The 56,794-nt window shown below is 65.7% G+C and carries 52 protein-coding genes and 1 tRNA gene (2 of these 53 cut by a window edge); 19 read left to right on the forward strand and 34 right to left on the reverse strand.

The window, feature by feature from the left end; genetic code table 11:
* The 3 genes from ACVILH_RS27480 to ACVILH_RS27490 form a co-directional block, all read left to right on the forward strand.
* Positions 1-701, forward strand: partial view of an alpha/beta fold hydrolase gene (locus ACVILH_RS27480; protein WP_456715675.1) — the 3' portion only. It extends 130 nt beyond the left edge of the window; only the last 701 of its 831 coding nucleotides appear in the window; the start codon falls outside the window, past its left edge; its stop codon occupies positions 699-701.
* Between the two features lie 904 nt (positions 702-1,605).
* Entirely contained in the window at positions 1,606-2,574 is a 969-nt protein-coding gene (locus ACVILH_RS27485; protein WP_456711844.1) for an IS110 family RNA-guided transposase, read from the forward strand.
* Positions 2,575-2,971: 397 nt separating this feature from the next.
* A complete protein-coding gene (locus ACVILH_RS27490) occupies positions 2,972-3,190 on the forward strand; it encodes a hypothetical protein (protein ID WP_456715676.1) in 219 nt (72 codons plus the stop codon).
* 34 nt (positions 3,191-3,224) lie between these two features.
* On the opposite strand, the gene ACVILH_RS27495 is transcribed toward ACVILH_RS27490, so the two are convergent.
* Positions 3,225-4,826 (reverse strand): FAD-binding protein, encoded by a 1,602-nt coding sequence (locus ACVILH_RS27495; protein WP_456715677.1) that lies wholly within the window; start codon positions 4,824-4,826, stop codon positions 3,225-3,227.
* Between the two features lies 1 nt (position 4,827).
* On the reverse strand, positions 4,828-6,489 hold the full coding sequence (locus ACVILH_RS27500; RefSeq protein WP_456715678.1) for an acetolactate synthase large subunit: 1,662 nt from the start codon (positions 6,487-6,489) through the stop codon (positions 4,828-4,830).
* Between the two features lie 152 nt (positions 6,490-6,641).
* Here ACVILH_RS27500 and ACVILH_RS27505 point away from each other — a divergent pair, with 152 nt between their 5' ends.
* Positions 6,642-7,688, forward strand: coding sequence for a LysR family transcriptional regulator (locus tag ACVILH_RS27505; protein WP_456715679.1), 1,047 nt, complete (start codon positions 6,642-6,644; stop codon positions 7,686-7,688).
* A 21-nt stretch (positions 7,689-7,709) separates the two neighbouring features.
* Here the strand turns inward: ACVILH_RS27505 and ACVILH_RS27510 are convergent, their stop codons facing one another.
* The 11 genes from ACVILH_RS27510 to ACVILH_RS27560 form a co-directional block, all read right to left on the reverse strand.
* The gene (locus ACVILH_RS27510) at positions 7,710-8,126 is read right to left on the reverse strand and encodes an ACT domain-containing protein (RefSeq protein WP_456715680.1); all 417 of its coding nucleotides are present in this window, start codon (positions 8,124-8,126) and stop codon (positions 7,710-7,712) included.
* A gap of 6 nt (positions 8,127-8,132) precedes the next feature.
* Entirely contained in the window at positions 8,133-9,119 is a 987-nt protein-coding gene (locus ACVILH_RS27515) for a glutathione S-transferase family protein (protein WP_456715681.1), read from the reverse strand.
* Positions 9,120-9,272: 153 nt separating this feature from the next.
* Positions 9,273-10,319, reverse strand: coding sequence for a DUF2278 family protein (locus tag ACVILH_RS27520; protein ID WP_456715682.1), 1,047 nt, complete (start codon positions 10,317-10,319; stop codon positions 9,273-9,275).
* 150 nt (positions 10,320-10,469) lie between these two features.
* Positions 10,470-11,222: a DNA repair protein RecO gene (recO, locus tag ACVILH_RS27525; RefSeq protein ID WP_456715683.1), complete on the reverse strand. Its 753-nt coding sequence runs from the start codon at positions 11,220-11,222 to the stop codon at positions 10,470-10,472.
* Positions 11,223-11,273: 51 nt separating this feature from the next.
* On the reverse strand, positions 11,274-11,654 hold the full coding sequence (locus ACVILH_RS27530) for a hypothetical protein (RefSeq protein ID WP_456715684.1): 381 nt from the start codon (positions 11,652-11,654) through the stop codon (positions 11,274-11,276).
* Positions 11,655-11,656: 2 nt separating this feature from the next.
* On the reverse strand, positions 11,657-12,583 hold the full coding sequence (gene era / locus ACVILH_RS27535) for a GTPase Era (RefSeq protein ID WP_456715685.1): 927 nt from the start codon (positions 12,581-12,583) through the stop codon (positions 11,657-11,659).
* Positions 12,573-13,685 (reverse strand): ribonuclease III, encoded by a 1,113-nt coding sequence (gene rnc, locus ACVILH_RS27540; protein ID WP_456715686.1) that lies wholly within the window; start codon positions 13,683-13,685, stop codon positions 12,573-12,575. The genes era and rnc overlap by 11 nt, the downstream gene beginning before the upstream one ends.
* Complete coding sequence (lepB, locus tag ACVILH_RS27545; protein WP_456715687.1) at positions 13,682-14,443, reverse strand: signal peptidase I; 762 nt, start codon at positions 14,441-14,443, stop codon at positions 13,682-13,684. Before lepB ends, rnc begins: the two co-directional genes overlap by 4 nt.
* A gap of 315 nt (positions 14,444-14,758) precedes the next feature.
* Positions 14,759-15,178 carry a holo-ACP synthase gene (gene acpS, locus ACVILH_RS27550; protein WP_456715688.1) on the reverse strand — a complete coding sequence of 140 codons (420 nt, stop codon included), beginning with the start codon at positions 15,176-15,178 and terminating at the stop codon, positions 14,759-14,761.
* Between the two features lie 12 nt (positions 15,179-15,190).
* Positions 15,191-15,952, reverse strand: a complete 762-nt coding sequence (locus ACVILH_RS27555; RefSeq protein ID WP_456715689.1) for a pyridoxine 5'-phosphate synthase — start codon at positions 15,950-15,952, stop codon at positions 15,191-15,193.
* A gap of 137 nt (positions 15,953-16,089) precedes the next feature.
* Positions 16,090-17,229 (reverse strand): FAD-dependent oxidoreductase, encoded by a 1,140-nt coding sequence (locus tag ACVILH_RS27560; RefSeq protein ID WP_456717089.1) that lies wholly within the window; start codon positions 17,227-17,229, stop codon positions 16,090-16,092.
* Positions 17,230-17,272: 43 nt separating this feature from the next.
* On the opposite strand from ACVILH_RS27560, the gene ACVILH_RS27565 reads away from it, so the two are divergent.
* Positions 17,273-18,001, forward strand: coding sequence for a TetR/AcrR family transcriptional regulator (locus ACVILH_RS27565; RefSeq protein WP_456715690.1), 729 nt, complete (start codon positions 17,273-17,275; stop codon positions 17,999-18,001).
* A 98-nt stretch (positions 18,002-18,099) separates the two neighbouring features.
* Here the strand turns inward: ACVILH_RS27565 and ACVILH_RS27570 are convergent, their stop codons facing one another.
* Together ACVILH_RS27570 and rpoZ are read right to left on the reverse strand one after the other, a co-directional pair.
* On the reverse strand, positions 18,100-20,406 hold the full coding sequence (locus ACVILH_RS27570; RefSeq protein ID WP_456715691.1) for a RelA/SpoT family protein: 2,307 nt from the start codon (positions 20,404-20,406) through the stop codon (positions 18,100-18,102).
* 168 nt (positions 20,407-20,574) lie between these two features.
* Positions 20,575-20,967: a DNA-directed RNA polymerase subunit omega gene (rpoZ, locus tag ACVILH_RS27575; protein WP_006612728.1), complete on the reverse strand. Its 393-nt coding sequence runs from the start codon at positions 20,965-20,967 to the stop codon at positions 20,575-20,577.
* A 361-nt stretch (positions 20,968-21,328) separates the two neighbouring features.
* Here rpoZ and ACVILH_RS27580 point away from each other — a divergent pair, with 361 nt between their 5' ends.
* Both ACVILH_RS27580 and ACVILH_RS27585 read left to right on the forward strand, forming a co-directional pair.
* Positions 21,329-21,982 (forward strand): LabA-like NYN domain-containing protein, encoded by a 654-nt coding sequence (locus tag ACVILH_RS27580; RefSeq protein ID WP_456715692.1) that lies wholly within the window; start codon positions 21,329-21,331, stop codon positions 21,980-21,982.
* Positions 21,963-22,667, forward strand: a complete 705-nt coding sequence (locus ACVILH_RS27585; RefSeq protein ID WP_456715693.1) for a uracil-DNA glycosylase — start codon at positions 21,963-21,965, stop codon at positions 22,665-22,667. Before ACVILH_RS27580 ends, ACVILH_RS27585 begins: the two co-directional genes overlap by 20 nt.
* Before the next feature lie 250 nt (positions 22,668-22,917).
* Here ACVILH_RS27585 and ACVILH_RS27590 read toward each other — a convergent pair whose 3' ends face one another.
* From ACVILH_RS27590 to dapA, 4 genes are all read right to left on the reverse strand, one after another.
* Entirely contained in the window at positions 22,918-23,499 is a 582-nt protein-coding gene (locus tag ACVILH_RS27590) for a peroxiredoxin (RefSeq protein WP_456715694.1), read from the reverse strand.
* 61 nt (positions 23,500-23,560) lie between these two features.
* Entirely contained in the window at positions 23,561-24,034 is a 474-nt protein-coding gene (gene smpB / locus ACVILH_RS27595) for an SsrA-binding protein SmpB (protein WP_456715695.1), read from the reverse strand.
* A gap of 1 nt (position 24,035) precedes the next feature.
* Positions 24,036-24,452 (reverse strand): large conductance mechanosensitive channel protein MscL, encoded by a 417-nt coding sequence (mscL, locus tag ACVILH_RS27600; protein WP_456715696.1) that lies wholly within the window; start codon positions 24,450-24,452, stop codon positions 24,036-24,038.
* A gap of 38 nt (positions 24,453-24,490) precedes the next feature.
* Positions 24,491-25,381 (reverse strand): 4-hydroxy-tetrahydrodipicolinate synthase, encoded by an 891-nt coding sequence (gene dapA, locus ACVILH_RS27605; RefSeq protein ID WP_456715697.1) that lies wholly within the window; start codon positions 25,379-25,381, stop codon positions 24,491-24,493.
* A gap of 412 nt (positions 25,382-25,793) precedes the next feature.
* On the opposite strand from dapA, the gene ACVILH_RS27610 reads away from it, so the two are divergent.
* The gene (locus ACVILH_RS27610; protein WP_456715698.1) at positions 25,794-28,061 is read left to right on the forward strand and encodes a lytic transglycosylase domain-containing protein; all 2,268 of its coding nucleotides are present in this window, start codon (positions 25,794-25,796) and stop codon (positions 28,059-28,061) included.
* A gap of 107 nt (positions 28,062-28,168) precedes the next feature.
* On the opposite strand, the gene ACVILH_RS27615 is transcribed toward ACVILH_RS27610, so the two are convergent.
* Together ACVILH_RS27615 and ACVILH_RS27620 are read right to left on the reverse strand one after the other, a co-directional pair.
* Positions 28,169-29,716: a porin gene (locus ACVILH_RS27615; RefSeq protein WP_456715699.1), complete on the reverse strand. Its 1,548-nt coding sequence runs from the start codon at positions 29,714-29,716 to the stop codon at positions 28,169-28,171.
* A gap of 462 nt (positions 29,717-30,178) precedes the next feature.
* Positions 30,179-31,729: a porin gene (locus tag ACVILH_RS27620; protein ID WP_456715700.1), complete on the reverse strand. Its 1,551-nt coding sequence runs from the start codon at positions 31,727-31,729 to the stop codon at positions 30,179-30,181.
* Positions 31,730-32,112: 383 nt separating this feature from the next.
* On the opposite strand from ACVILH_RS27620, the gene ACVILH_RS27625 reads away from it, so the two are divergent.
* Positions 32,113-32,652 (forward strand): MarR family winged helix-turn-helix transcriptional regulator, encoded by a 540-nt coding sequence (locus tag ACVILH_RS27625; protein WP_456715701.1) that lies wholly within the window; start codon positions 32,113-32,115, stop codon positions 32,650-32,652.
* 56 nt (positions 32,653-32,708) lie between these two features.
* Here ACVILH_RS27625 and ACVILH_RS27630 read toward each other — a convergent pair whose 3' ends face one another.
* Together ACVILH_RS27630 and ACVILH_RS27635 are read right to left on the reverse strand one after the other, a co-directional pair.
* Entirely contained in the window at positions 32,709-33,779 is a 1,071-nt protein-coding gene (locus ACVILH_RS27630) for an alpha/beta hydrolase family protein (protein ID WP_456715702.1), read from the reverse strand.
* A gap of 772 nt (positions 33,780-34,551) precedes the next feature.
* A complete protein-coding gene (locus ACVILH_RS27635) occupies positions 34,552-36,102 on the reverse strand; it encodes a porin (RefSeq protein ID WP_456715703.1) in 1,551 nt (516 codons plus the stop codon).
* A 678-nt stretch (positions 36,103-36,780) separates the two neighbouring features.
* Between ACVILH_RS27635 and ACVILH_RS27640 the strand changes: the two genes are divergently transcribed.
* Positions 36,781-36,873: transfer RNA gene (locus ACVILH_RS27640), tRNA-Ser, on the forward strand.
* Between the two features lie 158 nt (positions 36,874-37,031).
* Here the strand turns inward: ACVILH_RS27640 and ACVILH_RS27645 are convergent.
* From ACVILH_RS27645 to gatB, 3 genes are all read right to left on the reverse strand, one after another.
* A complete protein-coding gene (locus ACVILH_RS27645) occupies positions 37,032-37,388 on the reverse strand; it encodes a hypothetical protein (protein WP_456715704.1) in 357 nt (118 codons plus the stop codon).
* Positions 37,389-37,588: 200 nt separating this feature from the next.
* Positions 37,589-37,855: a hypothetical protein gene (locus ACVILH_RS27650; protein WP_456715705.1), complete on the reverse strand. Its 267-nt coding sequence runs from the start codon at positions 37,853-37,855 to the stop codon at positions 37,589-37,591.
* A gap of 1,545 nt (positions 37,856-39,400) precedes the next feature.
* The gene (gatB, locus tag ACVILH_RS27655) at positions 39,401-40,885 is read right to left on the reverse strand and encodes an Asp-tRNA(Asn)/Glu-tRNA(Gln) amidotransferase subunit GatB (protein WP_456715706.1); all 1,485 of its coding nucleotides are present in this window, start codon (positions 40,883-40,885) and stop codon (positions 39,401-39,403) included.
* Positions 40,886-41,150: 265 nt separating this feature from the next.
* Between gatB and ACVILH_RS27660 the strand changes: the two genes are divergently transcribed.
* Complete coding sequence (locus ACVILH_RS27660; RefSeq protein WP_456715707.1) at positions 41,151-41,804, forward strand: CC0125/CC1285 family lipoprotein; 654 nt, start codon at positions 41,151-41,153, stop codon at positions 41,802-41,804.
* On the opposite strand, the gene ACVILH_RS27665 is transcribed toward ACVILH_RS27660, so the two are convergent.
* From ACVILH_RS27665 to ACVILH_RS27685, 5 genes are all read right to left on the reverse strand, one after another.
* Positions 41,801-42,097, reverse strand: coding sequence for a hypothetical protein (locus ACVILH_RS27665; RefSeq protein ID WP_456715708.1), 297 nt, complete (start codon positions 42,095-42,097; stop codon positions 41,801-41,803). The genes ACVILH_RS27660 and ACVILH_RS27665 overlap by 4 nt on opposite strands.
* Positions 42,088-43,563, reverse strand: coding sequence for an Asp-tRNA(Asn)/Glu-tRNA(Gln) amidotransferase subunit GatA (gene gatA / locus ACVILH_RS27670; protein ID WP_456715709.1), 1,476 nt, complete (start codon positions 43,561-43,563; stop codon positions 42,088-42,090). Before gatA ends, ACVILH_RS27665 begins: the two co-directional genes overlap by 10 nt.
* Complete coding sequence (locus ACVILH_RS27675; protein ID WP_456715710.1) at positions 43,560-43,793, reverse strand: hypothetical protein; 234 nt, start codon at positions 43,791-43,793, stop codon at positions 43,560-43,562. Before ACVILH_RS27675 ends, gatA begins: the two co-directional genes overlap by 4 nt.
* A gap of 66 nt (positions 43,794-43,859) precedes the next feature.
* Entirely contained in the window at positions 43,860-44,147 is a 288-nt protein-coding gene (gene gatC, locus ACVILH_RS27680) for an Asp-tRNA(Asn)/Glu-tRNA(Gln) amidotransferase subunit GatC (protein ID WP_009027600.1), read from the reverse strand.
* A 120-nt stretch (positions 44,148-44,267) separates the two neighbouring features.
* The gene (locus ACVILH_RS27685; protein ID WP_456715711.1) at positions 44,268-45,344 is read right to left on the reverse strand and encodes an NAD(P)H-dependent flavin oxidoreductase; all 1,077 of its coding nucleotides are present in this window, start codon (positions 45,342-45,344) and stop codon (positions 44,268-44,270) included.
* 308 nt (positions 45,345-45,652) lie between these two features.
* Here ACVILH_RS27685 and ACVILH_RS27690 point away from each other — a divergent pair, with 308 nt between their 5' ends.
* Genes ACVILH_RS27690 through ACVILH_RS27700 form a run of 3 tightly spaced genes read left to right on the forward strand, consistent with a single transcriptional unit; the run spans position 45,653 to position 48,060 of the window.
* On the forward strand, positions 45,653-46,600 hold the full coding sequence (locus ACVILH_RS27690) for a cyclase family protein (RefSeq protein ID WP_456715712.1): 948 nt from the start codon (positions 45,653-45,655) through the stop codon (positions 46,598-46,600).
* A gap of 46 nt (positions 46,601-46,646) precedes the next feature.
* Entirely contained in the window at positions 46,647-47,132 is a 486-nt protein-coding gene (ruvX, locus tag ACVILH_RS27695; protein WP_456715713.1) for a Holliday junction resolvase RuvX, read from the forward strand.
* 4 nt (positions 47,133-47,136) lie between these two features.
* Positions 47,137-48,060 (forward strand): AEC family transporter, encoded by a 924-nt coding sequence (locus tag ACVILH_RS27700; protein WP_456715714.1) that lies wholly within the window; start codon positions 47,137-47,139, stop codon positions 48,058-48,060.
* A gap of 9 nt (positions 48,061-48,069) precedes the next feature.
* On the opposite strand, the gene ACVILH_RS27705 is transcribed toward ACVILH_RS27700, so the two are convergent.
* The 3 genes from ACVILH_RS27705 to ACVILH_RS27715 are packed head-to-tail and all read right to left on the reverse strand — an operon-like array spanning position 48,070 to position 51,312.
* The gene (locus ACVILH_RS27705) at positions 48,070-48,894 is read right to left on the reverse strand and encodes a CPBP family intramembrane glutamic endopeptidase (RefSeq protein ID WP_456715715.1); all 825 of its coding nucleotides are present in this window, start codon (positions 48,892-48,894) and stop codon (positions 48,070-48,072) included.
* Positions 48,891-50,534, reverse strand: coding sequence for an acyl-CoA dehydrogenase family protein (locus tag ACVILH_RS27710; protein WP_456715716.1), 1,644 nt, complete (start codon positions 50,532-50,534; stop codon positions 48,891-48,893). The genes ACVILH_RS27705 and ACVILH_RS27710 overlap by 4 nt, the downstream gene beginning before the upstream one ends.
* A 22-nt stretch (positions 50,535-50,556) precedes the next feature.
* A complete protein-coding gene (locus ACVILH_RS27715; protein ID WP_456717090.1) occupies positions 50,557-51,312 on the reverse strand; it encodes a M15 family metallopeptidase in 756 nt (251 codons plus the stop codon).
* Positions 51,313-51,421: 109 nt separating this feature from the next.
* Between ACVILH_RS27715 and ACVILH_RS27720 the strand changes: the two genes are divergently transcribed.
* The 5 genes from ACVILH_RS27720 to dprA form a co-directional block, all read left to right on the forward strand.
* Positions 51,422-52,375 (forward strand): aspartate carbamoyltransferase catalytic subunit, encoded by a 954-nt coding sequence (locus ACVILH_RS27720; RefSeq protein ID WP_006611225.1) that lies wholly within the window; start codon positions 51,422-51,424, stop codon positions 52,373-52,375.
* A gap of 18 nt (positions 52,376-52,393) precedes the next feature.
* On the forward strand, positions 52,394-53,695 hold the full coding sequence (locus ACVILH_RS27725; protein WP_456715717.1) for a dihydroorotase: 1,302 nt from the start codon (positions 52,394-52,396) through the stop codon (positions 53,693-53,695).
* A gap of 30 nt (positions 53,696-53,725) precedes the next feature.
* Positions 53,726-54,322: a glycerol-3-phosphate 1-O-acyltransferase PlsY gene (gene plsY / locus ACVILH_RS27730; RefSeq protein WP_456715718.1), complete on the forward strand. Its 597-nt coding sequence runs from the start codon at positions 53,726-53,728 to the stop codon at positions 54,320-54,322.
* Positions 54,323-54,547: 225 nt separating this feature from the next.
* Entirely contained in the window at positions 54,548-55,867 is a 1,320-nt protein-coding gene (locus ACVILH_RS27735) for a patatin-like phospholipase family protein (RefSeq protein ID WP_456715719.1), read from the forward strand.
* Positions 55,868-55,927: 60 nt separating this feature from the next.
* Positions 55,928-56,794, forward strand: the 5' portion of a protein-coding gene (dprA, locus tag ACVILH_RS27740; RefSeq protein ID WP_456717091.1) for a DNA-processing protein DprA. The gene runs 252 nt beyond the window's last position; 867 of the gene's 1,119 nt are visible here — the first part of the coding sequence; the start codon lies at positions 55,928-55,930; its stop codon lies off the right edge, out of view.

The following is a 56,794-nucleotide window of genomic DNA, read 5'->3' on the forward strand; positions in this document are numbered from 1 at the left end:
TCTTCCTCGACAAGGGCTTTCGCGTCATCGCCCATGACCGGCGCGGCCATGGCCGCTCGAGCCAGACCGAGAACGGCAACGAGATGGACACGTATGCCGCTGACGTCGCCGCGCTGGCGGCCAAGCTCGACCTGAGGGATGCGGTTCACGTCGGCCACTCCACCGGTGGCGGCGAGGTCGCGCGCTACGTGGCCAAGCACGGCAAGGGCCGCGTCGCCAAGGCTGCGCTGCTCGGCGCGGTGCCCCCGATCATGCTGAAGACCGAGAGCAATCCCGGCGGCCTGCCAATCGAGGTGTTCGACGGCTTCCGCGCGGCGCTTGCCGCCAACCGCGCGCAGTTCTTCCTGGATATCCCGAGCGGCCCGTTCTACGGCTTCAACCGCGACGGCGCGAAGATCTCCGAAGGCGTGATCCGCAACTGGTGGCGCCAGGGCATGATGGGCGGCGCCAAGGCGCATTACGATTGCATCAAGGCGTTCTCGGAGACCGACTTCACCGAGGATCTCAAGGCGATCGACGTGCCGGTGCTGCTGATGCATGGCGAGGATGACCAGATCGTGCCGATCGATGATTCCGCGCGCATCGGCATCAAGCTGCTGAAGCATGGGACCTTGAAGACCTATCCGGGCTTCCCGCACGGCATGGCCACGACGCATGCCGACGTCATCAACGCGGACCTGCTGGCGTTCATCAAGGGGTAGAGCATGTGGATTGCGTCGAAACGCATCGCGCTCTCATCGCCGCAATCCCGATGACGACGACTGCAGGCGCCGCGATCTCGGTCTCACCCTCCCCTGGAGGGGGAGGGTCGGTCGCGCGCGAAGCGGGCGAGCGGGGTGGGGTGAAGCCGCCGAAACCGGTGTTAGTGGAGAGATCACCCCACCCCGGCTCACATGCGCCTCGCGCATCTGAGCCGACCCTCCCCCTCCAGGGGAGGGTGGGCAGCGGGGCTGATCTCGAAACCGATCGCTGGGCATCGGAAACGTGCACGTGCTCAATGAGAATGGCATGCGTGTCTTCCTTCTCGCGACGCCATCAGCGTCCGAGCTATCAAAATAGATCACGCTCTCCAAACAGAGGGCGCAGGGAAGGCCGGACCTCGACTGAGGTCCGTGGCCCGCCTGCGAGAAAGAATGCAGGCGGCAGGTACCACGGGTCAGCCGGACGACCCGGCCTTCCCTGCGCGATGGGCTTCCGACTTATACGCAGTCTCCCTGGTGTCCGGGCTTGTAGCCACCATCGTCCGCGGGATGCACGAAGGCATCGGCCGCGAACTTGACGCCAGCATCGGGGCGTCAGGACGCTGCGACTTCATCGTCCTGCCGGACTCGTTCGTCCGCACGCCAAGAGCGCGCTGCGAGCCGACAGGCCACCGCTCCCCGCCTCGCGTGTCGTGACGATCGCGCGCAACGCCCCTTGTGTTCAGAAATTCTGTCAGAATGTGCGAACGGGCGGTTCTCGCAAAACCGCCCGTCGCTGGATCTGAGCCCGTAACGCCCCAAACGCGGCAGAGCCTGTATCAGAGCGAGGGACAGCTCCGGTGATCTTCCTCAACCCGAACAGTTGCAAGGGCTTCGAGCCCATACAAGGCAAGGAAGGGAGTGGATGATGACACAGATCGCAAATGGTGTCGCTGGTATCGATGTGGCCAAGGACAAGGTGGACGGCTGCATTCGGAAACTCGGAGTACGGCAGACATTCCCGAGCAGTTCGCTTGGGCATCGCCAGTTGGTGGCCTTGCTTCGCAAGCACAAGGTGACCAAGGCCGTCATGGAGGCCAGCGGCGGCTATGAGCGCGAATGGGCCAAGGCGCTGCGCGAGGCCGGGATAGAGGTGCGGATCGTTGATCCCAAACGGGTTCGCAGCTTCGCCTTGTCGGCGGGTCGACTGGCGAAGAACGACACGATAGACGCAGAGATGATCGCCTGGTTCGCCGAGACGTTCGACGAGGCACCGAGCCAGATCTACGATGCTGCACGCGAGGAACTGGCGGGGCTGGTGAAAGCGCGCAAGAATCTGATGGATCTGAAAACCCGTTTGCAGAACCAGACCGAGCATGTTGTGCCGGGATTGGCGCAGAAGGCCCATTCCCAGGTGTTGAAGACGCTCGCGGCTCAGATTGCGAAGCTCGAGGCTGCGATCTTCGCCAGGGTCAAGGCGACGCCGGAATTTGCCGAGCGCGCCGAGATCATTGAAAGTGTGCCGGGGCTTGCCGTCATGACCTCCGCGCTCCTCATCGCAGGAGCGCCGGAACTCGGCAAGGTGAGTGATAGGATCGCCGCTGCCCTGATCGGTGTTGCCCCTTACGACGACGACAGCGGCAAGCGCCGAGGCGAGCGCCACATCAAGGGAGGTCGGCGCTGGGTGAGAAACGGCCTGTTCCTTCCCTGCCTCGGAGCAGCGACGCAGCATAATCCGGTGCTCAAGACCTACTATGAACACCTCATCGCCAAGGGCAAAGAGCCGAAAGTTGCCCTCATCGCCTGTATGCGCAAGCTGATCATCATCCTCAACACGATGATCGCCCGCGGCGAAAAATGGAATCCCAAGCAGCCGCGCGTTGCGATGAGCTGATCGAGCGCCACATGCGCTCGGTTCACGACCGAGCGCATGCCAAGCCAACAGGACGGCGAGCGGACGGGGTCAAGGCCTTCAGCCGCCGAAGGCGGGGGCGCGTCTCGCGCCAGCCTTGAGGCCGGCCGTTCGCCGGCCTACCTCAAAAGCACAGTTGCTCGAAGTGAGGCGGGATGCGCGGAAACATCGTCCTGATTTGCCCGACGACACAAGCCGAAGCCGCTGCGGCAGATTGGCTCGACGGGCAGTTTGCGCATGGGACCCACGCGTTTCTGCATATCCGAAGCCCCATAATGCGGGAACCGGGCTGCGGCGCGGCGCGTTGCTGATTTGTCGAGCATCGCAGCGTACCGCGTCATCGATCATCAGCCGAAGCCCTTGCTGCGGATAGCTTGCCATGAAGGATTTCTCAGACGCTGCCTTCTCACCCGACGTGATTGCGCTGATGACGCAGGCGCTCGACAGCGCGATTGCTTCGCTGCCGGAGCCTGTCAGCTCGACCAACGTCACGCTGCTTGCCGAATCCGTCCTGCGCACCGCCAAGACCGGCGAGCGCGATCCGGCGGTCATGCAACGACTGGCGCTGATCGAGCTGCAGATCATGCCGCGGGTGTAGGTGCAGGAGAGGCTTTCCGTCGCCGCAGCGCGCGTCACATCGCGCGCACCGCCGCTCTTGCCGTGAGAACGCAGCCCGGCAGAAACGTGCCCTCCAGCGAGCGCTTGCCGGACGCACCGCCGCCGCCGAAGCCTGCGGCTTCGCCGACGGCGTAGAGACCCTTGATCGGGCTGCCGGCCGCATCGAGCACGCGGCTGTGCAAATCGGTCCTGAGGCCGCCGAGGCTCTTGCGGGTGATGAGCTGCATATGGATCGCGATGTACGGCCCTGCCCCGCTCATCTGCAGTGGCGCCGGCTTGCAGGTGCGAAGCTTGTCCGGCCCCCATTGCCGCGCGTGCAGGATGCGGCGGATCTGGTCGTCGTTGTGCAGCTTGTCGCCGTTCGCGAAGTTGGCGTCGAACGCGTCGGCGGTGGCCTGCAACACATCGGGCTTCACGTCATCGGTGCCGGTGAGCGCATTCATCTTGGCCGCAAGACCGGCGAGCGTGTCATCCACGAGGAAGTGCCGGCTCTCCTGCTGCATCTGCCGGATCAAACGATGATTGCCGAGCAGCGTCTCCTTGAGGAACAGCGGCGTCTGCCGCTCGCGGATGCGCAGATTGTGCTCGGCGCCTGAGATGGCGAACTCCTTGGCGGCGATGCGCCAGTTGAGGAGATGCCACGTATACGGCTTCTCCTGCGCGGCGACGCGCTGGCAGAGATCGTGGGTATCGAAGCCGGTGACGAGCGGCGCGGGGCCGATGCGCTCGCCGCGATGGTTGAGCCACAGCGCCGATTTGCACGGCACCAGCGACAGGCCATGGCCGTCGAAATGCGGGAACGGATGCGGGATGCCGGCGGCGTAGTTCCACATTTCGCCGGCGTGGGTGATCTCGGCACCCAGCGTCTCGGCCGCATGGTGATGCAGCCTGCCGTCGGCGAACGGATGGGCGCCGTTGAGCATCGAGGCCGGCAGCGGCCGTCCCTTCACCCAATTGGCGCGCGCCTCCTCATGACTGCCATTGATGCCGCCCATCGCCAGCACCGTCAGCGGCGCGGCGATGCGGATCTCGGCGCCAGTCTCCTCGTTGATCGCAACCACGCCGGACACGGCTCCGCCAGCACGGTCCAGGCTGACCACGCGATGACGGTGCAGCACCGTCAATCGGCCGCCTCTGTCAGCGGCGCGCATGGCGGCGATCATCACGCGGGTCAGCCGCTGCGAGGTGCCCCAAACGATATGATAGCGCGGCAGCGCATTGCCGTCGCCGTTGAGGCCGCGCTCGACCCAGTTCACGGCGGGCATGAAGGTCACGCCATGCGACGACAGCCAATCGTAGACCTCGCTGCGGGAATGCTCGACGTAGTAGCGGGCCCATTGCAGCGGCGAGTGCTCGCTTGCATCGAGCTCGCCGAACCTGATCCAATCGCGCAGCGCGATCTCCGGCGTGTCCGGAATCTTCATCCGCGCCTGCAAGGGCGTGCCGACCAGCGCCATGCCGCCGAACGCCCACAGCGCCAGCCCGCCGAAGCGCTCCGGCGTGTCGCGATCGACGATCACGACCGACTTGCCGGCGCGCAACGCCTCGAGCGCGGTGACGATGCCGGCGAGGCCGCCGCCGGCGATGACGACATCGGCTTGCCGCATCGCGCTCATCTCACGGCGCCAGCTTGCGCTTGAGCATGCGCGCCATCGGCAGCGGCATGCGGTCGAGCGATCCCAGGAGATGCGGCAGCAGCTTCAGCTTGAGGCCGCTCAGCGCCGGCGGCACCATCGCCTCGATCAGATGCGGCCCCGGCCGCTCCAGCGCGCCCTTCAGCGCGCAGGTGAATTCGTCGGGCGTGCTGACGCGGGTCGCGCGCACGCCCATGCCGTCGGCGATCTGCGCGAGCTTCAGCACCGGACCGTGCAGGTCGAGCTGCGCCTTCGCCTTCGGCCCGATCTCCTCGGCGCCGACGCGCTCGAGCTCGACATTGAGCACGGAGTACGAGGCGTTGTTGAAGATGATGGCGGTGACATTGAGCCGCTCGCGCGCGATCGTCCACAGCGATTGGATCGTGTACATCGAGCTGCCGTCGCCGATCAGCGCGATCACCGGACGATCGGGACAGGCGATCGCTGCCCCGATCGCGTTCGGCAGCCCCTGCCCGATGGCGCCCCCGGTCAAGGTGATCAGATCATGCCGCGGCGCGCCGGCGGTGAATTTGGGCAGCATCAAGCCGGAGCTGATCGCCTCGTCGACGACGATGGCGTTCTCCGGCAGGAGGTGACCGACGGCCTTGCAGACCTTCTCCGCCGTCAGCTTCTTGCCGCGCGGCCGGCCGGGCCGCCACGGCGCCGACAGCTCCGGCGTTTCGCCGTCAGCCCCGAGGGCCTTGGCGAGCCGGGCCAGACTGCATTCGGCGGCCTGCGCCGGGGTCGACAAGGTTACGACCTTGCAGCCGTCATGCGGCAGATAGCTGCGCTTGCCGGGATAGGCGAAGAACGACACCGGCGCCTTGGCATCGACCAGGATCAGCGTGTCGATCTCCTTGAGCTGGACCTGCGCCATCTCGGCGAGATAGGCGATCCGCTCGACCTGCGGCAGGCCGGCGCCGCGCTCCATGCGCGTCGGGAACGTCTCGGCGAACACCTTCACGTCACAGGCGGCGGCGATGCGCGCGGCCCACAGCAGCGACGCCTCATGCAGCGCCGTGCCGCCGAGCAGCAACGCGCTGCGGCCGCCCGCTTTGATCGTGTCGGCGACGGCTTGCACGGTCGCATCATCGGCGGCCGGCGGACGCTCGATCTCCGGGCCCGGCTCGGGCACACCGCCCTCGCCCCAGGACACGTCGGCGGGCAGGATCAGGGTCGCGACCTGGCCTGGCCAGGAGCACGCCGCCTTCACCGCCGCCACCGCATCACGGCACAGCTCCGACGTCACCTGCGAGGTCCAGACGAAGCCCGGCGAAACGTTGCGCGCGACGGTCTCGATGTCCGATTGCAACTGCGCGTCGTACTGGACGTGATAGGTGGCGTGATCGCCGACGATGTTGACCACGGGCACCTTGCCCTTGCGTGCATTGTGCAGGTTGGCAAGGCCGTTGCCGAGGCCGCAGCCGAGATGCAGCAGCGTCGCCGCGGGCATGCCGGTCATGCGGGCGTAGCCGTCGGCCGCTCCGGTCGCCACGCCTTCGAACAGGCACAGCACGGCGCGCATCTCAGGGGCGGAATCCAGCGCCGCGACGAAATGCATCTCAGACGTGCCGGGATTGGTGAAGCAGACCCGAATGCCGGAATTGACCAGGGTCCGGATCAGAGCTTGTGCGCCATTCGGCATGAAAAGCCTCTTAGTGGGCGACGCCATGACTCGAGCGCGAGCCGATCGGCTTCGCTCCGGCGTTCCCCGCAATTTGTTTCGGCCATTGTGGGGTTGACCGTCCCAGAAATCCAATGAATTGTTATGGCAGGATCAATGAGCTGGGATCATCGATGCACACGCCGACCCTGCGGCAGTTGCAGAAGCTGGTCTACCTGGCGGAGGAGCGGCATTTCGCCCGGGCCGCCAAGCGCGCGCACGTCACGCAGTCAGCGCTGAGCCGCAGCTTGCAGAGCTTGGAGGACAGCGCGGGGATGCGGCTGTTCGACCGCAGCTCGCGCTCGGTCGAGATCACCGCGATCGGCGAGCGGCTGGTGGCGCGCGCCCGCGCGCTGCTGTCGGGCGCCGACGATCTCGGCCGCGAGATGCGGCTGCTGCGCTCGGGAGATGCCGGCGAGGTGACGGTCGGCGTCGGCGCGTTCACGGGCCTGACGCTGCTGCCGGACGCCATGGCACAACTGTATGCGGACCATCCGTCGGTGCGCCTGACGGTGGTGCAGGACAATTGGCGCGCTCTCATGGAGGTGCTGCAACAGGGCAAGCTCGATTTCTTCCTGGCGCACACCACCGAGATCCGCGCCGATGACAGCCTCGAGATCGAGCCGCTCGGCAGCCTGCCCGGACATTTCTACTGCCGGGCCACGCATCCCCTGGCCGGCCGGCGAGAGCTTTCGGCGCGCGATCTTGCCGGCCAGCATTTCGCCTCCGTCGCTCTGCCGCCGGAATTCAGCCGGCGGCTGGATGCGTTGATCGCAGCGCCCGGGGGACACGGCTTCGAGGTTGCGCTCGAATCCGAGAATGCCGGCCTGCTGGTGCAGATGGCGCTGCGCTCGGACGTCATTCTCGTCGCCGGCGATGCGGTTCTCACCCAGGAGCTTGGCTCCGGCCAGTTGGTTCGACTCAACATAGCTGAACTCAGAGAGCCGCGCGCGTCGGACCTGCTGCTGGCGCAGTTCGGCATCCTGCGGCTGAAAGGCCGGACGCTGTCGCCGGCGGCGATGATGCTGATGGACCTGGTGCGGGCGCAGGCCGCGCGAACGCTGACGGGACCGCGCCGGCCGCCCGCTCCCCGCGCCGCACGGACCACGCCGCGATCTCGGCCGGCCCCGCGCAAGAAGCCGCCCGCAGCGAGACGCCGGCACGGCAGGGGCAAAGCCTGACCGCGGTGCCGATCCGCGGACTCACCCCGCGCCGCGGGACATCTCCCGCAGAACGCTCAACGCCTGCTCTGCCTGGGCTTCCGGCACGAACAGGTGATCATGATGAAAGGCCGAGACCGCATTGACGCTGATGCCGGCGACAGCCAGCGCCGTGGTCACGGCGGCGAGGAAGCCCACCGCGTCGAGCGCGGAGTGCACGGATAGCGTGATCAGTCGGGCGGCGAACTGATAGCTCAGCCCGGCCTGCTCGGCCTCCTCGCGCCGGACGATCAGCGTCACGCCTTCACGCTCACGAAACAGCATCAATGGCGTCAGCGTGGCGGGAGGATCGTCGCCGGCAGCAAGGCTGCAGAACACGAAGACTCCCTCCTGCAACTCGGGCGTCATCTTCAGCAGCAACGCGTCGAGGTTACGCTCCCCTGGTAATTCCCCTGCCATGGCCGTTCAGGATTTGGCGAGCCGCTCGCGGCCATGCGGCGCGGTGAAGTCCTGCTCCGGTCCGACCGGGACGATCCCGGTGGGATTGATGGTGCGATGGCTCTCGTAGTAGTGGCCCTTGATGTGCTGGAAATTCACCGTCGCGGCGATTCCCTGCCGTTGGTAGAGATCGCGCGTATAGGCTGACAGATTCGGATAGTCGGCGATGCGGCGGATGTTGCATTTGAAGTGGCCGACATAGACGGCATCGAAGCGGATCAGGGTCGTGAACAGCCGGATGTCAGCCTCGGTCAGGGCATCGCCGAGCAGGAAGCGGCGCGTCGCCAGCCGCTCCTCCAGCCAGTCAAGCGTGGCGAACAGCGGACCGATCGCCTCCTCATAGGCGGCTTGCGTCGTCGCGAAGCCGCATTTGTAGACGCCGTTGTTGAGCGTGTCGTAGACTCGCGCATTGATCGCGTCGATCTCGGCGCGCTGGGCTTGCGGATAGTAATCGCCGGGCGTTGCTCCGATACCGTCGAAGGCCGCGTTCAGCATCCGGATGATCTCGGAGGACTCGTTGTTGACAATGGTCCGCTGTGCCTTGTCCCACAGCACGGGCACCGTCACGCGGCCGGAGTAACGCGGATCGGCCGCGGTATAGACCTGATGCAGGACCTCGGCATGATTGATCCCATCAGCGACCACGCCGGGACCGTCGGCAAAGGTCCACCCCTGCTCGCGCATCAGCCAATGCACGACGGAGACGGAGATCATCTCCTCGAGCCCCTTCAGCGCGCGCATGATCAGTGTGCGGTGCGCCCAGGGACAGGCCAGGCTGACATAGAGATGATAGCGCCCGGCCTCCGCCTTGAAGCCCCCGCTGCCGCTTGGACCCGGGCTGCCGTCTGGCGTCACGAAGCTGCGGAAGGCCGAGTCCTTGCGGATGAAGCGGCCGCCGGAGGCGGCCGTGTCATACCAGACGTCGTGCCATTGGCCGTCGACCAGAAGTCCCATCACGCTCTCCTCGGCATCAGCGCCGCGCGGAAGCCGGACTGTGCTCCCTCATGGATCGGCGACTGCATCAGAGGAGTACACGCCGGCCAGCCCCGGCGCCAGGGCGCCGCGCCCCGCGTCCTGTCGACCAGGACACGGGGCGCGAGGCGCGGCTCAGGACTGGAACGGAATGGTGCGGCCCGGCTGCGCCGCCTGCTCGCGCGTATAGGACACGCCGTGCACCTTGACGCCCGCAGCGTTCAACAGCGTGATGATGCCGCCCTTGTTGGACAGCGCCACCGGCGCGGTGACCGGAACAACCATGGTCGCGCCGCGCGCGATCGTGCCGGTCAGCCGCATGGCGTTCTTCTGCTTGTCCTTGATCTGCCAACCGTCGAGATCGATGTCGACATCGGCGGTGTTGAGCAGCGTCACCGTCTCGTGCTCCGGCGTGCGCACGTCGTTGACATAGGCCGCGATGATGCGCACCAGCCCGTCGGGCACGTCGAGCGGCGGAATGTGGTCGCGGTCGGGCGGCGTATGCGGCGCTTCCGGATGATCGGGATCCCGGGGCAGAATGACCTCTCCGCTGGCATCGTCGGAATGCCAGGCCTGGGTCTGGAATTTCAGGAAGATCGCCACCCATTGCTGCTGATCGGGAAACTCGAAGATCAGCCCGCCGTCCTGCCATGGACCATTGTCCTTGGCGAATTTGCCTGGCGGATTGCCCTGATTGAAATGGATGTCGTGGATGCCGCGGCCGGGCCTGAAACCGAAATAGCGGTCGGCCTTGTCCTCCGGTCCCCAGGCGATGCCGAAAGCGTAGATGAACGCATTCTCGTCCGACATCGCACGCTGCACGTAAGCGTCGATCTTCTCGTTGAGATCGTTATCGGGACCGGCCGCCGACAGCGGCAGCGGCTTCAGCTCCCAAGGCTGCATCAGGTTGCCGCGGATGAAGTCGAGCGCCACGCCGCCGGGCTTGCTCGCCAGCGGATGCAACCCTTCCGAAAAATCCTTCAGGCCATCGACGATCGGATGCTCGAAACGCGAGCGGACCAGGAATTCGACTTCGCTGCCGTCCTGCGAGCGCACGTTGATGGCGATGCGATAAAGCTCCCCGTCAGCGGAGACCTGCACCTGATAGTGCGGGCTGCTTCCCGTCGCGAGACGGTTGCCGATGGGCCTTCCCTTCAGAAGCGAATAGTCCTTCAAAGGCATGGTCGTCTCCCCGTTTGCCCGTGGGCGTTGCGATCACGGCGCCTGGACGCCGGCCGGGATGTCTGTCCCGGGGCGCAAGACTACAACCACTCTCCAGACGAGACTGTGAAGGAAATCACGCGTGCTGCGTGCTCGCCGCGTTGCGGCAGCTCACTCCGCCGGCCGCGCCAAACGGGCCCGGGCGCGCATCATCGCATTGATGAAGCCCTCGCGCGCATCGGAATGGCCCTGTCCGCGCGGCTCGAGCACATGGCGCAGCAGGAACATCCCGGTGAGGCGGAAGCCGTCGATCAGATCCTGGTCGGACCAGCCATGGTCCTCGTCGCTGCCGCGGAGGAATTGCGGTAAGGGCAGCAGCCGGTCGGCCCAGGGGGCACCGGCGCTGCGGGACACCGCTCCGCCGGACTTCGGCGAGACATAGATCAGATCGGTGGTCTCGCCTGTCGCGGCACAGGAGTCGAGATCGAGCCCGAAGCCGAGCTCGGTGAGAATCGCAAGCTCGAAGCGCACGATATGGGCGGCGGCGCCGCCGGCGTCGGCGAAATCGTCGAGCGCCTGCTCCAGCCTGACATACATGTCCTCGTGGGGATCGCGCTCCGGCAACAGCCGCGCCAGCGACGCCAGATGCGTGACCCCATAGGCGCCGTGCGAGGCCGACATCAGATCGGCCGCGCGCAGGGTCAGCCCGTCGATCGCGTACATGCCGAGATGCTCGTCGAGCCGCGCCCGCCAGATCGCGCGCACCGTATTACCCGGCTGCAGCACCGGCCGCATCCGCTTGCCGCTCGCCCCACGGACCAGGCCGAGATGCCGGCCATGCTCGCGCGTCAAGAGCTCGACGACGGCGGAGGATTCGCCGTGACGCCGGAGGCCGAGCACGATGCCGTCATCGGTCCATTCCATGACGCAAACGGTCTCCAGGAGCCGCGCAACAGCAACCGAACGTAGGATCAGCTACGCGTCGAACCAGCCGCGCGCGTCGCCGGTGAACGAGTAATACAGGCCGATCGTGGTCAGCGCGCAGGAGATGACCTCGATGCCGGCGTCGAGCGTCATGCCCTTCTGGCTGACGACCTCGATCAGCCCGATGTCGGACAGGACCAGCGCGCCGAGCAGCACCCAGCGCGGCCAGTTCTTGCGCCGCTGCGCCGCCAGATAGACGAAATAGAACAGCAGCAGGATCATGACCCCGCTGAAGATGGTCTGCTGCGCGATCATGGATTCGGTCATCTCGTAGGTCGGCGTCCGGTCCGACACGGCAACCGACAGCGCATCCAGCATCAAGGAGATGTAGAGCAGGACTTCGAACCACAACACGTTGCGCGGCACGCTCATCGTCATTCCCTGGGGAACTCGAGCCCCATCTCCCGGTAGCGGTCGGGATCGTCACCCCAGTTCTCACGCACCTTCACGAACAGGAACAGGTGCACCGGCACGCCGGTGATCTCGGCGATCTCCTTGCGCGACTGGGCGCCGATCGACTTGATCGTCGCACCGCCCTTGCCGAGCACGATCTTGCGCTGACTGTCGCGCTCCACGAAGATCGTCTGCTCGATGCGGATCGAGCCGTCCTTGCGCTCGGTCCAGCTGTCGGTCTCGACCGTGGACTGATACGGCAGCTCCTGATGCAGATGCGAATAGATCTTCTCGCGGGTGATCTCGGCCGCGAGGTGCCGCATGGGCGCATCCGACATCTGGTCTTCGGGATAGTGGAACGGCCCCGGCGGCACCATCTCCGCCAGCGCGCGCCGGAGATCGTCGACGCCGTCGCCTGAGATCGCCGAGATCATGAAGGTGCGCGCGAAGGAGAGCTTCTCGTTGGCCGCCGCAACCAGCGCCAGCAGCTTCTCGCGCGGCACCAGGTCGACCTTGTTGACCACCAGAATCTTCTCATGCGCGACCGCGGACGCCTTGTCGATGATCGCCAGCGCCTCGTCGTCGAGGCCCTTCTTGGCGTCGAGCAGCACGCAGACGAGATCGGCGTCATGCGCGCCGCTCCAGGCTGTCGTGACCATGGCGCGGTCGAGCCTGCGCTTCGGCGAGAAGATGCCGGGCGTGTCGACCAGGATGATCTGCGACTGGCCTTCGATGACGATGCCGCGGATCAGCGCGCGCGTCGTCTGCACCTTGCGCGAGACGATCGTGACCTTGGAGCCGACCAGCGCATTGACGAGGGTCGACTTGCCGACATTGGGGGCGCCGATCAGCGCGACGAAACCGCAGCGCGTCGCGGCCGCCGGCCCGGCCTGTTGCTCAGCCGTCATTGCTGCCGCCGCTGACGCCTTCGCGTTCGATCATGACGGATGCTGCCACCTTCTCTGCCGCGCGCTTGGAGCCGCCGACGCCTTCGGCCGACTCCAGGCCGGGCAAATCGACGGCGACGCGGAATTGCGGATCGTGATGCGGACCGGTGCGCTCGACCTCGCGATAGACGGGCGTCGGCAGTCCTTTGCCCTGGGCCCACTCCTGCAGCACGGTTTTGGGATCGCGCAGCGGACGCCGCGGCTTGCGCATGCGCTCGGTCCAGTTGCGCTCGACGAAGCCCGCAGCGGCCGTGTAGCCGCCGTCGAGGAAGATCGCGCCGATCACCGCTTCGCAGACGTCGCCCAGCACCGATTTGCGCAGCCGCGCGCCGGCACCGGCGCCGACCGCGCCGAGCTTGATGTCGTCGAGCAGGCCGAGCGACTTGGCAACGTCGGCGCAGCTCTCCTTGCGGACGAGGTCGGCCAGGCGCTTCGACAGCTCACCCTCATCGGCGCTCGGAAACGAGCGATACAGCATGTCCGAGACGATCAGGCCGAGCACGTGGTCGCCGAGGAACTCGAGCCGCTGATAGCTGTCGCCGCGCTTCTTGGAGGATTTCAGCGCCGAGACATGGGTGAAGGCGGTGCTGAGCAGCGACGGATCGGCAAAGCGGTGGCCGATGCGGGCCTCGATCGCGGCGTTGGCCGCCTTCTCAGCCCCCTTGGCGCTCTTCGCAGCGCCGCTCCCGGCGCTCTTGGTGCGACGGCCCTTGCCCTTGCCTGTCTTCTCATTGGAATCGGTCCCGGCGTCTGGCGCCGCGATCTCCGGCCCCTGCTCCGCGGCAGCCCCGTTCACTTCGACACTGCCGGGCTTCGCGTCCGGCTTCGCCTCGGTCTTGGGCTCGATCTTGGGCTCGATCTTGGGCTCGATCTTGGCTTCAGTCTTCGCGTCGCTTTTGGCTTCGGACTTGGGCTCTATCTTAGCCTCAGCCCTGGCGTCGACCTTCGATTCAGGCTTCGGACGCGACGGGGCTTTCGGCGCGGCCTCGAGGGCGCTCGCACCGGCTTGCGGGCTCGCCGCGGCGGCCTGCGTGGTCCGGATATCGTGTGAGTCGTCGATCATCGCACGATTTTGAACAGACGTTCCCAGCGGATGGACATCGGCCAGCGCCAGAACGCCCAGGCATGCTCGTTCTCCCGGATCGAGAAGAAGATCATCTGGGCGCGGCCGATGATGTTTTCGAACGGCACAAAGCCGACCGCCGCCTGCACGCGGCTGTCGGTCGAATTATCCCGGTTGTCGCCCATCATAAAGAAGTTGCCGGGCGGCACCGTGTAGACGTCAGTATTATCGTAGGGTCCGTGGTCGAAGCAATCCAAGGTCTCGTAGCTGACGCCGTTCGGCAGCGTCTCCTTCCAGCGCTTCACGCGGGCGATCGAGTCCGCCGTGCCGCAGGGATCCTCGCCGACGAAATCTGATAGCCGCTCGCGCTGGACCGGCGCCTCGTTGATGTACAGCAGACCGTCACGCATCTGGATGCGGTCGCCCGGCAGGCCGATCACGCGCTTGATGTAGTCGATCTCGGTGTCCTTCGGCAGCCGGAACACCACGATGTCGCCGCGCTTCGGCTCTGAGCCGAAGATGCGCCCGGAGAAGATGTTGGGCGATTGCGGAATCGAGAAATGGCTGTAGCCGTAGGAATATTTCGAGACGAACAGATAGTCGCCGACCAGCAGCGTCGCCTTCATCGAGCCGGAGGGGATGTTGAAGGGCTGGAACAGGAAGGTGCGGATCACCAGCGCGATCAGGAGGGCATGAACGACGACCCGAACGGTTTCGCCGAGGCCGCTCTCAGTCTTGGTTCCGGAGGTCACGCTCATCGCTCTTTCACTGTCCCTTGGCCAATGTCTCTTGGCGAAGTCTCTGGCGAATGGTCCGAGGATTCGCCAGCCGTTGCATAACACCCCTCCATCCGCGAACAACGTACTGTTCCGCGGCTTAAAGGAGTCTGTCCTGATTCTGGTGGTTAAGGCCAACTCCGGTTTGACCCAGAATCCGCCGCGGTGAAGCCGGTTCGTTCGCTGCGGGTTTTAGACGACTGCGCAGAGCGGCGCAATCAAGGGCAGCATCAAAACTGCATAACCCTATGGAATCGATTGTTTTTTTTGTTTTTGTCACACGGCGCCGGGGCGGCCTCACGCGGGCTCGCTGCGGACCGCCGAGATGATGACGAAGGCCTGCGCCAGCGGCCAGTCATCGGTGATCGACAGGTCGATCCGGGCCTCGTGCCCGGCAGGCGTCAGCGCCTTCAGCCGCTCGGCGGCACCACCCGTGAGTTGCATGGTCGGGCGTCCACCCGGCAGGTTGACCACCCCCATGTCGCGCCACCACACGCCCTGCCGGATACCGGTGCCGAGCGCCTTCGAGCACGCCTCCTTGGCGGCGAAGCGCTTGGCATAGGTGGCGATCACCATCTTCTCGTTCTTGGCCCGCCGCTCGGCCTTGGCGCGCTCGGTGTCAGTGAAGATCCGGTTCAGGAAGCGCTCGCCATGGCGCTCGATCACCTCGCCGACCCGGCGGATGTCGATCAGGTCCGAGCCGATGCCGATGATCATGCGATCACGCTCCTAGACGCCGGCCCGGGCGCGGCCGCGATCCATCGCCACACGCATGCTCCGCACCGTCTCGGCAAGGCCGACGAACAGCGCCTCGCCCATCATGAAGTAGCCGATGTTGAGCTCGCGGATCTCGGGCAGTGTCGCGATCTGCTCGGCGGTGGCGTAATCGAGCCCGTGGCCGGCATGGACCTCCAGCCCCGCGGCATAGGCCTGCCGCGCGCCGGCCACGATGCGCTGCCACTCGGCTTGCGCCTTCTCATGATGGCCGTCGGTGATGGCGTCGCACCAACCGCCGGTGTGGATCTCGATCACGGGCGCGCGCAGCCGTGCGGCCATTTCGATCTGGGCCGGATCGGCGGCGATGAACAGCGAGACCCGGATGCCGGCCTCGCTCAGGCGAGCGATGGCGGGCGCCAGCGCGTTGTGCTGGCCGACCACGTCGAGCCCGCCTTCGGTGGTCAGCTCCTCGCGCCGCTCGGGCACCAGGCAGCAGGCATGCGGACGCGTCGCGAGCGCGATGCGCACCATCTCCTCGGTCGCCGCCATCTCGAAGTTCAGCGGCTTGGAGATCTCGGCCTTGAGCCTCGCCATGTCGTCATCACGGATGTGCCGGCGGTCCTCGCGCAGATGCGCGGTGATGCCGTCGGCGCCGGCCTCGATCGCGAGCAGCGCCGCGCGCACCGGATCCGGCAAGCGGCCGCCCCGGGCATTCCGCAACGTGGCGATGTGGTCGACATTGACGCCGAGGCGCAACGGAAGTGGAGCAGGCATGACAGGCTCGTGGAGGTCTCAGACGTGGATGCCGATCTCTACATCATCTCCCGCCATTATGCCGTAGCGAAAGCTGCAGGGCACCCTTGAATGATCCGGGCCGACTGCGCCGCCGTTCGGATCGCGCCGGCAGGACGTCACGCGCGGGGCACGCGGGCAGCGCCATCGAAGAATTCGACCAGCCCGAAGGGAGCATTGTCGTCGAGGCAAAGTCGCAGCATGGCATGTGCACCCGCGGCGGTCGACTCGCTGCGCGAGAACATCGCCGTTTCGTAGGCGATCAAGGCAGCTTCGATGTCGTCCGGGTTTGCGGCGATCGCCTGAGCAAGCTCGGCGCCATCCAGCATCGCCAGATTTGCGCCATCCCCCGCAGGCGGCATCAGGTGTGCGGCGTCGCCAATCAGCGTCACACCGGGAGCATGCGCCCAGCGATACCCGATCGGCAGCGCATGGAGCATGCGAAGGACCGGCTTGGTCTCACTGCCCGCAATCAGCGCGGTCAGCGCCGGAGACCACCCGTCGAATTCGGCCGCAACCCCCGCGATCGCTGCGCTGGTGTCGTCGAAATCGATGTCGGCAAACCAGTCTGCGGGCCGGGTCAATGCCACGTAGGCGTGCAGCACGTCGCCAGGCTCACGATGCGCCATGATGCCCTGTCCCGGCGCCAACGCAAACAGTGCGCCTTCGCCGACCGCAGCCGCGGCGTCTGCATGACGCCGATCGACGTCATGCAGACGAGTTTCGACGAACGACGTGCCGACATAGCCGGGCTGGACGCCGGAAAGCCGTGACCGAACCTTCGACCAGGCGCCGTCCGCTCCGACGAGGAGATCGGTGTCCACCGTGGCGCCGTCGGAGAAGGTGAGTTGGTGCCGGCCGTCCCCGAGGGATCGGGCGTCGGTGACCTTGCGCCCCCATTGCACGGCTTGCTCCGGCAGCGACTCGAGCAGGATGCGCCTCAGCTCTCCGCGCAGCACCTCGGGACGGCCCTTGAGGCCATCGTCAGGCTGCTCGAACAACAGCCGCCCATCGCGGTCGACCACCCGCGTGGCTGCTTTGCCATGGCAGATCAGATCGACAAACGCATCGAACAGACCGGCCGCCTTCAACGCGAGCTGCCCATCCTCCGCATGGATGTCGAGCAGCCCTCCCTGATCGCGCGCCCCGGCCGCCAGCTCCGCCTCGTACACCGTCGCTGCAATGCCATGAACATGCAGGACCCGCGCAAGAGTGAGACCGCCCAGGCCCGCTCCAACGATCGTGACCCCAGTCATGATAGCTCTCCCTCACGCAATGGAACAACGTTCCACCCAATGAGCATTGGAACGTTATTCCATTTATGTCAAGGTGCTGCGGATGAAGAACAGAACTCAGCAGGGCCGGCGGCGCGCCGAAGCGCTGTCGAAGGCGCAGATCGTGCGGGCCGCGATCGACATTCTCGATCGCGACGGCGAGCATGCCCTGACGTTCCGAGCGCTTGCGGCCAGCCTCAAGACAGGCAGCGGCGCCATCTTCTGGCACGTCGCTGACAAGAGCGATCTGCTGGCTGCGGCGACCGACGAGCTCCTCGCCCGCCTCGTCGCCGAGCCCGACACCGGGACCGAACCAAAGCAAGCGATCCGCGCGGTCGCGCTCGCGTTATTCGACGCGATCGACGCGCACCCCTGGCTCGGCGGCCAGTTGTTTCATGATCCGGCGCAGCCCGCCGCGCTACGGATCTCGGAAATGATCGGCCGCTGCGTCCAGGCGCTCGGCGTACCCGAGCGCGCCTTGTTTGATTGCTGGTCCGCGATCGTCAACTACATGCTCGGCGTCGCCGTACAGAACGCGGCCAATGCCCGCGTGGCTCGCTCTGAAGCGGACCGATCTGCCTTTCTGGGCAGCGTTGCGGACCGCTGGGCACATCTCGACCCGACCGAATTTGCCTTTGTCCGGCAGATCTCCGACCGTCTGCGCGACCACGACGATCGGGATCAGTTTCTTGCCGGCATCGACCTCATCCTCGCCGGGATCGAGACCCGCGCGCGGCGATCAGATTCTTCGCGCTAAAGCATGATCCGGACAAGTGCGCAGCGGCTTTCCGGACAGGATCATACGCCAACAACAACCTCAAGCGCGATGACGATTCATCCTGATCTCCTCGCGCCTTAGCCATTCACCCGGTCGACCCGCGCCACGATGGTCTTGGCGCGCAGCTGGTTGATGATCGCCGAGAGATGCTTGAGGTCGTAGACCTCGAGGTCGATCGTCAGCTCGGTGAAGTCAGGCGAGCGGCGGCTCATGCTGATATTGTCGATGTTGCCGTCGTGCTCGGCGATCACGGTCGCGACCTGGGCGAGGCTGCCGGGCTCGTTGACGTTCTCGACCTTGATGCGCGCGGGAAAGCGTTGCGGCGAGGTCTCGTCGACATCCCAGCGCACGTCGAGCCAGCGCTCCGGCTCCTCCTCGAAATCCTTCAGCGCCGGCGACTGGATCGGATAGATCGTGATGCCCTCGCCCGGCGTGACGATGCCGACGATGCGGTCGCCCGGCACCGCGCCACCGTTGGGCGCGAACTTCACCGGCAGGCCGGAATTGAGCCCGCTGATCGGAATCGCGAATGGGCCGCGATGCGGCTCGGCGGCCGGCGACGTCGGCGCCTTCGCCGCGCCCGCCGGCACAGCCGTCTTCTTGGCGCCGTAGCGCACGACGCGCTCTTCCTTGTAGTCCGGATACATCGCGCGCGCGACGTCGGAGGCCTTGATCTCGCCGCGGCCGACCGCAGCCATCACGTCCTCGATCGAGGCGCGCGCCAGGCGCGGCAGCGCGCCCTTCAGCTTGTCATCGGCATATTCGAGCTTGGTGCGCTCGAACAGGCGTTCGACGATGCGCCGGCCGAGACCGGCATATTGATCGCGCACGGCGGTGCGCGTGGCGCGCCGGATCGCTGCCCGCGCCTTGCCGGTGATGGCGAGCGTCTCCCAAGCCGAGGGCGGCGCCGATTGCGCATCCGAGGTCAGCACCTCGACCTCGTCGCCGTTCTGCAGCTCCGAGGACAGCGCTGCGAACTTGCCGTTGATCTTGCAGCCGACCGCGCTGTTGCCGACGTCGGTGTGGACGGCATAGGCGAAGTCGATCACATTCGCGTGGCGCGGCAGCGCAATCAGCTTCCCCTTCGGTGTGAAGCAGAACACCTGATCGTGAAACAGCTCGAGCTTGGTGTGCTCGAGGAACTCCTCGGGGTTCGCGCTCTCCGAGAGGATGCCGATGGTGTGACGCAGCCACGCGAATGCGTTCGATTCGCGCTTCAGCAGCTCGGTCGGCGAGCCGATGTCGTCCTTGTAGAAGGCATGGGCGGCGATGCCGAGCTCGGCAATCTGGTCCATGTCCTCGGTGCGGATCTGCAGCTCGACGCGCTGCTTGCCGGGACCGATCACAGTCGTGTGTATCGAGCGATAGTCGTTCTGCTTGGGCGTCGAGATGTAGTCCTTGAAGCGTCCCGGCACGACCGGCCAGGTGGTATGCACGATACCGAGCGCGCGGTAGCAGGATTCGAGATCCGGCATGATCACGCGGAAGCCGAAGATGTCGGACAGCTGCTCGAAACCGATCGATTTGCGCTCCATCTTGGTCCAGATCGAGAAGGGCCGCTTGCGGCGGCCGAATACGCGCGCGGTCAGGCCATGGTCGCGGAACTTGCGTGCGAGCTGGCTCTCGATCTCGCCGATCAGATTGCGATTGCGATCCGCGAGCGCATCGAGCCGCTGCATGACCACGCCATAGGCCTGCGGATCGAGCGTGCGGAACGAGAGGTCCTCGAGCTCCTCGCGCATCTCCTGCATGCCCATGCGACCGGCAAGCGGCGCATAGATGTCGAGCGTCTCCTCGGCGATGCGGCGGCGCGAGGCCTCCGGCACGAATTCCAGGGTGCGCATGTTGTGCAAGCGATCCGCGAGCTTGACCAGCAACACACGCACATCATCGGCAATCGCCAGCAACAGCTTGCGCAGATTCTCGGCCTGCTTCGCCTCGCGCGAGACCAGCTCGAGGCGCTTCAGCTTCGTGAGCCCCTCGACGAGCGCGCCGATCTCCGGCCCGAAGAAGCGGTCGATCTCGGCACGCGTCGCCTCAGTGTCCTCGATCGTGTCGTGCAACAGCGCCGCGACGATGGTGGCATCGTCCAGCTTCAGGTCGGTCAAAATGGCCGCGACCTCGAGCGGATGGGTGAAATACGGATCGCCGGAGGCGCGGGTCTGCGAGCCGTGCGCCTTCATCGCATACACATACGCGCGGTTGAGCAGATCCTCGTTAGTATCCGGATTGTATGAGCGGACCCGCTCGACGAGATCGTACTGCCGCATCATGCGCGAGCGCGGCTTTGGCGGACGCGGCCGTTCAGCCGGCGGCGGAGGCGCTACCGCGGCCTGATCGGCCGCCGCCTGCATCTGCTGAGGAGTGTGGCCCGGAACCACCATGGAAAATGACTAAACCTTTATCTTTGGGACCGAATCCGCTGACGGCAGGCGATTGCCGCAACGCTATGGTAATCACGAAACGCCGCACAAATGCAAAGGCCCGGACGAGGTCCGGGCCTTCACATTCTCACAAGTTAATCCGGGCTGCGGCCAACGGTGATACGATGATCACTCGTCCTCTTCCGGCTGCTCCTCCGGAGGAGCGAGGCCTTCGAGGCCCTTCAGAAGTTCTTCCTCGGTCATGCGCTCGACGGCGACCTCGGTGTCGTCAGCATCGACGCTGGCACCGGCGGAGCCGATCAGCGGCACCGTGTCGGGCTCCGGCTCGTCGACCTCGACGAACTTCTGCAGCGAATGCACCAATTCTTCCTTCAGATCCTCGGGAGAGATGGTCGAATCCGCAATCTCCCGGAGTGCCACAACGGGATTCTTGTCGTTATCTCTGTCAATCGTGAGTTGTGATCCCGACGAGATCATACGCGCGCGATGCGCGGCCAGGAGGACCAGGTCGAACCGGTTGTCGACTTTATCGATGCAATCTTCCACAGTGACGCGCGCCATTGTCGCTCCGGTCCTTTGTGTGCTTAATATGCTGATTATGCTGGGCTAGTTATAGAGGCTGACCGGTTTTCGCAAGGCCAAACTGGCGTCAGGCTGCGGTAAGGGGCAAGGAGTACCCAATTCGGCAACCTTGACTGACGATGCCCAAGGGATCCGCAGAAATCGGGCCTTGGACAAGAAAACGCTTCATTACGTCGTCACAAGTGCGCCTTTGTTGCCCCGATCACTCCTGTTTGCGGTATCGTCACACCAGATCAACCGCGCAAGCCTTGGCTGTATCCTAGGCAGTATCTTGAAATGGAATGCGCGACCGCCCTCGAGTCGCGCCAAAAAACAGAAGCTAACTTAACGCGAGACACTGATGTCATCTTCGACGAACAAAATTGCGCTCTTCATTGACGGCGCCAACCTATACGCGACAGCCAAGACCCTCGGCTTCGACATCGACTACAAGCGCCTGCTCAAGGAATTTCAGAGCCGCGGCACGCTGCTTCGTGCGTTCTACTACACGGCCATCATCGAGGATCAGGAGTACTCGTCGATTCGCCCGCTGATCGACTGGCTCGACTACAACGGCTACACCGTCGTCACCAAGGCGACCAAGGAATTCATCGACGCCAGCGGCCGCCGCAAGGTCAAGGGCAACATGGATATCGAGCTGGCCGTCGATGCGATGGAGCTCGCCGAGCACATCGATCAGATGGTGCTGTTCTCGGGCGACGGCGACTTCCGCTCGCTGGTCGAAGCGATGCAGCGCCGCGGCGTTCGCGTCACCGTGATCTCCACGATCTCGAGCCAGCCGCCGATGATCGCCGACGAGCTGCGCCGCCAGGCCGACGTCTTCACCGACCTCGTCGAGCTGCAGTCGAAGCTCGGTCGCGATCCGTCCGAACGCCCTGCTCCGCGCGAGCCGCGTCACCATTCGCCGCAGTTCCTGCAGCGCTCGACCGCGCCGGCCGCTCGCACCCCGACCACCACCACGACGTCCTCCAACGATGACGATTTCGAGGACTAAGACGGTCGCGCGCGGTGCTCGGAAGACCGATTCGGCTTCACCGTCCTCTTTGGCACATCCGACCGATCCCGACCGCGACTGTCCGCTGTGCCCTCGTCTGGTCGATTTCCGCAACACGCAGCGGGCGCGCGAGCCATCCTGGTTCAACGCGCCCGTTCCGTCGTTCGGGGATGCGAGCGCGCGCCTCCTGATCGTCGGCCTCGCGCCGGGGCTGCAGGGCGCCAATCGCACCGGCCGGCCGTTCACCGGCGATTACGCCGGCGAGCTGCTGTATGGCACCTTGCTGCAGTACGGCTTCGCCAAGGGCCGCTTCGAGGCGCGCCCGGACGACGGCTTGACGCTGGTCGATTGCCGCATCAGCAATGCCGTGCGCTGCGTGCCGCCGCAGAACAAGCCGCTGCCGGCCGAGATCAACCAATGCCGCAGCTTCCTCGGCGCCAGCATCGCCGCGATGCCGCGCCTGCGCAGCATCGTCGCGCTCGGCCGCATCTCCCATGACACGCTGCTGAAGCTCTTGGGCCTGCGCGCCGCAGCCGCCCCCTTCGCCCACGGCGCCGTGCACCAGGCCGGCGGCATCAGGCTGTACGACAGCTACCACTGCTCGCGCTACAACACGAACACCGGCGTGCTGACCACCGAGATGTTCCACGCCGTGTTCGCGCGCGTGAAGGCGGATTTGGATTAGGTCGCGCTTCGTCGCCACCATTGAATTCAACGCGGCGCTTGGAGAAAAAGAAGCACAGTGGCGATTGATGTGCCCTCTCCCCTTGCGGGAGAGGGCAACTCCGGCCCATCCGCGCACGCGATTGGGTGAGGGGTATCTCTCCGCGAACGAGACTCGCGGAGAGATACCCCTCACCTAATCGAGTTTGTTGCTCCGCCGTGCATGCCCTCTCCCGCAAGGGGAGAGGGCGCATTCATGTGCACCGCGCGTCTCACGCGAAGACGCGATTGTCCTTCAGCCACGTCAGCACGTCGCCGGCGTTCCGATCCGGCGGGAACACCGGATAGAACACGTGGGTGATGCGGGCATCGTCGATGATCAGCGCGAGACGCTTGATCAGGGTCAGGCCTGCGATCTCCATCGTCGGCAGCCGCAGCGCGTGAGTCATCTCCAGCTTCTCGTCGGACAGCACCGGAAACGGCAGATGCAGGCGCGAGGCCATCTCGGTCTGATAGGCATTGCTCTGCGTCGACAGGCCGAACACATGCGCGGCGCCGGCGGCCCTGAGCTCGCCGAACAGGTCGCGGAAGCTGCAGGTCTGCGGCGTGCAGCCGCGCGCGCCCGGGATCATGTCCCAGTCCTCGACCAGCGAGACCTTGCCCGGCTCGCCTGTCCGCGGATAGGCGAACACCACGGTGCGCCCCGGAAGCTCCGACAGCGTGACCAGCGTATCGTCGGTGGCGCGGAGCCCGATCGGCGGCAGCGTCATGCCGAGCAGATGATCGGCTCCGCCATCATCGGTCGGCGCCGGGATCAGGCTCCAGTCGACGTCCAACAGGTTCTTCTGGTTCATCGATCGCATCCCTGGCTCAGCCGGATGGCAAAGGACCGCGCGGCAACAGCTTGAGGCCTCGTTACCCGCGCGCCCTCATCAAACGGCCCTTCTCGCGGCCCCAATCGCGCTTCTTCTCGCTCTCGCGCTTGTCGTGCAGCTTCTTGCCCTTGGCGACGGCGAGCAGCAGCTTGGCGCGGCCGCGCTCGTTGAAATAGAGCTTGAGCGGGATGAGCGTCATGCCCTCGCGGTCGACCGCGCCCATCAGCTTGTTGATCTGCTTGCGATGCAGCAGCAGCTTGCGCGGCCGCTTCGGCTCGTGGTTGAAGCGGTTGGCCTGGAGATATTCGGGAATGTTGGCGTTGATCAGCCAGATCTCGCCGTCGCGCGAGTCCGCATAGGACTCCGCGATCGTCGACTTGCCGCTGCGGACCGATTTCACCTCGGTGCCGGTCAGCGCGATGCCGGCCTCGATGGTGTCCTCGATCGCGTAGTTGAACCGCGCCTTGCGGTTCTCCGCAGCAACCGTGATCTTGGGCTCGTTCTTGTCGGCCACGTCAGGCTTTCTTCAGGAGATCCCTGATTTCGGTGAGGAGCTCGACCTCGGCGCTCGGCTTCGGCGGAGCCGCGGGCGCCGCCTCCTGCTTGCGCTTCAGCTGGTTCATCAGGCGGATGATCATGAACAGCACGAAGGCGACGATGAAGAAGTTGAGCGTCAGCGTCAGGAAGCTGCCATAGGCGAGCACGGCGCCCTGCTTCTTCGCATCGGCCAGGTTGGTTGCGTTGACCGCCTTGGAGAGCGGAATGAAGTAGTTGGAGAAATCGAGGCCGCCGGTGATCGCGCCGATAATCGGCATGATCACGTCGGCGACCAGCGAGTTGACGATGGCGCCGAACGCCGCGCCGATGATGACGCCGACCGCGAGGTCGACGACGTTGCCCTTCATGGCGAATTCACGGAATTCCTTCAGCATGTCTGTCTCCCCATCAGACGTGAAAGAAAAGGCTCGGCTCAGTTGATCAGCCCGGCGTGAACCATGGCCTGGCGCACCGCGATCCGGGTCGGCTCGGACACCGGCACCATCGGCAGCCGCAGCTTCTCCTCGAGCTTTCCGAGCAGCGACAGCGCATATTTGATCGGCGCCGGATTGGACTCGATGAACAGATTGGTGTGCAGCGGCATCAGCTTGTCGTGGATCGCGAGCGCGGCGGCGACGTCGCCCTTCTGCCAGGCCGCGTGGAACTCCGCGCACAGCCGCGGCGCCACGTTCGAGGTGACGGAGATGCAGCCATGGCCGCCATGGGCCATGTAGCCGATGATGGTGGCGTCCTCGCCCGAGAGCTGGTTGAAGTCCTCGCCCAGCACCGCGCGCTGCTGCGAGACCCGGACCATGCTGGCCGTGGCGTCCTTCACGCCGGCGATGTTCTTCAGGTCATACAGCCGCTTCATGGTGTCGACCGACATGTCGATCACCGAGCGGGGCGGGATGTTGTAGATGATGATCGGAATGCCGATCGCGTCATTGATCGCCTTGAAGTGCTGGTACAGGCCTTCCTGCGTCGGCTTGTTGTAGTAGGGCGTGACGACCAGCACGGCATTGGCGCCCGCCTTTTCGGCGTGCTGGGCGAGCTCGACGGCCTCCTTGGTCGAATTGGACCCGGCGCCCGCGACAACGGGAACGCGGCCCTTGGCCTCGGCGATGCACCACTCGACGACCTGCTTGTGCTCGTCATGGCTGAGCGTCGGGCTCTCGCCCGTCGTGCCGACCGGGACCAGCCCGTTGGTGCCCTCGTCGATCTGCCAGTTTACCAGGCTGCGGAACGCCGCCTCGTCTACGGAGCCGTTCTTGAAGGGGGTCACGAGGGCCGTGAAAGAGCCTCGGAAATTCGTCTTGGCTGCCATGAAACTCCCTCCCAAACGCATTGCCCCAGAGCGAAGCGCACTTCATAACGGGTCTGGACATCTGGCGGAAGGCCCGCCCTGATCTCCGCTGCCTTCTCAACAGGCACGCACACGCCCCGAATCAGCCAGGGCTGCGGCGGCGTCGCCATCTGCACCCACTACCGCCCAACCCGGCCAAGGCGCTCGCTGGCGGTTCCATCTTCGCTCCAGGCCGGCCGCGCCGCCCTTCGGTCGTGATTTCGCCGCGGTGTTGGCGCAGGTTGCAACTGATCCCCGTACATTTAGTATTTGTTCACCTTTTCGATAGACCAAGATCGTCAGGGATCGAAGTCATCCGCCGCAAAGGAACGCCGTGCCCTTGTTCGCCCGCGCCGCCGCATTGCGATCGACCGCCCTGTCGGTGCCTCTCTCAATGTCCCTGGCCGCCAGCCTGACGCTCGGCTGGGCCCTGGTCGACATCGCCTTCGCCAAGGATCAGGTTCCGCTGCCGAAGGCACGGCCGATCACGCGCAGCGCAGCGCCAACACCCAAAGACGCCACGGAGGCCCGCAGCAAGCAGGACGCCCGCGCCGAGGCCAACGCCGATACGAAGGCTGACATTAAGAGTGGCGCCAAGGCGGCGGCGGGCGAGCCGCTACGCGTCGCGCCCCGGGACATCACGCCGCCGGCGGCCGCAGCGGCGCCGGCCGCGGCAACCCTGCCGCCGCGGCAGCATGCCGCGCTGCCCGCCTCCCGCAAACCGATCATGCCCGCGGCGGTCGCCGCGACGGCCTCGACCTCGCAATCCGACAAGGATGCGCTCGAAAACGTGATCGAGCTGGTGCGCAAGCGCAAGCCCGACGACGCCACCCAGGTCGAGCAGGCGATCTCCGATCCGGTGGCGCGCAAGCTCGCCGAATGGATCATTCTGCGCAGCGACAACAACAACGCGACCGTCGAGCGCTACCGCGCCTTCATCACCGCCAACCCGAGCTGGCCGTCGCAGAGCTTCCTGCGCCGCCGGCTGGAAGCGGCGCTGTGGGACGACAAGCGCGACGATTCCGTCGTGTGGTCGTGGTTCGAGAACGAATCGCCGCTGTCGGCCAAGGGGCGGTTCGCGCTCGCGCGCGTCATGCTCAACCGCGGCGACCGCGCCAATGCCGAGCGCCTGGTGCGCGAGGCCTGGCGCAACGACACGATGTCCGAGGACACCGAGAACATCATCCTCGACCAGTTCGGCGCCCTGCTCTCCGGCGGCGACCACAAGGCGCGCATGGACACGCTGCTCTATGGCAGCGAGCACGAGGCGGCGCTGCGCGCCGCGCGGCGGCTGGGCTCGGGTCACGTCGCGCTGGCCAAGGCGCGGATCGCGACCTATCGCAAGGCCGCCAACAGCCAGGCCTTGCTGGAGGCGGTGCCGCGCGAGCTGCATGGCGATGCCGGCTTTATCTTCAGCCGCATCCAGGTGCTCAGGCGGGACGAGAACTTCACGGAAGCCGCGCAGCTGATGCTGAGCGCGCCGAAGGATCCGGGCCGGCTGCACAATCTCGACGAATGGTGGATCGAGCGTCGCCTGCTGGCACGCAAGATGATCGACACCGGCGAATATCGCAGCGCCTATCTGATCGCCCGCGACGCCGCGCTGCCCAACCGCGACATCTACAAGACCGAGCAGGAGTTCACCGCCGGCTGGATCGCGCTGCGCTTCCTCAAGGACCCGGCGACGGCTGCGCAGCACTTCGCGCGCATCGGCGTCGGCAGCGTCAATCCGACGACATTGGCGCGCGCGGGCTATTGGCAGGGCCGCGCCGCCGAGGCGATGGGCCGGATGCAGGAGGCCCGCGCGGCGTACGCATCGGCGGCCGAGCAGTCGACCAGCTATTACGGCCAGTTGGCGCGGGCCAAGCTCGGCCTGCCGCAGCTCGGGCTCAATGCAGCGCCGGCCGGGCGCGGCCGCGGCGTCGAGCGGCTGGAAGTGGTCCGTGCGGTGCAGTTGCTCTACGACCTCGACGAGGGCGAGGTCGCGATCCCGATCTTCTCGGACATGGGCGACAATGGCGATCCGGACGTGCTGCTGGGCTTGGCCGAGATCGCCGGCCGCAACAGCGACGCGCGGGCCATGCTGCTGGTCGGCAAGGCCGCGCTCAATCGCGGGCTGCCGTTCGATCACTACGCCTATCCCGTCAACGGCATCCCGGCGTTCCGCTCGATCGGACCCGAGGTCGAGCAGAGCGTGATCTTCTCGATCGCGCGCCAGGAGAGCGCCTTCAACCAGGCCGTGGTGTCGCCGGCGCAGGCCTATGGGCTGATGCAGGTGACCCCCGATGCCGGCCGCTACGTCTGCAAGCGCGCCGGCGTCAGCTTCGACCTGAACCGGATGAAGACCGATCCCGTCTACAACGCCCAGCTCGGCGCCGCCGAGCTCGGCGGCCTGCTCGAGGATTATCGCGGCTCCTACATCATGACGTTCGCGGCCTACAATGCCGGCCGCGGCAGCGTGAAGAAATGGATCGAGCGCTATGGCGATCCGCGCGATCCCAAGGTCGACGCGGTCGACTGGGTGGAGCTGATCCCGTTCGCCGAGACCCGCAACTACGTGCAGCGCGTGATGGAGAATCTGCAGGTCTATCGCGCCCGCTTCGGCGGCGGCTCGCGGCTGCAGATCGAGGCCGATCTGCGCCGCGGCGCGGTGATCGAGTAGCGAGTAGCGAGTAGCGAGTAGCGAGTAGCGAGTAGCGAGTAGCGAACGGGGACTTGACGACTCCGTCAAGCCCTATGCGCTACTCCCTATCCGCTACTCGCCTGTTCTTACCAGTTGCGCTGGGCGCGGAGCAGCAGCGAGACCGAATCCTGGTCCTTCAGCTGATAGGTCGTCGCCGGCTTGGCGATGGCCGCCGCAGCCGGCGCGTTCGCAACGCCTGCGAACTTCTGGTCCAGCCGGGTCCAGGCGACGTCGGCCGAGAAGGTCAGGTTCTTGACCGGCGTCCAGCGCGTGATCACACCCAGGGTCGAGACGTTGAAGTCCGGGTTGCAGTTCGCGCCGACGATGCCCAGCGCGACCATGCCCGCGCCGTTGCAGATCAAGCCCTTGGCCGTGGCATTGTAGCGGACGGCGCTCCAGGAGCCGTAGACTGCCGTATTCCAGGCCGGGTCCCAATTGTGGGTGAAGGCGCCGCGGAAGCCGTAGGTGGTGGTCAGCTGCTGCTGGGTGCCGTTGGCGAAGACCGAATCGGTGACGCCGGCAAAACCGAGGCTCTGGAACGCCCCGGCCATGTTGCTGCCGCCGTACATCGCATAGTTGATCGGCGCCAGGCTCTGGAAGTTGTACCGGCTGGCGCCGTTGGTGTAGACGCCCTGCACGTTCAGCGTGTCGCCGACGCCTGTCGGGATGTTCTTGATCGACAGCGCGAGCTGGCCGGCATAGCCCCACTTGTCGGCAGGGTGGCCGTTGGTCTCGAGGCCCGGCCCGAAATAGCCGGCATGGTTGTCATGCGCGGCGAATGACGCCTGGAACAGACCCCAGGCCTGATCGACGCGCACCATGCCGACGATGTCCGGCGCCACCTGGCCGCCGAACGCGTTGGCACCATAGGCGCCGCCGATCACGCCCGCCGCGGTCTGCAGCGACGTATTGTACATGTTCGACTGTCCGTACAACGCCGCTTCCTGCGCCGAGATCGCGGCCGTGATGCCCGATCCGAAGTCGGCGGTGTAGGTCAGCTGATTGACGCCGGTGATCGAGCCGCCGCCGCCGGTGAGACCGTCGAAATTGTTGCCGGGATAGTTGCTCCAGGGGGCGTCGAACTGCGACACCGCCTTACCCATCGTGAAGCCGGCAAACTGGATGAACGCGTAGAACACGCCAAGCGTGCCGCCGCCGATGCCGTCATTGGACAAGGCGTTGACGTTGGTCAGCCCGGCGGTGTTGGCCGCGCCGGTGTTGTAGAAGGTGCCGCCGTTGCCGGCGCCGGCATAGGTGCCGGAGGTCCACTGGAACACCGCGTCGAAGAACGTGCGAACCACGCCGTATTCGGTGGAGGTTCGGGTGTCGATGTTGAAGTCCGCGCGCGAGCGCGTCGTGTAGTAGTTGCTGTAGCGATTCCGCGCGCCCGCGACCCCGTTCACGGCGTTCTGGAAGATCGCATTGGTGCCTAAACCGACCTCGGCGCGCAGATAGCCGCCCAGCTTGATGCAGGTGTCCGTGCCAGGGATATAGAAGAATCCCGCGCCGTACATCGAGCAAACCCTCACATACTCGACCGGTTTGGCCTTGATCGGAAGGTCGGCCGCTTGAGCCCCACTCATGGCGAGCCACGTCGCCGCTGAGCCCAGAACAAGGCCCCTCACAGTCTTCATACTAACCTCCAAATTGCTCACGTCGAACCGGTCGCCAAGCAGGGTCGATCGTCCCTACCTCTGCGAGTCAGCGCATCTCCAGCCGGCTCACACCGTGCCCGCGCATAGCGGTTCAGTCGGAACGATCGCGCGGCGAATTTGGTGTTTTATCGGACCATTCTCGTGACGCCGCGAAACGCAGCTGTGGCGAAGTCCGGGCACGGCAGGACCGCGTCGAATGAACGACACCGGGACGCCTGATTTGCCGATGAGCGCCGTGATGACGCCCTGGACGTGACCGGAATACCGTCCCCGCCGCAAAGAAGACGAGTTTCGATCCGGGCGTCACCGACAAGGCGGATCCGCGATGCGAGCTGCCGCGCATGATCGCGGGAATGCTGCGGACTAATCGGCTCTCATGCAAAGAAAAACCCCCGGCAGTTTCCTGCCGGGGGCTCTTGAACCTTGATCAGATGATCAGGATCAGAAGTTGCGCTGGGCGCGCAGGAGCAGCGAGACCGAGTTCTGGTCCTTCAGCTCGTACACGGCAGCCGGCTTCGCGGTCGCGCCGCTGGTGGCCGGGAGAACGGCGTTGCCGGTGAACTTCTGGTCCAGGTTGGTCCAGGCCACGTCAGCCGAGAAGGTCAGGTTCTTGACCGGGGTCCAGCGGGTGATCAAGCCCAGCGAGGAGATGTTGAAGTCCGGGTTGCAGTTCGCGGCAGTGATGCCGAGAGCAGCCACGCCAGCGCCGCCGCAGATCAAGGCCTTGGCGTTGCCGTTGTAGCGCAGAGCAGCCCACGAACCGTAGATCGCGGTGTTCCAGGCCGGGCTCCAGTTGTGCGTGAACGCACCGCGGAAGCCGTAGCTGGTGGTCAGCTCCTGAGCGGTGCCGACGCCGTACACCGAGTCGGACACGCCAGCGAAGCCGACGCTCTGGTAAGCGCCGTTGCCCGAGCTACCGAAGAGCTGGTAGGTGGTCGGAACGAGGCTCTGAGCGTTGTAGCGCGTCGCACCGTTGGTGTAGACGCCCTGGATGTTGATCGTGTCGCCAGGTCCGGTCGGGATGTTCTTGATCGACAGAGCCAGCTGACCAGCCCAGCCCCACTTGTCCGCCGGGTGACCGGAGGTCTCGGCAACGCCGTAGTAGCCAGCGTGGTTGTCATGCGCCGCGAACGACGCCTGGAACAGACCCCAAGCCTGGTCGACGCGGACCATGCCGACGATGTCAGGAGCAACCGTGCCGCCGATCGAGTTGGTGCCGTAGGAGCCACCGAACACGCCAGCCGCCGACTGCAGAGCACCCGAGGTGTTCCAGATGTTGGTCTGGTAGTACGCCGCCTGCTCCTGAGCCGAGATCGTCGCCGTGATGCCGGAGCCGAAGTCAGCGGTGTAGCTGAACTGGTTGACACCGGTGACGGTGCCGCCGCCGCCCCACAGACCGTCGAAGTTGTTGCCCGGATAGTTGGTCCAGGGCGTATCGAACTGCGACACGGCCTTACCCATGGTGAAGCCGGCGAACTGGATGAAGGCGTAGTACACACCGAGCGAGCCGCCGGCGATGCCGTCATTGCTCAGGCCGTTGACCGAGGTCAGGCCAGCGGTGTTGGCGTTGCCGGTGCTGTAGAAGGTGCCGCCGTTGCCGGTGCCCTGATAGTTGCCCGAGGTCCAGGTGAAGGTGAGGTCAGCGAAGGTGCGGACCACGCCGTACTCGGTCGCGGTGCGCGTGTCGATGTTCAGGTCCTGACGCGCGCGGGTGTAGAAGTACGGGCTGTAACGGTTGTTCAGGCCCGAGGGAGCCGTCACAGCGTTGTTGAACGATCCGTTCGCCATGACCGCCGTCTCCGCACGGAGATAGCCGCCCAGTTTGATGCAGGTGTCGGTGCCGGGGATGTAGTAGAAGCCCGCACCATACAGGGAGCAAACCTTCACATATTCGACCGCTTTGGCCTTGATCGGAAGGTCGGCCGCCTGAGCCGCGGACATGGCGAGCAGCACTGCCGCCGAGCCGAGGACAAGGCTCTTAACCGTCTTCATTTAAACCTCCAAGTTGCTCTTTGAGAAAGAACCGGACCAAGATCCCCCAGGACGATCCGCTTCTTCCGCTCCCGAAAAACCGCTTCAGTCGCTTCGCGCCATCGGACACACCCGCATCAACGCGAGGGACTTAAGCGAAACCACCTGTCACGGGACGATCGAGTAACCCCCCACCGTCGTTAGGAACTATGCCTTCGCTCATTCGGTAAGCAAAATAGTTTATGCAGTCAGGTAATTGAATGAAGCCGAAATGTGTCCTCAGGGCAACACCAAGGCAGGTTATGGTGCACCGCAAGGCTCTCCGCGAAGCACCTCCTAGATAAGTGATTTTGCTGCGGATTTTTTTTCTTTAGGGTCGCGCCCCGTACTGGAACTGCTGAGCAATGGCGCCCTTGAAGAATACCTCTGCCGCACCTGTGGAAACGGACGCGCAGCCTCAGACCGCTGAAGATCCGCCGAAGAATCGCGAGGCCATCATCCGCTTCGCCAGGGAGATCACGACGATCAACGTCCATCTGGAAGAGCTGCGATACTTCTGGGCGAAGAGAATCGGGATCAGCGGTCCGCAATGGATGATCCTGATGGCGATCTCCGAGCTGGATCGGGGCGAAGGCGTTGCCGTGAATGCGGCGGCCAAGCGGCTGCACGTCGACCCCTCCTTCGTCACGACTCAGTCGAAGCTGCTCGAGAAGAAAGGCTTCATGGAGCGCAAGCCGGCGCCCAACGACGCCCGTGTCGTGCTGATGTCGTTGACCGCCAAGACCTCGGAGCAGTTCGCCGAGCTCGAGACTCAGCAGGCGCAAGTCTTCGCCTTCATCTTCGAGGAGTTCGACGCCCGCGAGCTGGCGACCTTCACCGACAAGCTGTCAGGCCTCAAGGACCGGTTCGAGAAGGCCAGCACCAGGCTCTCGGTGGGGCTCTGAGCCGATCGAAGACGCTGACTGCCGGTTGCATCCGGCAGAACAGTCACGGCGCAGATCTAGCCGGACGGCCGTGGCGAGCTCGCGAGGCGATTTGCGATCCAGTCGAACACGAAGACGTCGGCGTCGCGCGAATCCGCTCCTTCGCTCGAGACGATCTTCAGCGTGATGTCGGGATGCTCGCGCTTGATCTGCGCGATCAGCCTGGTCGCGATGTCGGCCCGCAGCCAGCCGCGCTCCGGCACATTCACCAGCAGCGGACACATGATCTGCCGAGCGGCCAGGCCATCGCTTGCGATCGGCAGCCTGCCCCGCTCCCGCCCAGCCAGACGACGCGACAGGAAGACGCGCTCATGGATGTCCCACAGCCCGGCATCGCAGACGGCGGCCGCATAACGCGGGTCGAGCGCGATGCCGCGCGCGACAAAGGATGAGCTCCAATCGTCGGCAAGGATCGCAATGCGGTCCTCATCCACGTCGTCGCGTCCCGTGACGTAGTCGGTGACGCTTGCGATGGCCGATTCGAGATCTCGGCTTCCGACGATCTCCTCGAAACGACAGTCCGGACCGCTTCCCAGGAGATCCACGACGAGCAGCGCCAGGCCGTGCCGCTCCGCATGGGCCGCGAACCTGAGCAGCGAAGGCTCCTTCCGACGGCCGGGCTCACCGATGCAGATCACAGTGGGCGCCCTGCCCCGCTCACCGCGGGCCGGCAAGAAATAGGCTTCGAGCTGATAGTCGGGCCGCCAGGGAATCGTGACGACCTCTCCCTGCGGATCGGCGTAGCGCAGAAACTCGCGGGCACAGTCGCGCATGCGCGACAGGACGACGGCCTGGCGGGACTGCGAGCCACTGAAGGGACAGGCCGCAGCCTCGTAGCAGTGGACGGCGCCCGACCACTTCCGGATCGCCTGCTCGGGCCGGCAATTGCGCGCGGCATCGCGGGCGGCAGACCCGAGCGCGTCTGCGCACTGCATCCACTCGCGGTACCAGGACTCCTCGTCGCTGGGGTCGATTCGCCGTGCCGTCGCCAGGATTTCTGCCAGTTCTGCGCAGCCTTCCGGCCGCGCTTCGAGCATCCTCCTGATCGCATCAGCCTGATCGTCCTGCTCCGACCAGGGACGCAACACTCCCAGAGAGCTTTCCAGACTCATCTTGGACCCATTCCTCACTCACGTGACGGTGTCAGGCCCCGTCATCTGTTTGTCAGACTGTGACGACGCAGAAATGCCCGGTCAAGCCGGGGCGCGTAAGATTTTCAGCCAATGGGATGGTCGCTTGCCTGCGCGGTCGGAGGGTCCGCGGAGCCGGCATACGGTCTTCACCGCGGTATACGCCTCGAGTCGGCGCGTCAGCGGGGACCTAAACGAAGAAACCTCCAGCGGGGCATCGCCGGAGGCTTCGGAGGTTTAACTTCAGAGCATTCCGATCAGATCAGTCGGAACCTAGGGGACCAACTTCATCGGCAACGCTGAAAAATTATCTTATCAACTCATCTATTTTCAACACCTTTTCTGCGAAATCTCCAACATTCTGACAAGCCATTGAAAATCATAGGTATCTGAAGGGGATGCCACGCGAACGGCGCCTCGCCGCACCTTGTCGGATCATGGCACCGGCCGCGGATCGCATCAGAGGGCCAGTCCGGACGCCCCATCATCTGCGTCAGGACGCACCAAATCGGCAGGTCGGCGCAGACCTCCGACGCGCAATGAACCAGCCGATGACCGCTGTTCGGGAGCCATTCTGGCCACCACTCGTCAGCGCAGCTCGGAGACGTTGCGCAGCAGCCATCAAGGCGTCGGTGAGCACGGCGCCGGTCCACCTGCGAACAGATCCGCAAACAAAAACCCCCGGCAGTTTCCTGCCGGGGGCTCTTGAACCTTGATCAGATGATCAGGATCAGAAGTTGCGCTGAGCGCGGAGCAGCAGCGAGACCGAGTTCTGGTCCTTCAGCTGATAGACCGCAGCCGGCTTGGCGGACGAGCCGCTGTTGGCCGGAAGCGTGGCGTTGCCCGTGTACTTCTGGTCCAGGTTGGTCCAGGCCACGTCAGCCGAGAAGGTCAGGTTCTTGACCGGGGTCCAGCGGGTGATCAAGCCCAGCGAGGAGATGTTGAAGTCCGGGTTGCAGTTCGCGGCAGTGATGCCGAGACCAGTCACGCCGGCGCCGCCGCAGATCAAGGCCTTGGCGTTGCCGTTGTAGCGCAGAGCAGCCCACGAACCGTAGATCGCGGTGTTCCAGGACGGGCTCCAGTTGTGCGTGTAAGCACCACGGAAACCGTAGCTGGTGGTCAGCTCCTGAGCGGTGCCGACACCGTAGACCGAGTCAGACACGCCAGCGAAAGCAACGCTCTGATAGGCGCCGTTGCTGGAGCTGCCGAAGATCTGGTAGGTAGTCGGAACGAGGCTCTGCGCGTTGTAGCGCGTCGCACCGTTGGTGTAGACGCCCTGGATGTTGATCGTGTCACCAGGTCCGGTCGGGATGTTCTTGATCGACAGAGCCAGCTGACCAGCCCAGCCCCACTTGTCCGCCGGATGACCGGAGGTCTCGGCAACGCCGTAGTAGCCGGCGTGGTTGTCATGCGCCGCGAACGACGCCTGGAACAGACCCCAAGCCTGGTCGACGCGGACCATGCCGACGATGTCCGGAGCAACCGTGCCGCCGATCGAGTTGGTGCCGTAGGCGCCACCGAGGACGGACGACGCCGACTGCAGAGCACCCGACGTGTTCCAGATGTTGGTCTGGTAGTACGCAGCCTGCTCCTGGGCCGAGATCGCAGCCGTGATGCCCGAGCCGAAGTCAGCGGTGTAGGTGAACTGGTTCACACCGGTGACGGTGCCGCCGCCGCCCCACAGACCGTCGAAGTTGTTGCCCGGATAGTTGGTCCAGGGCGCGTCGAACTGCGACACGGCCTTACCCATGGTGAAGCCGGCGAACTGGATGAAGGCGTAGTAGACACCGAGCGAGCCGCCGGAGATGCCGTCGTTGCTCAGGCCGTTGACCGAGGTCAGGCCAGCGGTGTTGGCAGCGCCGGTGCCGTAGTAGGTGCCGCCGTTGCCCGTGCCGGCGTAGTTGCCGGAGGTCCAGGTGAAGGTCAGGTCAGCGTAAGTGCGGACCACGCCGTACTCGGTCGCGGTGCGCGTGTCGATGTTCAGCTCCTGACGCGCACGGCTGTAGAAGTAGTTGCTGTAGCGGTTCTGCAGGCCCGACGGCGCGGTGACGGCGTTGTTGTAGGAGCCGTTGCCGTTGAAGACCGTCTCGGCGCGCAGATAGCCGCCGAGCTTGATGCAGGTGTCGGTGCCGGGGATGTAGTAGAAGCCAGCGCCGTACAGCGAGCAGACCTTCACGTACTCGACCGCCTTGGCCTTGATCGGAAGGTCAGCTGCCTGGGCCCCAGACATGGCGACGAGAACTGCCGCCGAGCCCAGGACGAGGCTCTTGATCGTGGTCATAGTGTTAAACCTCCAAGTTGCTCAGTCAGGGAAGGTTCCGCGTCCGCTGGGTGTGAGACACCCTCGAGGTTTGGCCCTTGTCCCTCTTCGACCCGTCGCTCGGTCGCCTCGCGCTATCGGACACACCCGCACAAACGCGAGGGACTTGAGCGAACGACCTAAAACGGGACGACGTCGGGATGCCCCCCTTCGTCGTGCAGCGAGAATTACCGAAGGACTTTGCACACGCAACAAAGGAACCATCATTGCGGCGGCCAGCGGGCGCCTTTTTGGAGGGGTGTTGCACAAAAGGCACGAAGCCGTGGTTCTGCGGGGTAGGCTAAGCGTCTGTTTTTGTTATTCTTTTGTAACAACGCCATTTTGGGTGCTGAGGACCGGACACACTCGCCCGCCGGGACCCGGGCACAAGTCGGGCGCCTCCAGCCTCGAATCTCGAGCCTCCGCCGCCAGGAATCGCAGTGGCGCCGTGGAGATGTTGCCAATTTGCCTCGGATCTGAATCCCGGCAACCTCGCAGCCTCCGCGCGACAGCGCACCTCGAGCAAAACGCATCGGCTCGCCAGCGCCCTGTCCACCCCCGGATGAGAGGAGCGTAGCACGTCATCCTGTGAGGATTTCAGATCGGGGCGTCATCTGCCGCTTGCGGCTCAGCGCGTCGTGGGGCATACCGACCCCAGCCGGAGAGGTGGCCGAGTGGCTGAAGGCAACGCTTTGCTAAAGCGTCATACGGTCTCAAGCTGTATCGAGGGTTCGAATCCCTCCCTCTCCGCCAGCCTGCAAATGATGGTCAGGCTGTAATCAGCCCTCATCCAGCCCTGATCTGTACTGCGACGACATGCGACCGGCCGCGACGTTCATCCAAACGCCGGCTGAAAGCTTCCGCCGGAGCTGCACCTCATCCGCCCCCCGACACATCCGGCAAGGGGCGAGTCAATCGAACAGGCTGCGGCTGATATTGATCACGAAGGCAGCGGGCACGCCGATCACGGCGCCGACGAAGCCATAGAACAAGGCGGCCCATAATGAGGCGGCTCCCCCTGCTCCCATCACCGCGCCGTAGAAAATGCCAAGACCCGCGCAGAGCGCGGTGACGACGACGAGCCGCCGGTCATTGCCGGCCTCGATGCGCAATCGCTTTAACTCGCGCCGGTTCTGCACGACGGGTCCGGTCGGCTCGGTCGAGCCGCAATGCGGACATGCGACCGCGCTGAACGACACGCCGTTCCCGCAATCCTGGCAGTCGATCAGCTCTTGCCGCTTCGCCTGTCGCTGCTGCGCCTGTCCCATGCCGTCATCCCGCTTCGATCGTCGCATGCGACCACAGATAGGAGATTTGTGGACGGAGGACGAGGCTTGCGTCCGGGAGGCAATCAAGGATCCGAGACCGTGCGCCGTGCGACGGCCGTGTCCACGGCAATCGTCCGGCGGCCGACCTCGCGCTCACCTCGTGACGAGGCGCGAGGCCGGAGAGCCCCGGCACAGCATGATCAGCGCGCGGTCATCCAGGCACGCGCCTCACGCTGCGCAGCAGCGATCTCGGCCTCCGACATCTGCTCGGCGACCTCGCGACGCATCGCGACCGCATCGACACGGCCCTTGAGCGCGGCGAGATTGAACCATTTATGCGCGGCGATCAGATCGACGACACCGTCGCGGCCGCTCGCATAGAGCATGCCGAGCTCGAACAGCACGTCGCCATTGGCGCCTTGCTCGGCGGTGGTCACATCAACGAAATTGAGTTGTCCCTGAAACATCGCAGTTCTCCTTCATCACAAGGAGGCGGCTCCCCTGGAGCGCGGCCCCCGTCCAACTGTTCAACGCCTGGTTAGTCCCCATGCCGTTTGACGGCTTATGCGCGAAGGATGACCGATCAAGTTTGAAGGGCAGTTTAAGCATCGTGCTGAAAGAACCTTGAACGAAGAGCCCGCGATTGTCCGGGCCTCCGCGCAAGCGATTGATTCAGATGATATTTTCTGAAGCGGCAAAGAGCGGTTTACCGTTCTGTTTGGCAAACCCCTAACCATCCGCCAAACGCGCTTGTTTGGCCGCTGCAACCGCCGGCATGGACGTGCGCGATGTGACGGCCGCGGCCGATACGCCATGGGTCGAACGCCTGCCGCGGTCCTTCGCAGCACGCAGCTTCGGCAAACTCATCGGGATATTGGGGAGCGCTGCGCGTGGCGTGCTCAGGCATCGCCGGCAGAGCCATCAGGCCCGGGCCACGTCGCAAGCGCTCGACTGCGCCGCCATGCGACACACGGCAACAGCCGGCGCGCGGCGCCCTACCGCGCGAGCAATCGAGATCGAAAGAATGGGAAAGAAAGAATGGGAAGGGATATCGGGCCCGCTGCCATCGGCGCGGTGCCGGGGATCGAGGGCGTCGGCGAACACGTCAGGATCAGATCTCACTCTGGCTGTGAGCCGCTCGTGAGATTGCAGACCGAAAGCGCGATCTGCACCGAACGAAGAAATCCTGTTTCTTCTGCCGGACCGCCCCGCCGCAGCGACGCTGCCTTGGAGTTCGATCCGACCGTTGACCTGATGTCTCGCCGACACCCTCTATCGTCGATTGGAGCCTTAGGTGATCAGCAGGCTCTGAACGAGCTGCACGCCCCTTCGTTCCAATGACGTGCCGGCTTCAAGCTGCCGGACTCATCTCGCAGCGGACTGCGAGAGTTACTTCTTCTTGGCGACCTTCTTGGTCTTCTTGGCAGTCTTCTTCGCCGCGGTCTTCGCGACCTTCTTCACTGCCTTCTTCGCCTTCTTCGCTTTCTTAGCCATGTTGCCCTCCGATATGAGTTGGCTTAGTCGATGCGTGCACTCGGGAATCGAGATGCACTTCATATCGATACACCAACGAGTGAAAAAAAACAGCTTCCGGCTTAAGGAAGTGTTGACACGCGCGCGCGCGTACGGCTGACGAAACGCGCGAAGCAGTGCGTCGCGGGACAACAAAATCGAAAGCGCCGATGTCGGCAGCGTCGCGCCCGCTACTAATAGGCATTGCAGGAAAAGCCTGCGCCACAAGCATTTCTTGAACGACCGCATGTTTGAGCGAGAGCGGCGCTCTGCGCCGGCCAGCGCGCGGACTCACGCGGCAAGAGCCACGCGCGGACTCCGAGTCGCAAATTTTGGCAACGAAAAAATTTTCATTGCACACACCGCCGTGCGCGCTCGAACGCTCGTCAACGGTGGCTTTTTTGCGAATCGCGCGCGGCGATTCGCTGGCCGCGCGCGCCAAACAGAAACGGCGCGCACCCTCGTGCGCGCCGTCGGAACGAAGACAAGCGATCGTCGTTTCAGATGCCGAGCTTGCTCTTCAGGAGATCGTTCACCGCCTGCGGGTTGGCCTTGCCGCCCGACGACTTCATCACCTGACCGACGAACCAGCCAGCGAGCTGTGGCTTCGCCTTGGCCTGCGCGACCTTGTCCGGATTGGCAGCGATGATCTCGTCGACCACCTTCTCGATCGCGCCGAGGTCGGTGACCTGCTTCATGCCGCGGCTTTCGACGAGCTCGCGCGGATCGCCGCCCTCGCTCCAGACGATCTCGAACAGGTCCTTGGCGATCTTGCCGGAGATCGTGCCCTCGCCGATCAGCGCGACGATGGAGGCGAGCTGAGACGCCGACACCGGCGAGGACGCAATGTCGCGCCCCTCTTTGTTGAGCCGGCCGAACAGCTCGTTGATCACCCAGTTGGCGGCGAGCTTGCCGTCGCGCGCCCGCTCCGACAGCGCCTCCAGCACGGCCTCGTAGAACGCGGCGCTCTCGCGCTCGGCCACCAGCACCGAGGCGTCGTAGGGCGACAGGCCGAAATCGGCGATGAAACGCGCCTTCTTCTGGTCCGGCAATTCCGGCAGCGCCGCCTTCAGCGCGTCGACGAAAGCGTGGTCGAACTCCAGCGGCAGCAGGTCCGGGTCGGGGAAGTAACGGTAATCATGCGCCTCCTCCTTGGAGCGCATCGAGCGTGTCTCGCCCTTGTCCGGATCGAACCGGCGGGTCTCCTGCTCGATGACGCCGCCGTCCTCGATGATCTCGATCTGGCGCCGCGCCTCGGCCTCGACCGCCTGGCCGATGAAGCTGATGGAGTTGATGTTCTTGATCTCGCAGCGGGTGCCGAGCGGCCCGCCCGGCTTGCGCACGGAGACGTTGACGTCGGCGCGCAGGGATCCCTTCTCCATGTCGCCGTCGCAGGTGCCGAGATAGCGCAGGATGGAGCGCAGCTTGGTCACATAGGCCTTGGCCTGCTCGGCGTCGCGGATGTCAGGCTTGGAGACGATCTCCATCAGCGCCACGCCGCAGCGGTTGTAGTCGATATAGGACAGCGACGGCGACTGGTCGTGCAGCATCTTGCCGGGATCCTGCTCCAGGTGCAGGCGCTCGATGCCGATGGTGGCGGTCTTGCCGCCGTCGAGCTCGACCGTGACCTCGCCCTCGCCCACGATCGGGTCCTTGTACTGGCTGATCTGGTAGCCCTGCGGCAGGTCGGGATAGAAATAGTTCTTGCGGTCGAACACCGAGCGCAGGTTGATCTTGGCATTCAGGCCGAGCCCGGTGCGCACGGCCTGCCGCACGCACTCCTCGTTGATGACCGGCAGCATGCCCGGCATCGCGACGTCGACCAGCGAGACGTGGCTATTGGGATCGCCGCCGAACGCGGTGGAGGCGCCGGAGAACAGTTTCGACTTCGAGGTGACCTGGGCATGGATCTCCATGCCGATCACGGTCTCCCAGTCGCCGGTGGCGCCCTTGATCAGCTTGTGCGGTGTGGCAGGTGCGTTCATGGCTTTCGGTCCGGACAAAAGTGTGGGTTGCATCCGGCTTCGCGCAACGTCACCCGCCAGTCAAGCCGGACCGCGCCCTCCGCGGCGGCTGCAACGTGCAGTCTTGCGCTTGAGAGAGCGAGGAAATCCCGCATTTGGCCCGACGCCGAGTGCCCGAAGGGCAGCGCTGCAATCCGCCGCATTTGCTGCAGCCGCTGCGCAACCAGCCGTAAGTAGACCGTCGCGCGGAACCTAACCTAAAAATTGCGCGGGGGAGATATGGGGCATGCGACGAATATTGATGAGTCTGGCGGTGACGGCTGCGGCCTTCACCTTGGTGTCGTGCGCGACACAGTACACACAGTCCGGTTTTACCGGCGGCTTCGACGCCAAGGAGCTGAGATCCGACGTCTATCGCGTGAGCTTCCGCGGTAACGGCTTCACGACCAAGGAAAGCGTCCAGGTCTATTGGCTGAACCGCTGCGCCGAGATTGCTGTCGAGAAGGGCTTCACCGGGTTCGAGATCCTCTCCGACATGCAGTTCGCGATGCGGCGGCCTGCCGATGAGGCCGACAGGCCGCGGCTCGCCAGCGCGGTGCCGTCGCTGCGCACGCGCATTCCGGTCTCCGCGGATGAAGCGTCTGATGTCGCGAGCTGGCGGCCGCAGACCGATCTCGCCAGCCGTTCCGACATGTCGGTCCAGCTCGCGCGTGGCGGCATGGTGTTCGTCTACACCGGCGGCGGCGCCGACATCCCGAAGCCGGCGATCGAAGGCGACGTGCACTTCCTGACCGGGCCGGTCGAGCCGGCGCCGCCAAAAATCTTCAACGCCAAGGCGCTGCTGGCGCAGCTCGATCCGCTGATCAAGGGCGAGAAATGCGGCGGCAACATCTGCCCGCATGTGCACGAATATCTGCTGCCCAAGGGCAAGCTGCGCTAGGCCGACAACAACGTGCTGACGATGCGCTCCCACTCCGCCGGGAGCGCATCGGTGGCGACCGGGCGGCCAGCCTGACGATACCAATAGCCGGCATTGCCGAGGTCGCCCTCGACGCGATGCAGATGCGCGTGCGCCCAGGCCGCGTCGCGGCCGGTCTCGTCCTGAATGATCCTGTGCGCCCGGTCCCAGTCGCCCTTCGCCAGCCACCACAGGCCGGTCAGCACCGGCGTGAGCCCGGTCGCGGGCTGATCGCCCGCGAGGCTCGTCTTGAAGTCGGCGACGTTCACCACCACCGAACGGGCGTGAAGCGTCCCGCCGCCTGCTCGATGACCTCGCCGAGCGAGAACAGCGTCTCCTCGTCGAACGGACGGCCGATCAGCTGCAAGCCCAACGGCAGCCCCTGGCTGTCCTTGCCGGCGGGCACCGCGATGCCCGGCAGGCCGGCCATGTTCACGGTCACCGTGAAGATGTCGTTGAGGTACATCTCGACCGGATCGGCGCCGCCCTTCTCGCCGATGCCGAACGCGGCCGACGGCGTCGCCGGCGTCAGGATCGCGTTCACGCCCTTGGCGAAGCAGTCCTCGAAATCCTTTTTGATCAGCGTCCGGACCCTCTGCGCCCGGATGTAATAGGCATCGTAATATCCGGCCGACAGCACATAGGTGCCGATCATGACGCGGCGGCGGACCTCATCGCCAAACCCTTCGGCGCGGGTGTTCTCGTAGAGCTCGCCGATCGACTTGCCGGGCACGCGCAGGCCGTAGCGGACGCCGTCGTAGCGGGCGAGGTTCGAGGACGCCTCCGCCGGCGCCACGATGTAATAGGCCGGCAGCGCATACTTCGTGTGCGGCAGCGACACCTCGACCAGCTCGGCGCCGGCGGCCTTCAGCCATTCAGCGCCCTGCGCCCAAAGCTTCTCGATCTCGGCCGGCATGCCGTCGAGGCGATACTCCTTGGGGATGCCGATCTTCATCCCCTTCACGGACTTGCCGATCGCGGCCTCGTAGTCCGGCACGGGGATGTCGACCGAGGTCGTGTCCTTCGGGTCGTGGCCGGCCATCGAGCGCAGCAGGATCGCGGCATCGCGCGTCGTGCGCGCGATCGGGCCGGCCTGGTCGAGCGACGAGGCGAAGGCGACGATGCCCCAGCGCGAGCAGCGGCCATAGGTCGGCTTGATGCCGACGGTGGCGGTGAAGGCCGCGGGCTGGCGGATCGAGCCGCCGGTGTCGGTCGCGGTCGCGCCCATGCACAAAAGCGCCGCCACCGCCGAGGCCGAGCCGCCGGACGAGCCGCCCGGCACCAGCGTGGTGTTCGAGCCCTCGCGGCGCCAGGGGTTGCCGACCGGGCCGAAGCACGAGGTCTCGTTCGACGAGCCCATCGCGAACTCGTCATTGTTGAGCTTGCCGAGCATGACCGCGCCGTCGCGCCATAGCTGCGAGGTCACGGTCGACTCATAGGTCGGCACGAAATTGCCGAGGATTTTTGAGCACGCGGTGGTGCGGAAACCTTCCGTGGCGAACAGGTCTTTGATTCCCAGCGGAATGCCGGCCAGCGGCCCGCCTTCGCCCTTAACGATCTTAGCATCGGCTTCGCGCGCCATATCGCGCGCCTTCTCCGGCGTCTCCAGCACGAAGGCATTGAGCGCCCGCCCCTCCTCCATCGCCTTGAGATGGGCGTCGGTCAGCTCCAGCGACGTGAAGGTCTTGTCGGCGAGACCCTTGCGGGCCTCGGCGAGGGTCATCGAAGTCAAATCGGTCATTTGTTGATCGGGCTGCAGAAGAACGGGGAGAGCGTCTTGTCGTCCGTGGTGTCGTCGGCGAAGAACTTGTTCTTCTTGGGGGGAGTCTTGTTGGCATTGGCCGCCTCGAGCTGGTCGAGGATTTCGTTCACGGCCTTGTCCGGATCGGCGGCCTTGCCCTGCCGCTCCATCGCGTCGAGATAATCCATATAGGCCTTGTAGGCCGCTTCATCGTCGCAGAGCATGCACATCGGCGTTGGCTCGCTTGTCGGTTTGAGGAGCAGATGGCGCGCGAGGAGCGCTCCGACTTGCCCCGGCTATTCCACGACCTTCGGCACGAGAAAGAAGTTGTTCTCGGTCATCGGCGCGTTCTTGACGATGTCGTCGGCGATGTCGCCGTCGGTGACGACGTCCTGGCGCTTCTTCATCGCCATCGGCGTCACCGAGGTCATCGGCTCGACGCCCTCGACATTCACCTCCGAGAGCTGCTCGACGAAGGCCAGCATCGCATTGAGCTCGCCCTGCAGATGCGGGACCTCGGCGTCAGTGACAGCGATCCGCGCCAATTGCGCGATCCGGCGGACGGTGGCGGCATCGACCGACATTATATAGGGCCTCACGGAAAAGGATGAACCCGCCCTATAGCAGAGGCCGCTTTCGCGCCGCAACCGGCAGGGTTCAGGCTTTCCCAGGGCAGCACCCTACGCTCGACGTCTCCTTTGGCGTCAGCCCGCCAGCTTCGCGAGCCGCGCCAGTGCCTGCTCGGCCAGCGTCCGCGTCAGCTCCGCCGCGGGTATCTCCCTGCCGAGCCGCAGCGCCTGCCCGGCCCAGAGATTGGTGAAATCGACCTTGCCCTGCTTCTCCGCGGCCGCCTTGAGCGGGCCGAGCGCGGTCGCCGCATGCGGAAACGCCGGCGCATCGGGCGAGATCGGCCCGACCTCGCGCATCACCCGGTTGGCGACGCCGCGGGCCAGCCGGCCCGTCATCACGTTGGTGATGACGGTCGATTCGTCGTCGGCCGCCGCGAGCGCGGCGCGCGCGGGAGCGCTCACCTTGGATTCGGGGCAGCGCAGATAGGCGCTGCCAATCTGCACGCCGGAGGCGCCGAGCGCAAAGGCCGCGGCGATGCCGCGGGCGTCGGCAATGCCGCCGGCCGCGATCACCGGAACCCTCACCGCATCGACGACCTGCGGCACCAGCGCAAAGGTGCCGACCTGCTCGGCGAGCTTGTCGGTCAGGAACATGCCGCGATGGCCGCCGGCCTCCGCGCCTTGCGCGATGATGACGTCGGCGCCGTTCCGCTCCAGCCACACCGCCTCGCGCACGACCGTCGCAGAGGCCATGATCACTGCGCCGGTCGCCTTCACGCGCGCCAAGAGGCTCGGCTCCGGCAGGCCGAAATGGAAGCTTATGATCTCCGGCTTCAGCTCCTCGACGACGGCGCACATCGCGGCATCGAACGGCGCGCGGTTGGCGGCCGTGATCGGCGCCGCGGGATCGACGCCATACTCCTGATAATAGGCGCCGAGCCGTTGCTTCCATCCCGCCTCGCGGGCTGCATCCGCCTCCACCGGCGTGTGACAGAAGAAGTTCAGGTTGATCGGCGCCGACACGCGCTGGCGAATGATGTTGACCTGCTCGCGCGCCTTCTCGGGGCTGAGCATCGCCGACGGCAGCGAGCCGAGCCCGCCGCCTTGCGCGACCGCGATGACCAGATCGGCATCCATCACCCCAGCCATCGGCGCGAGCACGATCGGATGTTCTGTCTTGACGAGATCGAGAAAGCGGCGATCGGGCCACATGGGCTGCTCCTTGTGCATGCTTGTTCTTGGGCGTCACGTGGCGATCGGACCGACCTCACGGATGCGGCGCGACACTACTCCGGCAAGCACGCGAGCGACAGCCTCGCAGACCGGTGCGGCTCCGACGCAATGCACCTATTCCGTCGCGTGAAACCGCGCCGCTCGTTCCCCGGCAACATCGTCCGATGCGACACTCCGGCACAGTGCAACGCAAAAGCGAAAAACAACTTGGAACGGCCTTGACCTAAGTTAGGATGCCGGCGCTGACCAGCGCGAAAACAACAAACATCAACCTCGGAGGAAATGCGATGCGCAACGCGTTCGTGTTGTGCTGCTCGATCGCCATGATGGCTGCGATCGGAACGGCCAATGCCCAGGACAAGCCCGCGGACTGGACGAAATCGAAATGGGGCCCGCAGGACGAGATCGGCGCCGCCAACTACATGACGCCGGAACTGGTGGTGAAAGCGGCCTCGCTGGTGAAGACCGGCAAGACCTACCCGCTTGGGATGATCATCGATTCCAAGACCCCCGCCTACCCGCCGCGCTCGTTCAAGGTCACCGTGGTGCAGCCGGGCCAGGCCGGCAATCCCGGCCTCGGTCCCAACAAGGCGACCTATAATGACGACATCATCGAGGGCTGGGTTGGCGTCGGCAGCCAGATCGACGGGCTCGGCCATCTCGGCATCGAGCACGTCTATTACAACGGCAACAAGGTCGCCGATTTCGCCGATCCGACCGGCCTGAAGAAGCTCGGGATCGAAAAGGTGCCGCCGCTGGTCGCGCGCGGCGTGCTGCTCGACATGGCGGCCTACTACAACACCGACGTGGTCAAGGAAGGCACCGCGTTCAATTCCAAGGAGATCGAGGAGGCCGCCAAGAAACAGGGCGTCGAGATCCGCCAGGGCGACATCGTGATCTTCCACACCGGCTGGCTCAGCCTGGTCGGCAAGGACGACAAGCGCTACGGCGCCGGCGAGCCCGGCCTCGGCGTCGACGGGGCCAAGTATCTGACCTCCAAGGGCGTGGTCGCAATCGGCGCCGACACCTGGGGTCTCGAAGTCTTGCCGTTCGAGTCCCAGAACGTGTTCGAGGTGCACCAGATCCTGCTCGCCATGAACGGGACCTACATCCTGGAGAACATGAACACCGCCGATCTCGCCAAGGACAAGGGCTACGAGTTCCTGTTCGTGCTGGGCCAGCCGCGCTGGCGCGGCGGCGTGCAGGGCAACATCAACCCGATCGCGATCCGGTAGCTTACTGCTTTGCCTGGCGGGCATGGCGCGTGCTAAGCGGCGCGCCATGCCTGCTCCCATCCTCCCCCTCATCGACGCCGCCGGCCGCTGGGCCGAGCGCGGTGCGCTCGTCGGCCTCGATCTCGGCACCAAGACGATCGGTGTCGCCGTGTCCGATCCGGGCCGCAAGCTCGCCACCGGCGTCGAGACCATCCAACGCAAGGCCTTCAAGGCCGACGCGGCGCGGCTGCTCGCCATCTCGGCGGAACGCAAGGTGGTCGGCTTCGTGCTCGGTCTTCCCATCAACATGGACGGCAGCGAGGGGCCGCGGGCGCAGTCGACCCGCGCCTTCGCGCGCAATTTCGCGGGCCTCACCGACCTGCCGATCGGGCTGTGGGACGAGCGGCTCTCGACCGCGGCGGTCGAGCGCGAGCTGATCGGCATGGATGTCAGCCGCGCCAGGCGCGCCGAGGTGATCGACACCCATGCGGCGATCTTCATCCTGCAAGGCGCGCTCGACCGGCTGACGACGCTGCGCCGCTCCGGCCAGTAAGCCCATGAGCCCCGTCGTCGCGGCGCTGGCGCCGGTGTTCCTGCTCATCATCATCGGCTTCGGCTTGCGCCGCAGCCTGATCCGGCTCGACACGCAATGGCATGGGCTGGAGCGGCTGACTTATTATGTGCTGTTTCCGGCGCTGCTGCTGCAGAGCCTGGTCAAGGCCGATCTCAGCAAAGTGCCGGTGGCCGGCGTCGGCGGCGCGCTGTTCGTCGCGATGCTGGCCATCTCCGCGCTGTGCCTCGCGCTGCGCCCCCTGCTCGCCCGATCCGGCGTCGACGGCCCGGCCTTCACCTCGATCTTCCAAGGGGCGACGCGCTGGCAGACCTATGTGGCCCTCAGCGTCTCCGGCAGCCTGTTCGGGCCGACCGGGCTCGCGGTGGCCTCGGTGGGAATGATCGCGATCATCCCGATGGTCAACGTCTTCAGCGTGGCCGTGCTCGCACACTATGCCTCGCCGAACCGGCGCTCGATGAGCGAGATCGTCGCCACCGTCATCCGCAATCCGCTGATCTGGGCCTGTGTGGTCGGGCTCCTGCTCAACGTCGTGCATCTGCCGCTGCCAAAGCTCTGGCACGACACCGCCGATGCGCTCAGCCAGGCCTCGCTGCCGATCGGCCTGCTGGTCACCGGCGCGGGCCTGCATTTCGAGGGCCTGCGGCGTGCCGGCGCGGCTGCGGCACTCGGCGTCGTGCTCAAGCTCGTGCTGATGCCGATCCTTGCCATCGGTCTTGCCGCATGGTTCGGCGTCAGCGGCCAGAGCCTCGTGGTGGTGGCGATCTGCGCGGCGGTGCCGACCTCGCCGAGCGCCTATGTGCTCGCCAAGCAGATGGGCGGCGACGCGCCGCTGCTGGCACAGATCATCTCGCTGCAGACGGTGCTGGCGGCGATCACCATGCCGCTCGCGATCGCCTGGACAAGCTGAAATCCGCGCTCAGGACTGGCCGCTCGCCAGCCACATCGTCTGGATCGTGGCCGCGAGGTTGTTGAGCCCGTGCAGCACCATGGTCAGATACAGCGAGTGGGTGCGGTAGCGCAGATAGCCGAACCACACGCCGAGCGAAAACACGTTCAGCAGGGCGAACCAGTCGTATTGAAGATGCAGGACGGTCCAGACCGCTGATGACAGCAGGATGGCCCCGGGCACCCGCAGGAAAGATTCCGACCAGCCGCGGTAGAGAAAGCCGCGCGCCATCAGCTCTTCGGACACCGGCGCCGCGACGCAGAAGGCGATGATCATCAGCCAGACCACGCCGTCGCCTCTCGCCGTCTTCAGGATGTCCACCATGAAGCTCGACGAGGTGTCTCCGCGTCCGCTCAGATGCGCGGCCAGCTCCCAGCAGCCGAGGATCACGACCATCCCGACCACACCGAGGGCGAAATTCTTCCAGCCGGTCCAACGCAGGCCGAGATAATCGGCGAAGGACAGGCGGGTGTGGCGGACGGCGAAATAGATCGGCAGCAGGATCGCCGGCACGCCCATGATCGCCGACAGCGAGACCGTAAGCGACCGGCTCGCGATCTGGACCGCGGCGGTCTGAAGCTCGACCGGCCCCGTGAACGCGCCGTCATGGCGCAGCAGCAGATAGAGGATCGGCGTTAGCTGACCGATGAAGAACAGGACGATGATGAGGAGACCCCACAACGTCGTCCGCCAGAAGCCGAGCGTGCGCGGCTGATGCTGCGCCGGAGCGACCTGCTGCGGCGGCTGGAGCGGGTCGAGGGAATCGATGACGGCGGCTTCAGGCGTATCGGTCAAGGCAGGGCGCGCTCCAGCAAGGCACGGGTGGCGGCGGGCTCGAGATCGATGGCGCCATACATGCTCGGATGAATATTGGCGAGCCGCGTGGCGGCGAACAGCTCGGCGTGAGCGGGCGTCACCGCATTGAGCGCGGCCGCGGCGGCCAGCAGAGCCAGCTTCTCGACGGCAAGACGCGCGATGCGCTCGCTGTCGCCACGCCGGAAGGCCTCACTGATCATGGCGACGGCGTCGGGGGCGCCAGGCAGACCCCGCGCTTCGTCGGCCAGTCTCTTCAGGACGGCAGTGGCTGCTTCGGCTTCACGCGACAGCGCGCGCAACACGTCGAGGCACATCACATTGCCGGAGCCTTCCCAGATCGCGTTGACCGGCGACTCCCGGAAGTGGCGCGCGAGGATGCCGTCCTCGACATAGCCATTGCCGCCGAGGCACTCCATCGCCTCATAGAGAAACGGCGGCGCGCTCTTGCACACCCAGTATTTGATCGCGGGCGTCAGCAACCGCATGTAGGCTGCCTCGGCCGCGTCGTCGTGCATGCGATCGAACGCGCGGCACAGCCGCATCACCAGCGCCGCCGTCGCCTCGACGTGAAGCGCCATGTCGGCGAGCACCGCCTGCATCAGCGGCTGGTCGGCAAGATGTTTCTGGAACACGCTGCGGTGACGCGCGTGATGCAGCGCGTGCGAAAGCCCCGAGCGCATCAGGCCGGCGGACGAGATCGCGCAGTCCTGCCGCGTCAGCTGCACCATCTGGATGATGGTGTGGATGCCCCTGCCCTCCTCGCCGATACGCTCGGCGTAAGCGCCTGCGAACTCGACCTCGGAGGAGGCATTGGAGCGATTGCCGAGCTTGTCCTTCAACCGCTGGAAGCGCAGCGCGTTGACTGATCCGTCCGGCGCAAAGCGCGGCATGAAGAAACAGGTCAGGCCGCCCTCGGCCTGCGCCAGCACCAGGAAGGCGTCGCACATCGGCGCCGACATGAACCATTTGTGGCCGGTGATGCGATAGCTGTCGGCCGTGCGCTCGGCACGCGTCATGTTGGCGCGGACGTCGGTGCCGCCCTGTTTCTCGGTCATGCCCATGCCGAGCGTCATGCCGCGCTTCTGCCACCACGGCGCAAACGCCGGATCGTAGTCGCGGGTCGCAATCACCGGCATGGTCCGCGCCAGCAGATCCGGCTGGGCGGCCAGCGCTGCGACCGAGGCGCGCGTCATCGTGATCGGACACAGGTGCCCGCTCTCGACCTGCGAGGCGATATAGAACTTTGCGGCGCGCACCACCTCGGAGCTGCCTCCGACTGGATTGCCCTGCGCCGTCCAAGTCGAGTTGTGCAAGCCTGCTTCGACCGAGCGCGTCATCATCCGATGATAGGCCGGATGAAACTCGACAACGTCGCGGCGAAAACCCTTGGCGTCGAAGCTGCGCAGCTTCGGCGTGCTCTCATTGGCGAGGCGCCCCTGCTCGGCCATGTCGGCCGATCCCCACAGCGCGCCGAATGACGTGAGTTCCCGCTCGGCGTCAGCGCCGCCACTCGCCTTCACGGCGTCCATCAGCGGCCGGTCGGCCGTGAACAGGTTCACGTCCTCGAACGGCGGAGATTGGTTGAAGACCTCGTGGGTCTCGAATGATGTCGGGGTCATGGCCGTACCCTGGAGAGTTCGATCATCGGCGCGGCCGAATGGGAAAAACATAGGTGGTCGTGCCGGCGCCCGGCAGTGAAAAGTGCCACCACTCCCTGGCATAGTTCACAAACCCTTGCCGCGCCATCACAGTCACCAGCTCGTTGCGCCAGCGGCGCTGCTCCGGCGTCAGGTCTCGTGCTGCAGTATGAGCCTTGCCGTCGAAACAATCGTACCCGGTCCCCATATCGACGCTGCCTTCCGGCGCCCGCAGCGCCGCCGGCGCCGTGCAGTCCGCATAGTCTTTGGCGGGATCGAACACCGCGGTATTGTCGGCCGCGAGCTCGACCAGCGTCAGATCGAGCGCCGCACCGGTCGAATGGCTGGAACGCACGGCGATGTAGCCGAGCCGGAACAGGTCGCGCTTCGCAACGCCAGGCATGTAGCGGCGGCCGGCGGTGGTCTCGACGCCATCTTCGGACCACGCCAGCATCTCCGCGACCGCGCGCACCGGCCGGTAGCAGTCGAGCATCTTCAACGACAAGCCGCGCGGCCGCAGCTCGGTCTGAGCCGCCTGCAGCCGCAGCGCGACATCGCGCCTCACGATGCATTCGGCCGCCTCGTAGCGCGGCAAGGGACGGCCGACGAAGTTGTTGCTGCCGGCATAGCGGATGTCCTGCTGGATCGTCGGGTCGATGTCGCGGAGGTAGACGAAATCCGCCAGCAGCTTGGCCGCCGAGGCCGGAACGATGCCCGCCAGCAGGACCGCCCATGGAAGGAGGCCACCGGCGGCGATCAACCGCCACCTTGCGAATGTCCGGCGGCCCCGGGACGGAACGGGGGATAACTCGGAACCCCGGCTTTCGGCCTTGCCCGCCATGGAAACCGCGCCTATAGCTCTGGCTTTAATGGCAACCTCTCCGAAATCGACTTTCGTCCTCGGGCACCGGCATTTGCTGGGAATCGAGGGCCTTTCCGCCCACGACATCACCGGTCTCCTCGATCTGTCCGAGGAGTATGTCGAGCTGAATCGTCAGGTCGACAAGAAGCGCACCGTGCTGCGCGGCCGGACCCAGGTCAACCTGTTCTTCGAGGCCTCGACGCGGACGCAATCCTCGTTCGAGCTCGCCGGCAAGCGGCTCGGCGCCGACGTCATGAACATGTCGGTGTCGTCCTCGTCCATCAAGAAGGGCGAGACCCTGATGGACACCGCCGTCACGCTCAACGCGATGCATCCGGACATTCTGGTGGTCCGCCACCACGCCTCGGGCGCGGTGGAGCTCTTGGCGCGCAAGGTCGACGGCTCCGTGATCAATGCCGGCGACGGCGCGCATGAGCATCCCACGCAAGCGCTGCTGGACGCACTGACGATCCGCCGCAACAAGGGGCGCATCGAGGGCCTGGTGATCGCGATCTGCGGCGACGTGCTGCATTCGCGCGTCGCGCGCTCCAACATCCTCCTGCTCAACACGATGGGCGCACGCGTCCGCGTCGTGGCCCCCTCCACGCTTCTGCCGCCGGGCATCGAGAGGATGGGCGTCGAGGTCGCGCGCGACATGCGCGAGGGGCTGAACGGCGCCGACATCGTGATGATGCTCCGCCTGCAGCGTGAGCGCATGAACGGCTCCTTCGTGCCGTCCTCGTCGGAATATTTCCAGTATTTCGGCCTCGACCAGAAGAAGCTCGCCTACGCCAAGCCGGATGCGCTGGTGATGCATCCCGGGCCGATGAACCGCGGCGTCGAGATCGACTCCATCGTCGCCGACGGCGCGCAGTCGCTGATCCGGGAACAGGTCGAAATGGGGGTTGCCGTGCGCATGGCCGTGCTCGAGGCGCTGGCCCGCAACCTGCCCAATGCTTGATAGTCGGGACGAAACGACATGCTGACCGACCGCCGCCCGATCCTGCTCGCCAATGCGCGCGTCATCGATCCCTCCCGCGACATCGACGGTCCCGGTGACGTGCTGATCGCCGATGGCGTGATCCGCGACCTCAAGCGCGGCATCGGCGCCGCCGGCGTGCCGGAAGGAACGGATGTCATCAACTGCGCCGGCCAGATCGTCGCGCCCGGCCTGATCGACATGTGCGCCTTCGTCGGCGAGCCGGGTCTCGGCCACCGCGAGACCTTTGCGAGCGCGAGCCAGGCGGCAGCGACCGGCGGCATCACCACCATCATCTGTCAGCCCGGCACCGAGCCGGTCATCGACAATTCGGCGACCGTGGACTTCGTGCTGCGCCGCGCGCGCGACACCGCGATCGTCAACATCCAGCCGATGGCGGCGCTGACCAAGGGCCTGCGCGGCGAGGAGATGACCGAGATCGGCCTGCTCCGCGCCGCCGGCGCGGTCGCCTTCTCCAACGGCCACACCAGCGTGATGAACGCGCAGGTGATGCGCCGCGCGCTGACCTACGCCCGCGACTTCGACGCCCTGATCGTGCACCACACCGAGGATCCCAACCTCGTCGGCGAAGGCGTCATGAACGAAGGCGAGTTCGCCTCGCGCCTCGGCCTCTCCGGCATTCCGCCAGCGGCCGAAGCCGTGGTGCTCGAGCGCGACATGCGCCTCGTCGCCCTCACCAAGGGCCGCTATCACGCGGCGGCGCTGAGCGCGGTCGACTCGCTCGATGTCCTCAAGCGCGCGCGCGACGCGGGGCTTGCCGTCAGCGCCTCGGTGTCGATCAACCACGTGACGCTCAACGAGAACGACATCGGCCCCTACCGCACCTTCCTCAAGCTGACGCCGCCGCTGCGCACCGAGGTCGATCGCCGCGCGCTGGTCGAGGCGCTCGCCTCGGGCCTGATCGACGTCATCATGTCCGACCACAATCCGCAGGACGTCGAGGTCAAGCGGCTGCCATTCGCGGAGGCCGCGAGCGGCGCCGTCGGCCTGGAGACGATGCTGTCGGCCGCGCTGCGGCTGGTGCACAGCGGCGAATTGAGCTGGACCACCTTGATCCGCGCGATGTCGACGCGCCCTGCGGAGCTGCTCGGCCTGCCCGGCGGCACCTTGCGCGCGGGCGCGCCGGCCGACATCATCGTGATCGATCCGGACGTGCCCTGGATCCTCGATCCGGCCGATCTGAAATCATTGTGCAAGAACACGCCGTTCGACGAGGCCCGCTTCACCGGACGCGTGGTGCGGACCATCGTCGGCGGCCGCACCGTATTCGAACATGTCTGACGCACGGCATCACCCGCAAGGAGTTGTGTGATGGGTTCCGAAGCCTTCCTGCCGGTGGCTCTCATCATCGGCTATCTCCTCGGCTCGATCCCGTTCGGCCTGATCCTGACCAAGCTCGCCGGCACCCAGGATTTGCGCAGCATCGGCTCCGGCAATATCGGCGCCACCAACGTGCTGCGCACCGGCCGCAAGGGCCTCGCCGCCGCGACCCTGCTCGGCGATGCGCTGAAGGGTACGGCGGCCGTGATCATCTGCGGTTATCTCGGCGGGCCCAATGCGGCGATGGCCGCCGGCCTCGGCGCCTTCCTCGGACACCTGTTCCCGGTGTGGCTGAAATTCCGCGGCGGCAAGGGCGTCGCGGTCTATATCGGCGTCCTCATCGGCCTGTTCTGGCCGGGTGCGATCTTCTTCTGCCTGGTCTGGCTCGCGACCGCCTTCGCCTTCCGCTACTCATCCTTGGCTGCACTCGTCGCGAGCGTGCTGACGCCGCTCGTGTTGTGGGCTTTCGGCCACACCGCGCTGGCCGTGTTGTTTGCTTTGATCACCTTGTTGCTCATTTACATGCATCGCGAAAACATCAAGCGCTTGCAGGCCGGCACAGAGAGCAAGATCGGTGCTAAGAAGTAATCACTCCGTGCAAATACGGTGCAAATGCGGATATCCTGTGTCTAGCCCTGCAATTACAGAGGCAACGCAGCAACACCGCCACATCATCAGCTAATAAGTTAACGCCGGACTCTGGTGTGAATCATGATTGCCTGTCATGATTCCGGCATCTGAACACGCAAGACCAATTCAAGCGGCTCGCGACTTGCGCGCGAGCACCGCACTGATGAGGAGTCGGCGCAGCAAATGTCTACACCCACGCGATCGAGCGCCAGCGCCCTTCTTTCCGCGGCTCAGATCTGGTCCACCGACGATCCGTTCGCATCGGCCGGCAACGCCGCTGAACCGACGCAGGCTGTAGCGATCGAGCCTGCGGCTCGCGAGGTCGTAGCCGATCCGGTCGTCGAGAGCCCGCTCACGCTGACGGCAAAAGAGACGTCGTGCGAAAGCGCCGCGGCCGTCGTGGAGATGATGATCGCCGCCACGGGCGCGACCGCCATCGCCGAGCCGAAGCCCGCCGAGACGCCGGAGCGCTCCCTGGCCGAGACGATCGCGAACGCAAAGCTGCCGCCGCCACCGCGTGTGTGGCCGCCGCGCAAGCTGTCGCTGGCCTTGCAGGGCGGCGGAACCTTCTCGGCCTTCACCTGGGGCGTGCTGGACCGCCTGCTCGAGGAGCCGGCCTGCGATTTCGACACGATCAGCGGCGCCAGCGCCGGCGCCATCAACGCGGCGCTGCTCGCCAGCGGCCTTGCCAATGGCGGCCGCGACGAGGCCCGCGGTCGCCTCGCCGAGTTCTGGACCGGTCTTGCCGATGACGCCTCGTTCCGCGCATTGATGCTGATCGGCGGCTATTCGCCGGCGAGCAGCGCAGTCTCGTTCGGCACTGGCCTGCGCGGCGGCCGCGCCGACCCGCTCGATCTGGCGCCGCTCCGCGACATCCTCACCGCGACGATCGATTTCGGCGCCGTGCAGGGCGCGGGCGCGCCGCGGCTGCTGGTCGCGGCCACCCGGGTCCGCGACGGCCAGCCGCAGATCTTCCGCAACGGCGACATCACCCCGGACGTGCTGCTCGCCTCGACCTGCCCGGCCCAGATGCATGCGGCCGTGGAGATCGACGGTGAAAGCTACTGGGACGGCGGTTATGCCGCCAATCCGCCGCTGATCCAGATTGCGCACGAATCCAGCGCGGCCGACCTGCTGGTCGTCCAGGTCACGCCGGCGCGCGACGGTGATGTGCCGATGACCTCGGCCGCGATCGATCGCCGCCTCGACCAGATCGCCGCCAATGCCGTGCTCAACGCCGAGCTCGCGGCGCTGGAATGGGCCCGCAGCGACGGGCTGCATCCGCCCCGCATGCATCGGCTCGCCGCCGAGGAGGAGATCGAGTCCCTGGCGCAGCGCGAGGCCACCGACTTCGACAGCGACTTCATCGCCATGCTGCATCAGCGCGGGCGTGAGGCCGCCGAGCGCTGGCTGCGCGAGGCGCCTGCCGGCACGATGCCGGCAATCGCCGAGGAGCGGCCGGTCACCGCCACCGAGGAGCTGCGCGAGGTCGCTCCGGCGTAGCGCCCCCTCTTCCCCGCGCCCTCGGGTTGCTCCATGCTGGCCTTCTTCGAGGAGGCTGGCGTGGACGCGATCAACACGACGATCGAGCTGAGCGACACCGAGCGGCGCGACCGGCTGCGCCTGATCCGCTCCGACAATGTCGGCCCGCGCACCTTCCGCGCGCTGCTCGACCAGTTCGGCACGGCCCGCGCCGCGCTGGAGCGTCTGCCGGACCTGGCGCGCCGGGGCGGCGCCGCCACGAGCGGCCGGATCTGCACCGTAAGCCAGGCCGACGCCGAGCTCGAGGCCTGCCAACGCCGGGGCGTCCAGCTTCGGGCGCCGGACGAGGACGGCTATCCGCCCCGGCTCGCCACCTGCGAAGATGCGCCGCCTTTGCTCGGGGTGCGCGGCGCCCGCGACGCCCTGATGCGGCCGATGATCGCCATCGTCGGCTCACGCAATGCCTCAGCGGCCGGGCTCAAATTCGCCGGCCAGATCGCCCATGAGCTCAGCCAGGCCGGCTTCGTCATCATCTCAGGCCTGGCGCGCGGCATCGATCAGGCCGCCCATCGCGCGAGCCTCGCGAGCGGCACGGTCGCGGTGCTCGCCGGCGGCCACGACCGCATCTATCCACCGGAGCATGTCGACCTGCTCGGCAGCATCGTGAATGGCAGCGGCGCCGCCATCTCCGAAATGCCGCTCGGACACGAGCCGCGCGCCCGCGACTTCCCCCGCCGCAACCGGCTGATCTCGGGCGCCTCGCTCGGCGTCGTCGTGGTCGAGGCCGCGCATCGCTCCGGCTCGCTGATCACCGCCCGCATGGCCGGCGAGCAGGGCCGCGAGGTGTTCGCTGTTCCCGGCTCGCCGCTCGATCCCCGCTCGGCCGGCACCAACGACCTGATCAAGCAGGGCGCCACGCTGGTCACCGAGGCCGCCGACGTCATCCAG

The organism is Bradyrhizobium sp. USDA 4353, from assembly GCF_054063215.1.

Bases quoted from the DNA above. Each gene is read 5' to 3' on its own strand.
- ACVILH_RS27485 (WP_456711844.1), top strand. From the start codon at position 1,606: ATGATGACACAGATCGCAAATGGTGTCGCTGGTATCGATGTGGCCAAG.
- ACVILH_RS27490 (WP_456715676.1), top strand. From the start codon at position 2,972: ATGAAGGATTTCTCAGACGCTGCCTTCTCACCCGACGTGATTGCGCTG.
- ACVILH_RS27495 (WP_456715677.1), bottom strand. From the start codon at position 4,826: ATGAGCGCGATGCGGCAAGCCGATGTCGTCATCGCCGGCGGCGGCCTC.
- ACVILH_RS27500 (WP_456715678.1), bottom strand. From the start codon at position 6,489: ATGCCGAATGGCGCACAAGCTCTGATCCGGACCCTGGTCAATTCCGGC.
- ACVILH_RS27505 (WP_456715679.1), top strand. From the start codon at position 6,642: ATGCACACGCCGACCCTGCGGCAGTTGCAGAAGCTGGTCTACCTGGCG.
- ACVILH_RS27510 (WP_456715680.1), bottom strand. From the start codon at position 8,126: ATGGCAGGGGAATTACCAGGGGAGCGTAACCTCGACGCGTTGCTGCTG.
- ACVILH_RS27515 (WP_456715681.1), bottom strand. From the start codon at position 9,119: ATGGGACTTCTGGTCGACGGCCAATGGCACGACGTCTGGTATGACACG.
- ACVILH_RS27520 (WP_456715682.1), bottom strand. From the start codon at position 10,319: ATGCCTTTGAAGGACTATTCGCTTCTGAAGGGAAGGCCCATCGGCAAC.
- recO (WP_456715683.1), bottom strand. From the start codon at position 11,222: ATGGAATGGACCGATGACGGCATCGTGCTCGGCCTCCGGCGTCACGGC.
- ACVILH_RS27530 (WP_456715684.1), bottom strand. From the start codon at position 11,654: ATGAGCGTGCCGCGCAACGTGTTGTGGTTCGAAGTCCTGCTCTACATC.
- era (WP_456715685.1), bottom strand. From the start codon at position 12,583: ATGACGGCTGAGCAACAGGCCGGGCCGGCGGCCGCGACGCGCTGCGGT.
- rnc (WP_456715686.1), bottom strand. From the start codon at position 13,685: ATGATCGACGACTCACACGATATCCGGACCACGCAGGCCGCCGCGGCG.
- lepB (WP_456715687.1), bottom strand. From the start codon at position 14,443: ATGAGCGTGACCTCCGGAACCAAGACTGAGAGCGGCCTCGGCGAAACC.
- acpS (WP_456715688.1), bottom strand. From the start codon at position 15,178: ATGATCATCGGCATCGGCTCGGACCTGATCGACATCCGCCGGGTCGGC.
- ACVILH_RS27555 (WP_456715689.1), bottom strand. From the start codon at position 15,952: ATGCCTGCTCCACTTCCGTTGCGCCTCGGCGTCAATGTCGACCACATC.
- ACVILH_RS27570 (WP_456715691.1), bottom strand. From the start codon at position 20,406: ATGGTGGTTCCGGGCCACACTCCTCAGCAGATGCAGGCGGCGGCCGAT.
- rpoZ (WP_006612728.1), bottom strand. From the start codon at position 20,967: ATGGCGCGCGTCACTGTGGAAGATTGCATCGATAAAGTCGACAACCGG.
- ACVILH_RS27580 (WP_456715692.1), top strand. From the start codon at position 21,329: ATGTCATCTTCGACGAACAAAATTGCGCTCTTCATTGACGGCGCCAAC.
- ACVILH_RS27585 (WP_456715693.1), top strand. From the start codon at position 21,963: ATGACGATTTCGAGGACTAAGACGGTCGCGCGCGGTGCTCGGAAGACC.
- ACVILH_RS27590 (WP_456715694.1), bottom strand. From the start codon at position 23,499: ATGAACCAGAAGAACCTGTTGGACGTCGACTGGAGCCTGATCCCGGCG.
- mscL (WP_456715696.1), bottom strand. From the start codon at position 24,452: ATGCTGAAGGAATTCCGTGAATTCGCCATGAAGGGCAACGTCGTCGAC.
- dapA (WP_456715697.1), bottom strand. From the start codon at position 25,381: ATGGCAGCCAAGACGAATTTCCGAGGCTCTTTCACGGCCCTCGTGACC.
- ACVILH_RS27610 (WP_456715698.1), top strand. From the start codon at position 25,794: ATGTCCCTGGCCGCCAGCCTGACGCTCGGCTGGGCCCTGGTCGACATC.
- ACVILH_RS27615 (WP_456715699.1), bottom strand. From the start codon at position 29,716: ATGAAGACTGTGAGGGGCCTTGTTCTGGGCTCAGCGGCGACGTGGCTC.
- ACVILH_RS27620 (WP_456715700.1), bottom strand. From the start codon at position 31,729: ATGAAGACGGTTAAGAGCCTTGTCCTCGGCTCGGCGGCAGTGCTGCTC.
- ACVILH_RS27625 (WP_456715701.1), top strand. From the start codon at position 32,113: ATGGCGCCCTTGAAGAATACCTCTGCCGCACCTGTGGAAACGGACGCG.
- ACVILH_RS27635 (WP_456715703.1), bottom strand. From the start codon at position 36,102: ATGACCACGATCAAGAGCCTCGTCCTGGGCTCGGCGGCAGTTCTCGTC.
- ACVILH_RS27645 (WP_456715704.1), bottom strand. From the start codon at position 37,388: ATGGGACAGGCGCAGCAGCGACAGGCGAAGCGGCAAGAGCTGATCGAC.
- ACVILH_RS27650 (WP_456715705.1), bottom strand. From the start codon at position 37,855: ATGTTTCAGGGACAACTCAATTTCGTTGATGTGACCACCGCCGAGCAA.
- gatB (WP_456715706.1), bottom strand. From the start codon at position 40,885: ATGAACGCACCTGCCACACCGCACAAGCTGATCAAGGGCGCCACCGGC.
- ACVILH_RS27660 (WP_456715707.1), top strand. From the start codon at position 41,151: ATGCGACGAATATTGATGAGTCTGGCGGTGACGGCTGCGGCCTTCACC.
- gatA (WP_456715709.1), bottom strand. From the start codon at position 43,563: ATGACCGATTTGACTTCGATGACCCTCGCCGAGGCCCGCAAGGGTCTC.
- ACVILH_RS27675 (WP_456715710.1), bottom strand. From the start codon at position 43,793: ATGTGCATGCTCTGCGACGATGAAGCGGCCTACAAGGCCTATATGGAT.
- gatC (WP_009027600.1), bottom strand. From the start codon at position 44,147: ATGTCGGTCGATGCCGCCACCGTCCGCCGGATCGCGCAATTGGCGCGG.
- ACVILH_RS27685 (WP_456715711.1), bottom strand. From the start codon at position 45,344: ATGTGGCCCGATCGCCGCTTTCTCGATCTCGTCAAGACAGAACATCCG.
- ACVILH_RS27690 (WP_456715712.1), top strand. From the start codon at position 45,653: ATGCGCAACGCGTTCGTGTTGTGCTGCTCGATCGCCATGATGGCTGCG.
- ruvX (WP_456715713.1), top strand. From the start codon at position 46,647: ATGCCTGCTCCCATCCTCCCCCTCATCGACGCCGCCGGCCGCTGGGCC.
- ACVILH_RS27700 (WP_456715714.1), top strand. From the start codon at position 47,137: ATGAGCCCCGTCGTCGCGGCGCTGGCGCCGGTGTTCCTGCTCATCATC.
- ACVILH_RS27710 (WP_456715716.1), bottom strand. From the start codon at position 50,534: ATGACCCCGACATCATTCGAGACCCACGAGGTCTTCAACCAATCTCCG.
- ACVILH_RS27720 (WP_006611225.1), top strand. From the start codon at position 51,422: ATGGCAACCTCTCCGAAATCGACTTTCGTCCTCGGGCACCGGCATTTG.
- ACVILH_RS27725 (WP_456715717.1), top strand. From the start codon at position 52,394: ATGCTGACCGACCGCCGCCCGATCCTGCTCGCCAATGCGCGCGTCATC.
- plsY (WP_456715718.1), top strand. From the start codon at position 53,726: ATGGGTTCCGAAGCCTTCCTGCCGGTGGCTCTCATCATCGGCTATCTC.
- ACVILH_RS27735 (WP_456715719.1), top strand. From the start codon at position 54,548: ATGTCTACACCCACGCGATCGAGCGCCAGCGCCCTTCTTTCCGCGGCT.